Source organism: Faecalicoccus pleomorphus DSM 20574 (genome assembly GCF_000420345.1).
Classification (GTDB): domain Bacteria; phylum Bacillota_I; class Bacilli_A; order Erysipelotrichales; family Erysipelotrichaceae; genus Faecalicoccus; species Faecalicoccus pleomorphus.
Genome location: NZ_ATUT01000010.1, coordinates 1 through 57,671, shown reverse-complemented (window position 1 = coordinate 57,671; position 57,671 = coordinate 1). Strand labels below are relative to the sequence as shown.

57 protein-coding genes and 4 tRNA genes (1 of these 61 running past the window's edge) are annotated in these 57,671 nt (G+C 40.2%); 3 read left to right on the top strand and 58 right to left on the bottom strand.

What is annotated here, in order from left to right:
- The 37 genes from G413_RS0105905 to G413_RS11070 all read right to left on the bottom strand — a co-directional run.
- Nucleotides 1-477, bottom strand: partial view of a UDP-N-acetylglucosamine 1-carboxyvinyltransferase gene (locus tag G413_RS0105905; protein WP_022790001.1) — the 5' end (the start) only. It extends 789 nt beyond the left edge of the window; the window shows 477 of its 1,266 coding nt (coding positions 1-477); it begins with the start codon at nt 475-477; the stop codon falls past the left edge of the window.
- 145 nt (nt 478-622) lie between these two features.
- The gene (gene fba / locus G413_RS0105900; RefSeq protein ID WP_027969080.1) at nt 623-1,495 is read right to left on the bottom strand and encodes a class II fructose-1,6-bisphosphate aldolase; all 873 of its coding nucleotides are present in this window, start codon (nt 1,493-1,495) and stop codon (nt 623-625) included.
- A gap of 64 nt (nt 1,496-1,559) precedes the next feature.
- The gene (locus G413_RS0105895; protein ID WP_022789999.1) at nt 1,560-2,441 is read right to left on the bottom strand and encodes an ATP-binding protein; all 882 of its coding nucleotides are present in this window, start codon (nt 2,439-2,441) and stop codon (nt 1,560-1,562) included.
- Complete coding sequence (locus G413_RS0105890) at nt 2,428-3,579, bottom strand: DnaD domain protein (protein WP_022789998.1); 1,152 nt, start codon at nt 3,577-3,579, stop codon at nt 2,428-2,430. The genes G413_RS0105895 and G413_RS0105890 overlap by 14 nt, the downstream gene beginning before the upstream one ends.
- Nucleotides 3,576-4,172, bottom strand: a complete 597-nt coding sequence (gene coaE / locus G413_RS0105885; protein WP_022789997.1) for a dephospho-CoA kinase — start codon at nt 4,170-4,172, stop codon at nt 3,576-3,578. The genes G413_RS0105890 and coaE overlap by 4 nt, the downstream gene beginning before the upstream one ends.
- Complete coding sequence (gene mutM, locus G413_RS0105880; RefSeq protein ID WP_022789996.1) at nt 4,145-4,972, bottom strand: bifunctional DNA-formamidopyrimidine glycosylase/DNA-(apurinic or apyrimidinic site) lyase; 828 nt, start codon at nt 4,970-4,972, stop codon at nt 4,145-4,147. The genes coaE and mutM overlap by 28 nt, the downstream gene beginning before the upstream one ends.
- On the bottom strand, nt 4,973-7,546 hold the full coding sequence (gene polA / locus G413_RS0105875; protein WP_022789995.1) for a DNA polymerase I: 2,574 nt from the start codon (nt 7,544-7,546) through the stop codon (nt 4,973-4,975).
- Between the two features lie 62 nt (nt 7,547-7,608).
- A complete protein-coding gene (gene mreD / locus G413_RS0105870) occupies nt 7,609-8,175 on the bottom strand; it encodes a rod shape-determining protein MreD (protein ID WP_022789994.1) in 567 nt (188 codons plus the stop codon).
- The gene (gene mreC, locus G413_RS0105865) at nt 8,172-9,008 is read right to left on the bottom strand and encodes a rod shape-determining protein MreC (RefSeq protein WP_022789993.1); all 837 of its coding nucleotides are present in this window, start codon (nt 9,006-9,008) and stop codon (nt 8,172-8,174) included. Before mreC ends, mreD begins: the two co-directional genes overlap by 4 nt.
- Before the next feature lie 48 nt (nt 9,009-9,056).
- On the bottom strand, nt 9,057-9,731 hold the full coding sequence (gene radC, locus G413_RS0105860) for a RadC family protein (RefSeq protein WP_022789992.1): 675 nt from the start codon (nt 9,729-9,731) through the stop codon (nt 9,057-9,059).
- Nucleotides 9,732-9,993: 262 nt separating this feature from the next.
- Nucleotides 9,994-10,069: transfer RNA gene (locus tag G413_RS0105855), tRNA-His, on the bottom strand.
- A 229-nt stretch (nt 10,070-10,298) separates the two neighbouring features.
- Entirely contained in the window at nt 10,299-11,177 is an 879-nt protein-coding gene (locus tag G413_RS0105850) for a DUF1848 domain-containing protein (RefSeq protein ID WP_022789991.1), read from the bottom strand.
- A 256-nt stretch (nt 11,178-11,433) separates the two neighbouring features.
- Nucleotides 11,434-11,507 (bottom strand) — tRNA-Gly (locus tag G413_RS0105845).
- A gap of 10 nt (nt 11,508-11,517) precedes the next feature.
- Nucleotides 11,518-11,593, bottom strand: a tRNA-Asp gene (locus G413_RS0105840).
- A 21-nt stretch (nt 11,594-11,614) separates the two neighbouring features.
- Nucleotides 11,615-11,705, bottom strand: a tRNA-Ser gene (locus G413_RS0105835).
- 75 nt (nt 11,706-11,780) lie between these two features.
- A complete protein-coding gene (locus G413_RS0105830; protein WP_022789990.1) occupies nt 11,781-12,458 on the bottom strand; it encodes a YjjG family noncanonical pyrimidine nucleotidase in 678 nt (225 codons plus the stop codon).
- 32 nt (nt 12,459-12,490) lie between these two features.
- Entirely contained in the window at nt 12,491-12,886 is a 396-nt protein-coding gene (atpC, locus tag G413_RS0105825; RefSeq protein ID WP_022789989.1) for an ATP synthase F1 subunit epsilon, read from the bottom strand.
- Nucleotides 12,883-14,292 carry a F0F1 ATP synthase subunit beta gene (gene atpD / locus G413_RS0105820; protein ID WP_022789988.1) on the bottom strand — a complete coding sequence of 470 codons (1,410 nt, stop codon included), beginning with the start codon at nt 14,290-14,292 and terminating at the stop codon, nt 12,883-12,885. Before atpD ends, atpC begins: the two co-directional genes overlap by 4 nt.
- 11 nt (nt 14,293-14,303) lie before the next feature.
- Entirely contained in the window at nt 14,304-15,149 is an 846-nt protein-coding gene (gene atpG / locus G413_RS0105815) for an ATP synthase F1 subunit gamma (protein ID WP_022789987.1), read from the bottom strand.
- 4 nt (nt 15,150-15,153) lie between these two features.
- Nucleotides 15,154-16,674, bottom strand: coding sequence for a F0F1 ATP synthase subunit alpha (gene atpA, locus G413_RS0105810; RefSeq protein ID WP_022789986.1), 1,521 nt, complete (start codon nt 16,672-16,674; stop codon nt 15,154-15,156).
- Between the two features lie 10 nt (nt 16,675-16,684).
- Nucleotides 16,685-17,221, bottom strand: coding sequence for an ATP synthase F1 subunit delta (gene atpH, locus G413_RS0105805; RefSeq protein ID WP_022789985.1), 537 nt, complete (start codon nt 17,219-17,221; stop codon nt 16,685-16,687).
- Nucleotides 17,215-17,730 (bottom strand): F0F1 ATP synthase subunit B, encoded by a 516-nt coding sequence (gene atpF / locus G413_RS0105800; RefSeq protein ID WP_022789984.1) that lies wholly within the window; start codon nt 17,728-17,730, stop codon nt 17,215-17,217. The genes atpH and atpF overlap by 7 nt, the downstream gene beginning before the upstream one ends.
- A gap of 21 nt (nt 17,731-17,751) precedes the next feature.
- Nucleotides 17,752-17,997 (bottom strand): ATP synthase F0 subunit C, encoded by a 246-nt coding sequence (gene atpE, locus G413_RS0105795; RefSeq protein ID WP_022789983.1) that lies wholly within the window; start codon nt 17,995-17,997, stop codon nt 17,752-17,754.
- 18 nt (nt 17,998-18,015) lie between these two features.
- Nucleotides 18,016-18,726: a F0F1 ATP synthase subunit A gene (atpB, locus tag G413_RS0105790; RefSeq protein ID WP_022789982.1), complete on the bottom strand. Its 711-nt coding sequence runs from the start codon at nt 18,724-18,726 to the stop codon at nt 18,016-18,018.
- A gap of 1 nt (nt 18,727) precedes the next feature.
- A complete protein-coding gene (locus G413_RS12090) occupies nt 18,728-18,925 on the bottom strand; it encodes a hypothetical protein (RefSeq protein ID WP_147285012.1) in 198 nt (65 codons plus the stop codon).
- Nucleotides 18,926-19,085: 160 nt separating this feature from the next.
- A complete protein-coding gene (locus G413_RS0105780; RefSeq protein WP_022789980.1) occupies nt 19,086-19,268 on the bottom strand; it encodes an AtpZ/AtpI family protein in 183 nt (60 codons plus the stop codon).
- Nucleotides 19,268-19,888 carry a uracil phosphoribosyltransferase gene (gene upp / locus G413_RS0105775; RefSeq protein WP_022789979.1) on the bottom strand — a complete coding sequence of 207 codons (621 nt, stop codon included), beginning with the start codon at nt 19,886-19,888 and terminating at the stop codon, nt 19,268-19,270. Before upp ends, G413_RS0105780 begins: the two co-directional genes overlap by 1 nt.
- 143 nt (nt 19,889-20,031) lie before the next feature.
- Nucleotides 20,032-20,772: an MBL fold metallo-hydrolase gene (locus G413_RS0105770; RefSeq protein WP_022789978.1), complete on the bottom strand. Its 741-nt coding sequence runs from the start codon at nt 20,770-20,772 to the stop codon at nt 20,032-20,034.
- Nucleotides 20,762-22,114, bottom strand: coding sequence for a replicative DNA helicase (dnaB, locus tag G413_RS0105765; protein WP_022789977.1), 1,353 nt, complete (start codon nt 22,112-22,114; stop codon nt 20,762-20,764). Before dnaB ends, G413_RS0105770 begins: the two co-directional genes overlap by 11 nt.
- A gap of 2 nt (nt 22,115-22,116) precedes the next feature.
- Nucleotides 22,117-22,566 carry a 50S ribosomal protein L9 gene (gene rplI / locus G413_RS0105760; protein ID WP_022789976.1) on the bottom strand — a complete coding sequence of 150 codons (450 nt, stop codon included), beginning with the start codon at nt 22,564-22,566 and terminating at the stop codon, nt 22,117-22,119.
- Nucleotides 22,544-24,517 (bottom strand): GGDEF domain-containing protein, encoded by a 1,974-nt coding sequence (locus G413_RS0105755; protein WP_022789975.1) that lies wholly within the window; start codon nt 24,515-24,517, stop codon nt 22,544-22,546. Before G413_RS0105755 ends, rplI begins: the two co-directional genes overlap by 23 nt.
- 2 nt (nt 24,518-24,519) lie before the next feature.
- Nucleotides 24,520-25,383: an energy-coupled thiamine transporter ThiT gene (locus G413_RS0105750; protein WP_115240824.1), complete on the bottom strand. Its 864-nt coding sequence runs from the start codon at nt 25,381-25,383 to the stop codon at nt 24,520-24,522.
- A gap of 54 nt (nt 25,384-25,437) precedes the next feature.
- Nucleotides 25,438-25,668 (bottom strand): 30S ribosomal protein S18, encoded by a 231-nt coding sequence (gene rpsR, locus G413_RS0105745; protein ID WP_003864783.1) that lies wholly within the window; start codon nt 25,666-25,668, stop codon nt 25,438-25,440.
- Nucleotides 25,669-25,685: 17 nt separating this feature from the next.
- Complete coding sequence (ssb, locus tag G413_RS0105740) at nt 25,686-26,177, bottom strand: single-stranded DNA-binding protein (RefSeq protein ID WP_022789973.1); 492 nt, start codon at nt 26,175-26,177, stop codon at nt 25,686-25,688.
- A gap of 14 nt (nt 26,178-26,191) precedes the next feature.
- A complete protein-coding gene (gene rpsF, locus G413_RS0105735) occupies nt 26,192-26,485 on the bottom strand; it encodes a 30S ribosomal protein S6 (protein ID WP_022789972.1) in 294 nt (97 codons plus the stop codon).
- 119 nt (nt 26,486-26,604) lie between these two features.
- Nucleotides 26,605-26,931 carry a DMT family transporter gene (locus G413_RS0105730; protein ID WP_022789971.1) on the bottom strand — a complete coding sequence of 109 codons (327 nt, stop codon included), beginning with the start codon at nt 26,929-26,931 and terminating at the stop codon, nt 26,605-26,607.
- 10 nt (nt 26,932-26,941) lie between these two features.
- A complete protein-coding gene (locus G413_RS11070) occupies nt 26,942-28,681 on the bottom strand; it encodes a DUF975 family protein (RefSeq protein ID WP_022789970.1) in 1,740 nt (579 codons plus the stop codon).
- Between the two features lie 106 nt (nt 28,682-28,787).
- Here G413_RS11070 and G413_RS0105720 point away from each other — a divergent pair, with 106 nt between their 5' ends.
- Nucleotides 28,788-29,459 carry a GTP pyrophosphokinase gene (locus G413_RS0105720; RefSeq protein ID WP_022789969.1) on the top strand — a complete coding sequence of 224 codons (672 nt, stop codon included), beginning with the start codon at nt 28,788-28,790 and terminating at the stop codon, nt 29,457-29,459.
- 43 nt (nt 29,460-29,502) lie between these two features.
- On the opposite strand, the gene G413_RS12475 is transcribed toward G413_RS0105720, so the two are convergent.
- Nucleotides 29,503-30,741, bottom strand: coding sequence for a 2-hydroxyacyl-CoA dehydratase (locus tag G413_RS12475; RefSeq protein ID WP_022789968.1), 1,239 nt, complete (start codon nt 30,739-30,741; stop codon nt 29,503-29,505).
- Between the two features lies 1 nt (nt 30,742).
- Nucleotides 30,743-33,658 (bottom strand): acyl-CoA dehydratase activase, encoded by a 2,916-nt coding sequence (locus G413_RS0105710; protein ID WP_022789967.1) that lies wholly within the window; start codon nt 33,656-33,658, stop codon nt 30,743-30,745.
- Between the two features lie 192 nt (nt 33,659-33,850).
- Here G413_RS0105710 and G413_RS0105705 point away from each other — a divergent pair, with 192 nt between their 5' ends.
- The gene (locus tag G413_RS0105705) at nt 33,851-35,080 is read left to right on the top strand and encodes an MFS transporter (RefSeq protein WP_022789966.1); all 1,230 of its coding nucleotides are present in this window, start codon (nt 33,851-33,853) and stop codon (nt 35,078-35,080) included.
- A 54-nt stretch (nt 35,081-35,134) separates the two neighbouring features.
- Here G413_RS0105705 and G413_RS0105700 read toward each other — a convergent pair whose 3' ends face one another.
- The 18 genes from G413_RS0105700 to G413_RS0105615 form a co-directional block, all read right to left on the bottom strand.
- A complete protein-coding gene (locus G413_RS0105700; RefSeq protein ID WP_022789965.1) occupies nt 35,135-35,716 on the bottom strand; it encodes a hypothetical protein in 582 nt (193 codons plus the stop codon).
- Nucleotides 35,717-35,783: 67 nt separating this feature from the next.
- Entirely contained in the window at nt 35,784-36,446 is a 663-nt protein-coding gene (locus G413_RS0105695) for an ABC-2 transporter permease (RefSeq protein WP_022789964.1), read from the bottom strand.
- Nucleotides 36,443-37,294, bottom strand: coding sequence for an ABC transporter ATP-binding protein (locus G413_RS0105690; RefSeq protein ID WP_022789963.1), 852 nt, complete (start codon nt 37,292-37,294; stop codon nt 36,443-36,445). The genes G413_RS0105695 and G413_RS0105690 overlap by 4 nt, the downstream gene beginning before the upstream one ends.
- Nucleotides 37,282-37,668 (bottom strand): GntR family transcriptional regulator, encoded by a 387-nt coding sequence (locus G413_RS0105685; protein WP_022789962.1) that lies wholly within the window; start codon nt 37,666-37,668, stop codon nt 37,282-37,284. Before G413_RS0105685 ends, G413_RS0105690 begins: the two co-directional genes overlap by 13 nt.
- Nucleotides 37,669-37,743: 75 nt before the next feature.
- Complete coding sequence (locus G413_RS0105680; protein WP_022789961.1) at nt 37,744-38,829, bottom strand: hypothetical protein; 1,086 nt, start codon at nt 38,827-38,829, stop codon at nt 37,744-37,746.
- Nucleotides 38,826-40,232, bottom strand: a complete 1,407-nt coding sequence (gene gatB / locus G413_RS0105675; protein WP_022789960.1) for an Asp-tRNA(Asn)/Glu-tRNA(Gln) amidotransferase subunit GatB — start codon at nt 40,230-40,232, stop codon at nt 38,826-38,828. The genes G413_RS0105680 and gatB overlap by 4 nt, the downstream gene beginning before the upstream one ends.
- Nucleotides 40,225-41,538, bottom strand: a complete 1,314-nt coding sequence (locus G413_RS0105670; RefSeq protein ID WP_022789959.1) for an amidase family protein — start codon at nt 41,536-41,538, stop codon at nt 40,225-40,227. Before G413_RS0105670 ends, gatB begins: the two co-directional genes overlap by 8 nt.
- Nucleotides 41,539-41,820, bottom strand: a complete 282-nt coding sequence (gene gatC / locus G413_RS0105665) for an Asp-tRNA(Asn)/Glu-tRNA(Gln) amidotransferase subunit GatC (RefSeq protein ID WP_022789958.1) — start codon at nt 41,818-41,820, stop codon at nt 41,539-41,541.
- Nucleotides 41,821-41,824: 4 nt separating this feature from the next.
- Complete coding sequence (locus tag G413_RS0105660; RefSeq protein WP_027969072.1) at nt 41,825-42,901, bottom strand: CamS family sex pheromone protein; 1,077 nt, start codon at nt 42,899-42,901, stop codon at nt 41,825-41,827.
- Complete coding sequence (gene ligA / locus G413_RS0105655) at nt 42,882-44,882, bottom strand: NAD-dependent DNA ligase LigA (protein WP_022789956.1); 2,001 nt, start codon at nt 44,880-44,882, stop codon at nt 42,882-42,884. Before ligA ends, G413_RS0105660 begins: the two co-directional genes overlap by 20 nt.
- 17 nt (nt 44,883-44,899) lie before the next feature.
- The gene (locus G413_RS0105650) at nt 44,900-47,065 is read right to left on the bottom strand and encodes an ATP-dependent helicase (protein ID WP_022789955.1); all 2,166 of its coding nucleotides are present in this window, start codon (nt 47,063-47,065) and stop codon (nt 44,900-44,902) included.
- 241 nt (nt 47,066-47,306) lie between these two features.
- Nucleotides 47,307-47,921, bottom strand: coding sequence for an ECF transporter S component (locus G413_RS0105645; RefSeq protein ID WP_022789954.1), 615 nt, complete (start codon nt 47,919-47,921; stop codon nt 47,307-47,309).
- A gap of 200 nt (nt 47,922-48,121) precedes the next feature.
- Complete coding sequence (locus G413_RS0105640) at nt 48,122-49,252, bottom strand: Mbeg1-like protein (protein ID WP_022789953.1); 1,131 nt, start codon at nt 49,250-49,252, stop codon at nt 48,122-48,124.
- Between the two features lies 1 nt (nt 49,253).
- Complete coding sequence (locus tag G413_RS11930; RefSeq protein WP_022789952.1) at nt 49,254-50,219, bottom strand: GNAT family N-acetyltransferase; 966 nt, start codon at nt 50,217-50,219, stop codon at nt 49,254-49,256.
- Nucleotides 50,220-50,280: 61 nt separating this feature from the next.
- Entirely contained in the window at nt 50,281-52,032 is a 1,752-nt protein-coding gene (locus G413_RS0105630; protein WP_027969070.1) for an ABC transporter ATP-binding protein, read from the bottom strand.
- 65 nt (nt 52,033-52,097) lie between these two features.
- Nucleotides 52,098-54,173, bottom strand: coding sequence for an elongation factor G (gene fusA / locus G413_RS0105625; RefSeq protein ID WP_022789950.1), 2,076 nt, complete (start codon nt 54,171-54,173; stop codon nt 52,098-52,100).
- A 12-nt stretch (nt 54,174-54,185) separates the two neighbouring features.
- A complete protein-coding gene (locus G413_RS0105620) occupies nt 54,186-54,857 on the bottom strand; it encodes an ankyrin repeat domain-containing protein (RefSeq protein ID WP_022789949.1) in 672 nt (223 codons plus the stop codon).
- Nucleotides 54,858-55,082: 225 nt separating this feature from the next.
- Entirely contained in the window at nt 55,083-55,616 is a 534-nt protein-coding gene (locus G413_RS0105615) for an LOG family protein (RefSeq protein WP_022789948.1), read from the bottom strand.
- A gap of 143 nt (nt 55,617-55,759) precedes the next feature.
- Here G413_RS0105615 and G413_RS0105610 point away from each other — a divergent pair, with 143 nt between their 5' ends.
- Nucleotides 55,760-56,905 (top strand): hypothetical protein, encoded by a 1,146-nt coding sequence (locus G413_RS0105610; protein WP_022789947.1) that lies wholly within the window; start codon nt 55,760-55,762, stop codon nt 56,903-56,905.
- 484 nt (nt 56,906-57,389) lie between these two features.
- On the opposite strand, the gene G413_RS11065 is transcribed toward G413_RS0105610, so the two are convergent.
- Nucleotides 57,390-57,671, bottom strand: a 282-nt coding sequence (locus tag G413_RS11065) for a transposase (RefSeq protein WP_022789946.1), incomplete at its 5' end; no start/stop codon positions are given.

Below are 57,671 nucleotides of genomic sequence, written 5' to 3'. Positions count from 1 at the left end.
AAAGATATTCGTTCCTACCAGTTCCTTGGCATCCAGAATATAACAACCTTTTGTATATTGTACAGTAGCCCCTAAAGCTTCAAAGCCTTTTAAGTGCAAATCAATAGGACGAGGCCCCAAATAACATCCACCCGGCATTTTGATCTCTACATGACCGAACTTTCCTAATAAAGCCCCCATAAAATAATAGCTGGCTCTAAGCTTACTAACAGCCTGTGATACCATAGGCTTATTGTTCATTTGACTTGGATCTATATAAAGTGTTTCTTCATCACACTGTTTTACATCTACATCTAATTCTTCTAACAAGACTTTTAAGGATTCCACATCACTGATGTTAGGAACACCATAAATCGTTACTGGTTCGTTGGCTAAAACACAGGCAGGAATTAATGCCACCGTTGAATTCTTAGAACCACTGATTCGTACTGTCCCCCGTAAAGGATGGCCCCCTTCGATCTTGATTATTTCCTCCATACCTTACCTCCTAGACATGCTTATATATCATACACAAAACTGTGTTCATTTCAAGTGTTCCTTTTTATTCTAAAGAAATGTTTATGAAATTACAAGGAGGAAAAAGAAAAAGAGCCGGACGCATCCGACTCTATAAGGTTTTGAATTATTCAGCTTTTCCAGCAGAACCGAAGAAGTTTGTCATCATTTCTTTTACTAATTCAGTGATGGCATCAGCTCCTGGTTTCAACAGTTTACGTGGATCGTAACCTTTTCCTTCCTGATCTTTTCCGGCTTCGATGTATTTACGAGTAGCATCTGCAAATACAAGCTGGCATTCTGTATTTACGTTAACTTTAGAAACACCTAAATCAATGGCTTTCTTAACTTGTTCACGAGGGATACCAGAACCACCGTGTAATACTAATGGTTTACCGTTTGTAGAAGCCTGGATTTCAGCTAAACGATCAAAGCTCAAACCAGCCCAGTTTGCAGGGTATTTTCCATGGATGTTACCGATACCGGCAGCTAAGAAATCTACACCTAATTCGGCAATGATCTTACATTCTTCAGGATCAGCTAATTCACCGGCAGAAACGACACCGTCTTCTTCACCACCAATTCCACCAACTTCACATTCGATAGACAATCCTTTTGAATGAGCTAATTCGATCATTTCTTTTGATTTAGCCAAGTTTTCTTCGAAATCATAGTGAGAACCATCAAACATTACAGAAGTGAATCCAGCTTCAATAGCAGCTTTAGCTCCTTCGTAAGTTCCATGATCCAAATGGATTGCTACAGGAACAGTAATTCCCATATAATCGTGGATTTCTTTAACCATTGCAACAACAGTCTTGAATCCGCACATATATTTTGCAGCACCTTCAGAAACACCCAACATAACTGGTGATTTTACTTCTTCAGCAGCTGCCAGAATCGCTTTTGTCCATTCAAGGTTGTTGATGTTAAAGGCACCGATCGCATAATGTCCTTCATGCGCCTTGTTGATCATTTCAGTAGCAGATACTAACATAATTTCAATTTCCTCCTTTATGTTTTGCTATGTCTATTTTACTCCAAATGTAAGCATTTGAAAAGAATTAACGTCTGGATTCCCCAGATAATTTACAAATCACTGCCAAACTTTTGATTCTTTCCAGAATTCGTAAAGCACTGACCTTAGAGTTTGGTTCTCCCCGAATGATATATTGATTCAAAAGTTCCTCTAAAGCATAGTTACTGGTAAAATACGTCTTCTTTTTATGATTCATCCGATATTCCAGGATTGGCAGTAAGATCTCATCTCTTGTCCAGGCACTTAAAGCCTCGGCACCGATATCATCTAAGAACACGATGTCAGAAAACTTCAACGCATTCATCTGTTTTTGCCGAAAGTCATTATCATACATCGCTTGTTTTAATTCACTGATAAACTGTGGCATTTTCACAAAGGAAACGCTCTTTTGATTCTGAGCATAATAATTGGCCATGCCGATACAAAGATAGGTCTTGCCAACCCCAGGCTGTCCATGAAGGAATACACCTTTATCACTCTCTATTGACTCCAGCATTTTTTCATAAACCATTAAATATTCCATGCTTTGATGCTCTGTCATGCCTTTTAAATCAATTTCTAATTCTTGATAGCTTAAATGGCTGAGTCGATAATTTCTTTCATGTTCGTGTTTCTTTTCATCCTTCTTCTTGTATTTGCAGGAAACAAAATTTTGAATTAAATATCCGCTTTCATCAAATTCCAATGTTTTGACTTTTCCCCGTAACGGTTGACTACATTGAAACAATCCCTGACAGTGTTTACATTTATCCAATGTTTCCTGCCACATAAAAAAATCAGAAGCGTGCTTTTTTAAAAAGTCGATATCCTTTTGATGTTGTTTTAAAAAATGAAGGATGCGTGCATCTTCCAACAACGGTTTATATAGATCTTCTGCAATCTTTGATGCTACTTTAATTCTCTCCATGGTTTGTTTCTCCCAATTTCTCTTGCAGACGGGCAATTCTTGCCTTTAATTCTTCATCCGGCTCTGTCTGTTTTGTATCCGCATACCATTCCGGTACGTTTTCTACTTTTGTGTTTTTATAGCTGATGGTTTGTTCCATCGCTTTTTCTTTGGTATCGATCTTTAAACGTGCCCAGGAGCTGGCCACTTTTTCCACAAAGGATCGACTGAACTTTTGATCGGTCGCCTTTAAAGCATAGTCGATCAGCACATTGATGACCTCTGCCGGCAAGCGATAATCTACCATCATCTTCTCCAATAAAAGCTTGTCCGCTCTGGCAACCGGCATACCGTTTTGTTTTTGTTGCAGATAGGCAATCGGTGAAAGTGTATAAGGATCCTGCGAATGTATAGGAAGATCTTGTGCAGCGATTACCTTGTTTCTCAACCCTTCAAAATCGATCTTTGTTTTTTGTGGATCAATGCTTAAAGACAAATAGCGCCGCATGTTTTTTTCATCAATGCCAAAGATACGCGCTAAATCATAGATACGCTCCAAATTTTGTCTTGTGCGAAGACGTTGTGGTATCACGCGTTCCATACCTTTGAACAACACATTAAAGTCAAAGGGATAAGTTGTATTGGAAGGAATATGAATCTGTGTTTTATCTAACGCTTCTTCCTTTTTAGAAGTCCAGTTTTCTAAAATCGATACATCTAAAGGTTCACTGATGTTGACCATGGTTTTCGTACACAAACATTCTTTCGAAAAGAAAAGCTTCATACGATCTAACTGTGAAGAACCTTCTTTTTCCAAAAAGATTCTTGAATAAATATCATGCTGCAAAAAGAGCTGCGGCTCTTTGGGCGGCTGTAAAATGAATAAGTATTCAGCTTTGATCGTCTCCCGATATGTCTGTAAGAGATTATATTGTTCCAGCTGCTTACGAGCATATTCAAACCTTGTTGGACTTAAATGAACGATCTTCTGTACATCTTGTAAATCATAGAGTTGTTCTTTTTTAGATAACGTGGAAAAAACATCGTACAGGCACTGTGCTTCTTTTCCGATCAAAGATCCATACAACAGATGCAGCGAATCTCTTTGTTGTTCTGAAAGTGAAAAAGGCATTTGGATGCGACAGGTTTCTCGACTCATGCAAGGCTCCTTTCTAAATGGAGCTTGACTTGTTCTCTTAGCTGCTCCAAAGTGCCATTGTTATAAAGGACCACATCACTTTGCTGCATCTTGATGATCGGAGAATACTGACAGGCTAAGCGCGCTTTGGCATTTTCTCTGGTAATATGTCGTTTTGTTTCCAGTCTTTGTAAAGCCACTTCCTCATCACAGACAACACACCAGATCTCATCAAAAAGATCTTCCATATGCGATTCAAACAATAAAGGAACTTCTACAAAAACTAATGTATTTTCCTGTTGTTCGATCCATTCTTGCATACTTTCCACGATCAGTGGATGTAAGATTGACTCCACTTTTTGTTTATAAGCTTTATCTGTAAACATGCGTTGCGCAAATGCCGGTTTATCAATGTTCTTTTTTTCATCCAAAGGAATCTTCATTTCTTTTACTAATTGCCGATATCCCTTGTTTCCTTTTTCAATCAGCTGTCTATTGACTTGATCGACATCTAAAACCGGGAAATTCTCTTTTAACATGGACGATACCATGGATTTCCCCGATCCCATGCTTCCGGTAATGGCAATTATTTTCTTTTTTGACATTTTGGGCATAAATACGTCCCCCTTTGCGATACGGTGATCTTTCGTATAGTTGTCTGACAGTTTGGACAAGGCTTGCCGGCCTGTGCATGTACTTTTAACTTTAACTGAAACAATCCGGTAACACCAAGACTGGATGTATAGCTGCGAATGGTCGTTCCTCCGGCTTTCATCGCCCCTTTCATGATCCTTTTTGTATGAAATGCCAGATTTTCGCAATCTTTTTTAGAAATTCTTGCACTGCGGGAACGTGGATCCAAACCACACGCAAAACAAATTTCATCGGCATAGATATTACCGATGCCGGCTACAATGCTTTGATCCAGCAGGCACGATTTTAAATTCTTTTTTAACGGATGTATTTTCTGATACAGATACGCTCCATCCAATCGTGGATCCAGAACATCATAACCCAGCTTTTCAAAACAAGGATGGGCAAATGGATCATTATTGTGAGTGTACACCTGCATACGGCCAAACTTACGTGTATCATGATAGCACATCCATCTTCCATCGCTTAGACGAAAACGAATGTGAACGTGCTTATCCTGTGAAGGCTGCTTCAACAAATAAAACTTACCTTCCATGCGTAAATGTACTACCAGATCATAGTCATCCAGGACAAATAGAAGATATTTCCCCCAGCGAAAAAATTTTCGAAAATGCTGGCCGGTAAGCTGTTTGATAAAGGCTTCCGGCGTTGTATGTTCCACGATCTTAGGATATACGACCTGCACTTCTTCGATTTGCAAATCGTGAATCTGTACTTCCAACGTGGAAATCACAGTTTGTACTTCAGGTGCTTCCGGCATTTACTTAGCCTCGTACCATGTTTTACCAGCTTGAATACTGGCCTTTAAAGGAACTCTCAGCTCCATCGCATTCTCCATGGCTTCCTTGACAAGTGCTTTCATCTGATCTAATTCTTCTTCCGGAACTTCAAAAATCAATTCATCGTGAATCTGTAAAAGCATTTTTGATTTCACATTGGCCTTTTTCATAGCTTCATTCACACGAATCATGGCAATCTTGATCAAATCCGCAGCACTTCCCTGAATCGGTGCATTCATCGCAGCTCGTTTCCCAAATTCTCTTGTCATAAAGTTTTTATCGTTAATTTCCGGAATCATACGCCGACGATGGAATAAGGTTTCTACATATCCGTTTTCTTTACATTGTTCAATCAACGTATTCATAAACTGATGAATGTTGGGATAACTGGCAAAATAGGAATCCATAAATTCGGTGGCTTCTTTTCGTGAAATCTTTAATTGTGTAGAAAGCCCGAAAGCGGTCTGTCCATATACGATACCAAAGTTGACCGTCTTGGCAATACGACGCATACCGCTATCGACTTCATCGCTTTGACAGTGAAAGATCAAAGTAGCTGTCTTATTGTGAATATCGACATCCTCCTGAAATGCCTGAATCATATGAGTTTCATTGGCCATATGCGCCAACATCCTCAACTCGATCTGAGAATAGTCTGCCGACAACAGAACATGCCCTTCCTTAGCCACAAATGCCTTACGAATCTCGCGTCCTTCTTCATCACGGACACTGATATTTTGCAGGTTAGGATCACTGCTGGAAAGACGTCCTGTCTGTGTCATGGTTTGATTAAATGTCGTATGGATCTTTTGATCCGGTTGGATGTGTTTCTTCAACCCCTCAATGTAGGTGGACATGATCTTGGAAAACTTCCGATAGTCCAACAAACTTTCAATAATTGGATGAACGCCACGCAGTTTTTCCAACACTTCTGCACTGGTGCTTCGCTTACGTCCTCCACCCTTTAAGCCTAAATCATCGTACAAGACCGAAGCTAACTGTTTTGGTGAATTGATATTAAAGATCTTATCGGCATATCCATAAATTTCGTTGGAAAGTTCTTTCATCTTCAAAGAAGTAGCCTGCCCGATCTCATCCAGTGTACGCTCATCAATATCGATCCCCTCATTTTCCATATGGTATAAAATCGGAATCAGCGGCTTTTCAATATTTTCATAAAGCTCCATCAAATTATCTTCTTTCAGCTTTTCTAAAATCGACTTTTCCTTCTTGGCAATCTCTTCCGTAAACACCTGCATGACCGGCACCATTCTTTGTTCGGCATACGCTTCCACACTCTTTTGTTTTTTGGAAAGATCATGAAAGCTTTCCGGCAGTTGAATATGTAAAGCTAATACCAATGCATCAAGATCGGTTGCCTGTGAATGCAAAAGGAAGCAGGCGATATGAAGATCTTCTTTAAAGTCAACTGTTGTAAATCCATATCGGTCTAATAGATGATTTGTTTCTTTAACATCCCATGTATGCAGATCCTTTCGCTGTAAAAGTTTTTTAAAGCCAGCATCTTCTAAGGCATCCTCTACGCGAAGATAGAGGATTTCTTCTTTGTACGGAATCATAAAACCATACAGCTTCTGGATCAAAAAGCTCTCCTTGGTACATACCGGCATCAACAACAAATCTTCTTCATCCAGATCGATTGAAGTTACATTTTTGATCGGCCACGCACTTTTAGAAGCTACCGGTGTCGTTGTCATCAACGAGCGCATTTCATACTTTTTATAAAAATCATTGACAGACTCTTTATAACCCTCAAAAGAAACTTGTTCGATTTCAAAAGGAAGTTTAACATTCGTATAAATCGTTGCCAGCTCCTTGGACATAAACGCATTGTCTTTATCCTTTTCCAGCTTTTCTTTCAGTTTCCCTTTGATTTCATCAATATGTGCATATACATTTTCTACACTTGCGTATTGTTGAAGTAGCTTGGTTGCGGTTTTCTCACCGACCCCAGCTACACCCGGTATATTATCGCTGGAATCTCCCATCAATCCTTTTAAATCGATGATCTGAAGCGGCTGCAATCCATATTTTTCTTCAAAATGAGCCGCATCCATCAATTCCATATCCGTTATTCCTTTTTTCATCAACAGAACGCTTGTCGAATCATCCACCAGCTGCAACAAGTCTCTGTCACTGGTCAAAATCGTAGTCTGTACTTCCGGATGACTTTTGGCCATCGAACCGATAATATCATCGGCTTCATAGCCTTCGATCTCAAAGCGGCAAATACCGGCCGTATCCAAAAATTCACGTGCAATCGGAAATTGAACGATCAGTTCTTCGTCGATTGGCTTACGCGTGCCTTTATACGCTTCAAATTGGTCATGACGAAATGTTTTCTTACCAGCATCCCATGCGACCAGGATTCCATCAGGTTTAATCGTTTCAATAGCCTTGTTGAGCATCATGATAAAGCCAAAGATCGCATTGGTGGGAATCCCGTTGGAAGTCGTCATTCTGTGGGAATATAACGTGGCATAATAAGCACGAAACAACATTGAATTTCCATCTAATAAAAGTAATTTTTTCATAACATCACCATTCCAGAACTAATTGTATCACATCGATAAAAAAAAAGAAGAAATGAGTACACTCATTTCCGCATAAAGCGCAATTTCTTATAGCGCGATCGTTCCATTTTTAAGATTCGATTTTGGCGAATCATAGTGTAGCGATCCATGACCCCCAAAACATATTCCAGTCCCAACAATAACAATCCGTTAAGAATCCATGAAAAGAAACCAAAAGTATAAAGCCATTGTTTAAATGGGATCGAAAGCGTGCCTGTCCACGAAAAGAAAATGAAACAAACAATATCCTGTAAAAGCATCAATACAAACACCCATAAGGTTCTATATAACAGGCGATCTTTGATCCAGGGATACAAAAGCCCACACACATAACCAAAACACGTATAAAGAATCGTATGCAGTGGAAATCCTTGTGTAAAAAAGAAATCCGTTACGATGCCACACAGAAACGATAACAGGATGCGCGTGAGCCACGATTGCGATACCACCAGCAACATCAAAGCCATGAATCCCAGATGACTGATAAAGCTCATATGAGCATAAGTGAAATCCGATGGCCATACAAAGGCGAAAAAGTCATCGATCAATAGACAGATCAGAATAAAGATCAAACTAGTTCTTAGCTTCATTCCACTCGCCCGCTTCCTATGACCGTAACATAGTTAAAACTGCTGATATTCGAAACAGGCTTGACATAGATCGTTGAAATGATTGCGTCATCATTGGTTTCCATATCACTGACTTGTCCAAGATAAATACCACTCGGATAGTTTCCGCCTCTTCCTGAGGTCGAGACCTCCTGTCCCTGTGTAACTGTTGCCTCATTATCAAATAAGGAAACACGATACGCTCTGTGACTTGTATCATAGCGCTCCAGCACACCTTCAATGGTCGTTCCATCTTCCAAGGCAATGCTGATGGCGATATCATTGATTAAATCTTCACTGGTCAAAAGCCGTACGGTTGAAGTCGCACTTTGTACCTCTTCAATCAATCCAACAGCCCCCTGTGATGTACAGACGATCATATTTTCCTGTACACCCTGCGAGGAACCGGCCGAAATCGTAACTGTCTGATCCCATGCTTCGGTATCCCTTTCCAGAACATGTGCCGTGATCTTTGTCGCATCTTCCAGCGTTCCATTCAATTCTGCCAGCTCTTCCAGCTCTTTATTTCGATTGCGTTCCTCTTCATACAATGTCTTATAGCTTTTCTGCATAGCCAGCTCTTCATTTAAATACTGGTTATCTTCATAGACATGCCATAAGTTTGACAAATCATTGAATACATTGGTCAAAGAAGTTAAAGGATAGTCAATCAACCCATATTTAATATATGTCCATGCGCTGTATCCCATATTCGATAACGCATTTTGTCTTAATCCTAACATTGCGCATCCAATCACCAGTAAAACAATATTGGCAATTAGTAAAATGCGTTGTAAACGTGTAAATCGTTTCATGGCGTTCCCCCAAGCTATCTTCCATTATAATAGGAATCACTCAATCATTCAATCGAGATATTGATGTTGTTTAAAGGAGAACCAATCTTTGTTCCCTACGATCACATGATCTAAAAGTTGTATGCCGGATAAAAGTGCAAGTTCATATATCCGTTTTGTGAATTCAATATCCTGCGGGCTTGGCGTAATATCACCACTGGGATGATTGTGGACCATGATTAGAGAATGTGCTTTATAGATAAAGGCATCATGAAAAATATCACGTGGATGCACACAGCTTTCCGTCAATGTACCAACATATAAAATCTTATGTGTGATGATTTTTCCTTTGGCATTTAAATATACCGCTACAAAATGCTCCTGATCCTTTAAACCGATCTCCATTTGAAACCAGGCCGCAAGATCTGTAGGCTCCAAAATAGAGGCCCCATAATTTTTCTTCTTTAAGGCACGTTTACACAGTTCAATGCCCGTTAAAATCTGCAATGCTTTTACGTGTTTGATTCCTTTTATTTCCATTAAATCCTCCACTCTTAAATCAAACAGTTTTTCTAAGTTATCACACTTACACATTACATCCTTTGCCAAATCAAATACACTCCGATTCTTACTTCCACTTTGTAGAAGCAATGCTAAAATCTCTAAATCACTTAGAGATTCTAACCCATAGCTTAACGCTTTTTCTCGGGGTCTTAAATTAGTTTCTAATTCTTTGATCTTCATATTATATAAATACGAAAAATAATTGGAAAACTATTAAAAAGTTTTGAAGTTTTTTGATATTTTGATCCATTTACGCATAAACCTATAAAAAAAGATTGAAAAGATCATACGTATTAAACAATCATTTTCAATCATATGTACAAATCCTCATTAGGTTTTAGCTACACAGCTCTGTAGAAAATCCGGTACAACCATCCATCAAATTGCCCAAAATTTTTTCATGCAATAAAAAAAGCCTTTGCATAAAGGCTTACTCTTCATATGGGGCGGCTGACGCGATTCGAACGCGCGAATGACGGAGCCACAATCCGCTGTGTTAACCACTTCACCACAACCGCCATAAAATGCGCTTGGATATTCTTTCCATGTGCTTGTCTATTGTACCCAATTTAATGACGAATGTAAAGAACATTTTTTACTTTTTCACTTTAGCTTGGAAAAATTGCCATATAACTTTTTAAATATTTTTGAACTGGCCTTTACTCTTCGAAATATGTGATATTCTTCCAAATGTATAGTTTTTAAGATGAAGTAAAGATAGAGGACAATTTGGTTTACTAAACCACATCAACCTCTACGCACTCGAATTTGATCCTGTGGTTGTACATTCCCTATCAACAAAGCGCTTTCTGGATCGTGTAATCGAACATTTTCTTCAATTCTTTTTTCATCAAAATTGGCATAACAGTATTTACAATAATGTCGACACGTATTGTATTGTCCGATATCGACCATTTCAACGCATCCGCAGTCACGAGCTTTCCATTTTTTAAACTTTTTACCGGTAATCAAGAAAGCTTCTTCGACTGACATACACACATCTTTACGAAAGCCATACTCACAAAGATCTCGCTGTTCAAAACATGTCTGAACACTCATACCATGTTCTTTGGCAATTTGAGAAAAAGAAGTTCCGATCAACTTGTAATCTATTTCCGTAAACTCTTTGATTTGTAATTCTATTTGATGTTTTCTGACATTTTTATAGTCATCTACAAACGACACGATGATTCGATCCACATAACCCTCTAATTCCATGCACATCTTTTCAAAAGCTTTTATGTGATATTTCACATCGTATCTTGCGTTTAATAAGATAGGATCATATCGAACCAGTGGTTTAGACTCTTTAGAAAGCTTTGAAAGCTTACGAATGGCATTCAAAATCAGTCTTTTATCTGGTACATAAGGTTCAATGTCTTTATGGTAAGGCGTAAAGGTGACTTGAAAAAGAAATGGTTTTTGTAGCGTATGCAAAGAATCTAAAATCGGCAATGGATTCTTAGTACAAAAAACGATCAAATCAATATTCTCAATATAAATGCGTGAAATAGAATGGGGATCAAAAGGATTCCGGACAAGAAAATATCCTTCTTTCATTCGATTTAAAAACCATGGTGTATAAAAAGCTACAATATCTGTTCTTCCACTTACGTTGATAATCATAAAGTCATTGTAAATAGTTATCGATAAAAATTCAAATTATCTCTTTTAGCTTTTTATGGTTCATCAAAAATAGCATACTAAAGATAATATCCTCCAGTGATTCAAACACCATATTTATAAACAACAAATTGTTCAAAACAACATATAGCATTCATAATAAAAATAATCGATTCAGATAGATCATGAAAACGAAAGAAAATTTGATTTTGACAAACAAAAAAAACGAACTTCAAGATGAAGTTCGTCAAATTCAAAGTGGAGCAGGTGATGAGAATCGAACTCACGTAGTCAGCTTGGAAGGCTGAAGTTCTACCATTGAACTACACCTGCATAAAATAAATGGCGGTCCAGATGGGACTCGAACCCACGATCTCCTCCGTGACAGGGAGGCATGTTAACCACTACACCACTGGACCAAAGTTAGATATTCAATAAAATGGCGGAGAAGGAGAGATTTGAACTCTCGCGCCAGTTTCCCGACCTATACCCTTAGCAGGGGCACCTCTTCAACCACTTGAGTACTTCTCCAAGTTTTAAGATCAGGAACGCTACTCATCAGCGCTCATTTATATTACCACGATACCTATACGATTGCAACACTTTTTATAAAATTTTTTTAATTTTTTTTAATTGATCGACTTCATATGTTGGTTTACACGTATTTGTAGCGGTTTTATGCGATGGATTAAACCAGATCGTCTGTATATTAGCATTGATACCTCCCTGAATATCAGCCTGCAAAGAATCACCGATCACGATTGCCTGTTCATTAGAAATTCCCTGTTCATGTAAACAATGCATAAAAAAATGCTTCGATGGTTTTTGATGCCCGATCTTCTCTGAAATATAAAAGGCGTCCATATACTGATAAAATCCTGACAGCTGTAAACGATGAATCTGTTGTTCATAAGGCGCATTAGAAGCCGCACAGATCACATACTTTGATTTTAAATACTCTAAAAGTTCTCTGGCTCCTTCTACAGGGATCGCATATTCATGAAGACCTTCGACAAATTTCTTTTCAAGCGTAACCCCATCAAAAGGAATGCCAAGGGCCTGAAGAATTGTTTTCCAACGGATTTGGTAATGCTGCTCCTTTGTCAAAACACCATCTTCAATCTGTGTCCAAAGCTTGGAATTAATCTCTAAAAACACCGGAAAAACCGTTTCTTTTGAAAAAGGCAGGTGAAAATACGCAAACGCATCTTTCATGGAAGCTAAAGCGCATGCATTAAAATCAAGTAATGTGTTATCGACATCTAATAAGATCGTTGTAAGCATACGATTAGTATAATAAAAAAACGACTAGAATTCTAGTCGTCATATACATGGATTCGATTGATAGCTCGTACTAAAGCCAATTCGGCACGTTTCATATTCGTTGTACTGTCTCGTTTTTCCAAACGTTCACGAGCACGACGATACGCACGACGAGCACGTTCGATATCGATATCGCCTTTTCCTTCGATCGCATCCACTAAAAATAAAGCTTCATTGTTTTCAAAGTAAAGGAAACCTCCGGCTACGGCATATTCCTTCTTTTTATCAAATTCATTTAAAAACTTTAATGGACTTGATTTTAGACTGATAAAAACCGGCATGTGATTTGGCAAAATCGTCATTTCGCCTTCCACACTGGTACAATGAATATTTTTTACCATCACATCGCGATACACACCCAAGGGGGTTACGATCTTGCAGTGGATCATTCTTGCTCACCAGCTAACTGTTTTGCCTTTTCAATGACATCTTCGATCGTACCGGCAAACATAAAGGCTTGTTCCGGAAGATCATCCACTTCTCCATCTAAAATTCGTTTAAAAGAGCGAATGGTATCTTCCAAAGGCACATATTTTCCGGGAATACCACTGAACACTTCCGCAACGTTAAACGGCTGTGATAAGAAGTTACGTACACGGCGCGCACGATTCACTATTTTTTTATCGTCTTCACTTAACTCATCCATACCTAAGATTGCAATGATATCCTGCAAATCTTTGTATCGTTGTAAAATGTTCTGCACTCCACGGGCTACCTTATAGTGTTCTTCTCCAACGACTAATGGATCCAAGATTCGAGAATTCGATTCCAGTGGATCGACAGCCGGATAAATTCCTAAGGCGGCAATATCACGGTCTAATACCGTCATCGCATCCAAATGTGTAAAGGCGGTCGCAGGCGCCGGGTCTGTCAAGTCATCCGCCGGTACATAAATTGCCTGTACGGAAGTAATAGATCCTTCATTGGTAGAAGTAATACGCTCCTGCAGCTGCCCCATTTCCGTAGCTAATGTCGGCTGATAGCCTACAGCACTTGGCACACGCCCCAACAAGGCACTCACTTCACTTCCTGCCTGCGTAAAACGATAAATATTGTCAATGAACAATAAAACATCCTGATGTTCTTTATCACGGAAATGCTCGGCCATCGTCAGACCGGTAAGAGCTACTCTCATACGAGCTCCCGGACTTTCATTCATCTGTCCATAAACCAAAACCGTTTTATCCAGAACACCGCTGTCCTTCATTTCATGATACATATCATTTCCTTCACGTGTACGTTCACCAACACCGACAACAACGGATTTCCCACCATGCTCTGTGGCAATATTGTGTATCAGCTCCTGGATCAATACGGTCTTTCCGACACCGGCACCGCCAAATAAACCGATCTTACCCCCTTTTTCATAAGGACATAATAAATCGATAACTTTAATACCGGTTTCCAAATGCACGCTGTTTGTGCTTTGTTGATCAAACGGAGGTGCGCTTTTATGAATAGGCTCACGGTTTACATTTTCCAACTCGCCTAAACCGTCAATGGGGCGCCCCAGGACATTAAACATACGACCTAAGACCTCATCTCCAACAGGTGCCTGAATCGGTTTTCCTGTGTTATACGCATCCATACCGCGTACTAAACCATCGGTGGAATCCATGGCAATGCAGCGAACTCTATCGGCTCCGATGCCCTGCTCCACTTCTACAATCAAGCTGTCTTGTCCGGGACGCTTGATTTCGATGGCCGTCAAAAGATCCGGCAGGCTATCTTCATCAAATCGAATATCGACAACAGGCCCAATGACCTGAACAACTTTTCCTATATTCGTACTCATAGTTTCCTCCCTTATGACAACGCATTGGCTCCGCCAACGATTTCCGTGATTTCCTGGGTAATCGAAGCTTGTCGAGCCTGATTGTATTTAAACTCAAGACTGGTTTCTAACTCTGTCGCATTATCGGTAGCACTTTCCATTGCCATACGGCGAGAAGCTTGTTCACTGGTATGTGCTTCCAAAAAATGCGAAAACAATAATGATTTGCACACCATAGGAATCAATTCCTGCAGCATCTGCTCTTTTCCCGGTTCATAGATCAGCTGGGCATGCATTTTCTTTTCCTCTTCTTTTTTGACCGGCTGAATAGGTAAAATCGTTTCCAGTACCGGTTCAAAAGAAAGTGTGTTCTTATATTGTGTATATAAAACTTGAATCTTGGAAATTTCTTTCTTTTCAAATAAGGTCAATGCCTCTTCCATCTGCATTGCTAAAACCGAATAGGCATTATCTTCATGCAAATCCTGTAAAGTTTTTTCCATCTTTCGATTTTTAGAATTCATCCATGCGATACCACGCCCTCCAACCATGACAATTTTATCTTCACTGGAAAGATGATCGCGAATCATATGGAAAACATTCGTGTTATAAGCACCACAAAGCCCCATATCTGAGGCAATCACAAATACATAAGCCGGTTTATCTTGATTCTCCTGCATGTAAATTGATTTTTCACCAGACTGTAAGACCAAAGACATCATCTCAAACAAAGCCGATGAATAAATGCGGTTAGACTCCATGGCATCCTTTTGTTTTGTCAGTTTACTGCTGGCCACAAGCTGCATGGCCTTGGTGATCTTTTTAGTGGATTTGACCGATGCGATACGAGCTAAGATCGTCTGTCTGCTCTGCGCCATGGTACTACCTTCCTAAAAGTGCAAACTGAGCACCAAACGCATTTAAGGCAGTTTTCAGTTGTCCGTCAAGCTCATCATCGATCTCTTTTTTCGTATCGATAGCCTGTAAGATCTCAGGATGCTGACGACGGACAAAGGAAAGAAGCTCTTCTTCATATCGGCAAACCTGATCGATGGCTACATTCTTCAAATAGCCATGTTTTGCGGCATACAGACTGACAATTTGTTCACTGACATGCATAGGCGCATACTGTTTTTGAATCAAAAGCTGCGTCAAACGGGCACCATGTTCCAGAATTTCTTTTGTGCTGGCATCCAACTCCGAACCAAACTTGGCAAAGCTTTCCATTTCGTGATATTGCGCCAGTTCCAGTTTTAAAGAACCGGAAACTTGCTTCATCGCTTTGATCTGTGCAGCCGAACCAACACGGGATACACTCAAACCACTATCTACACTCGGTCGAACGCCTTCATTGAACATATCTGTTTTTAAGAAGATCTGTCCATCTGTGATCGAAATAACATTTGTCGGAATATAGGCAGAAATATCTCCGGCCTGTGTTTCAATGATTGGTAAGGCCGTCAAAGAACCACCATTCCCATATTCATCATTTAATTTGGCTGCTCTTTCCAACAAACGAGAATGTAAATAGAATACATCACCCGGATAAGCTTCACGTCCCGGAGGACGACGCAACAACAAAGACATGGTTCGATATGCCACAGCGTGCTTGGACAAATCATCATATATGATCAATACATTTTGTCCCTGTTCCATCCATTCTTCACCGATTGCACAACCGGCATAAGGCGCCAAATACTGTAACGGTGCCGGATCACTGGCTGTTGATACAACAATCGTCGTATAATCCATAGCTCCATGTTGTTTTAATTTTTCAACGATCTGTGCGACCGTGCTGGCCTTTTGCCCGATGGCCACGTAGATACATTTCACATTTTCATTTTTTTGATTCAAGATCGTATCAATCGCAATCGCCGTTTTACCGGTTTGTCTGTCACCGATAATCAGCTCACGCTGTCCTCGTCCGATCGGGATCATCGAATCAATAATTTTCAAGCCTGTTTGTAATGGCTCGGAAACGCTTTTTCGTGTCATAACACCCGGTGCGACACGTTCTACCGGTCTTGTCTTATCCGAGACGATATCTCCTTTTCCATCGATGGCTTGTCCAAGCGCATTGACTACACGCCCCAACAAAGCATCTCCTACAGGAACTTCAATGACATGGCCGGTTCTTTTGACCAGATCCCCTTCTTTGATATCTGCATTGTCTCCCATCAGTACGACACCCACCTGATCTTCTTCCAGGTTCATGACCATACCGTAAACATCGTGAGGGAAGATCAACAATTCAGACATCATGGCATTCTGCAAGCCATACACATTGGCAATACCGTCACCAATGCTTAATACGGTTCCGCTTTCATCCATTTCAAGGCTCTGATCTATATTTTTGAGCTGTGCTTTGATCAGATTACTGATTTCAGCAGGATTCAATGTCATACTTTCACCTCTATCCAATATGTTTTAGTTTCTCTTTGATCGCATTCATGCGCGATAAAACACTGTTATCTAAAACAAGATTCTCCGTCTGCACTCGAAGACCCGCTATCAGCTCCGGTACCACTTCCACCTGAAGCTCCACCTTCTTTTGAAGACGCTCTTCTAGTACATGTATCAACGAGTCAGTCTGCTTTTGATCCAATGTTGTGGCTGACTCTACTTTCACCAGTTCAATATTGTTTGCCTGACGACGCTTCTTCTCATAAACGGACACAATTTGCGAAATATTTCCAGCCTGGTCATGTGCGATGCACACTTCCAGAAAGCGCAGTAAAACAGGATGCAACTTTTTCTGAAACACAGAATGAATCATATCCAGCTTAACCTGTTTTTTTAGCTCCGGATGCTTCATCATCTTTTGAAGATCCGAATTCTCTTCCCAAATATTTGCCAACTGTTGAAGTTGATCATAGACCGTATTTTCACAGTTTTCTTCTGTGGCAACGTCCAATAACGCCGCTGCAAACGATGTAGAATAATCTACCATGATTTATCGCCTGCCTCAGAAAGAAAATCATCGACATATTTCTTCTGCGTTTCTTCATCCATTTGATCGGCAACAAATCGTTTGGCAACATCCACTGCCACCTCACCAATGGCATCCTTCATAGAATTTTGCGCATTACGCTTTTCTCTTTCTATGTCTTCCTGTGCCTTTTGTTTCAGAAGCACGGCTTCCTGATGTGCTTTTGATAAGATCTGTTTTTTCTCTTGTGTAGCCTGGGCACGTGCATTCTCCAAAATGACGTTTGCTTCCTGTCCGGCGCTCATGATCTGTTTGTTGTACTGATCCTTTAAATCTTCAGCTTCTTTTTTCAAAGCCAGCGAAGAATCGATATTGGCCTGAACCAGCTGCTGTCGTTTTTCGACAAAAGCCACCAGTTTCGACCAGAAAAATTTCTTTGCGATCAATACGATCAAGATCGTAGAAATCATTACAAGAATGACATCGGTCAGGCTGATTCGTAAATAGTTTTCTATAGTAAATGCATCCATAACCGAAAACCTGTGCTCGACTTACCCTTTCACAAAAATCAACAATATTGCGACAACCAACGCAAAGATACCTGTTGTTTCGGCAAGGGCGATACCCAACACCATGATCGACTGGATCTTTCCACTGGCTTCCGGATTTCGTCCTACAGCTTCGGCACCTTTACCAGCCGCAAAGCCTTCACCGATACCTTGACCAAAACCGGCAACCATCGCAATACCAGCTCCTAATAAAGCCATACCTTGTACGAAAAATTCATTAAATTCCATTGTTGTCTCCTCCTGATTTTAAGCTTCTTCTTCACTGACCTGCTGCCCCAGAAAGAAGGATCCCAGCGTAAAGAAGATATACGTTTGAATCACACCGGTAAATATATCCAGAAAAGCGTGAAGGAAAGGGGTGAATATAAACCCTAGTACGCCCCACGGCATCACGGATTTCATAAGTGTATATATAAGCATCGTAATGATGCATCCGGCCAAAATATTTCCAAACAGTCGCATTGTCATCGATAACGGCAAAGCGATTTCACCAACGATATTCATAGGCAGTAATATAGCCATAGGCTCTGACAAACTTTTAATTCTTGCCTTGAGTCCGGCTCGTTTAATACCGTTGATCTGGATCATAAAGAAAATCGTTACGGCAAGCGTCGCATTGAAGCTGACATTGCTTGTAGGATTCTGCAGTCCCACTAGACCGATCAGGTTACTGACAAGCATCATCAAGATCAAAGTTCCAAAGAATGGAAGATAACGCTTGGTCTTTTCCCTTAGATTTCCTTTGATGACATACAAAACTAAGTTCAAGATCTCTTCACAGACATAGACCACACCCGTACTGGCCTTAGAAGGATCGGCTTTATCGATCTTTTTCCCGGCCCAGATAAAGAACACGGCAAATATCACACAAAGAACCAGCCAAACCAGGATCGATTGTTGGATCTCCAGATGAAACGAGCCGAATGTGATCTCAAGAGCACTGACTTGCTGTTCCATATCAATTCTTCCTTTCTATAAAAGAATAGGTCAATAAGGCAGCTTTCTGACAAAGCATTCCCGCCAAAATCGCAAGTACGGAAATTCCCAGATAGACAGAAACTGCCATAACGAAGGCATACAGCAGATAACGCAATGCATAATTACTGTAGCCCTGTCGCTTACCGGCCTTTTCTTCATGGGCGATAGATCGTGCCATATTTTTGATCATGGCAAAACCTATAAGAGATAGGATACACCCAATCCACACTCCAATAAAGACTAAAATGTCAAAAGATAACAAAAAAAGTAAAAAAATCGATACAACAAGTGAATAATACAAGGTATATCGAATTATTTTTGATGACATTTGTGATAATTCATTCATGGTATTTCCTCTGTCTGTCATAAAGTCTGTAAAAACTGCCAAAGAGAGCATAAAATACACCTGCCAGTATAAATACCGGTGTTGTATGAAAAGAATCATCGATCCACATTCCTAAACATACAAACACCAGCATACTGACAAACAATTCACTTCCAAAACGAAAGATGGAATGCATTACTTCGTACCGAAAATACGATCTCCGGCATCCCCCAGTCCCGGAACGATATATCCTTTTTCGTTTAGATGATCATCTAAACTAGCCAGGTAAATATCTACATCCGGATGTGCTTTTTCCACAGCTGCTACCCCTTCCGGTGCTCCGACAAGGCATACCAGCTTGATGTTTTTAGAACCTTGACGTTTTACCATATCAATGGCCGCAATGCTGGAGCCACCGGTTGCCAACATCGGATCAACGATTAGGACATACGCATCCTCCATACAGCTTGGATACTTTTCAAAATATGGATGCGGTTCTAAAGTCTCTTCATCACGATACATACCGATATGCGCAACCTTTGCCGTAGGAATCAAATTTTGAATTCCGTTGACAACACCAAGTCCGGCTCTAAGAATAGGTACGATCACAACCTCTTTGGCCAGCGTACTTCCCTTATACGCACAGATCGGTGTTTCGATATCAACCTCTTTTAACGGCAAATCTCTTGTGATCTCATAGACCATCAAGCCACCTATCTCGTCTAAATTCTGACGAAAGTCTTTTGTTCCTGTTTCTTTGTTTCGCATAACTGTTAATTTATGCTTGATCAGCGGATGATCGAATACTGTTAACATAATTTCACCAACCTCACTTCTCCGATTATAACATTATCCAACTTTAATTTGAAACGAAAAACCACATGTTTTATAGGATTTTAATTTAGGTTATCTAAATTATTTTACAATCAAAAAAAGTATCCATCCTAAAGACAGATACTTTAATCTTCTATGGAAACGATTCCAAACTGCGGAGCCGCCTGAATTCGTATATTTGATGATCGTAAATCCTTCTTTAAGAAGGTATCGTTTAATACATCCAAAGCCAGCTCTGGAACATTGGCCTCCTGTGATAAATGCGCCAACACGATATTTTTGGTTTTCGTATTAATAAGACTGGTAATATTGTGACTGGCATCTTCGTTAGACAAATGACCGGAATCTGAAAGGATCCGTTGTTTGACAAACATCGGTCTTGCGGTATGCATCAGCATTTCCATATCATGATTGCTTTCAAAGATATAATGATCCGCATTTTCTAAATACGCTTTTTCATGATTTGGCAAATACCCTGTATCCGTTATATAGACCAGCTTTTGGCATCCGTCTTCGATCACATAGCCCACAGTATTGGGTGCATCATGACTTAACCCGATGACTGTGATCTGCATATCTCCAATAATAAATCGATCTAATGGCTTGATGCACCGATGATCTTGCACATCCAGATCACAATAGCTGTAGATTGGCAAATGCTCAAAATGTTTAAGCTGCGAAATATGATCCTTATGGCTGTGTGTAACCAACAAAGCATCTAAGGCTTGAATATCCTGAGAAACGCTTTGCAGGCTTGCCATCAAATACTTTTTAGTTGAACCACAATCAATGACGATTGAAGATCTTTGTGTTCGCACCAGGCAGCTGTTGCCTTTGGAACCGGAGCACAACAAATCAACCTTCATAAATATCGCCACCTTGATTGGAAAAGTTGGTAAATCGAGAAATGTTCTTTTCAAACACAAGCTTGATCTTTCCTAAAGCACCGTTTCGATGTTTAGCCAAAGAAAGATCCACGATTGATGTATCTTCCGGAACTTGATCATCCTGCTCCTTTTTATAATAATCTTCACGATAAATAAACATAACGATATCCGCATCTTGCTCGATGGATCCCGATTCACGCAAATCCGATAGCTGCGGTTCATGATCGTTACGCTCTTCCACCTTACGCGCTAACTGTGAAAGTGCTATGACCGGACAATCCAGCTCTTTGGCAAGAATTTTTAAATTTCGAGAAATATCGGATACTTCCTGTTGCCTGGAATCAGCTCTGGTTCCGGTAATCAGCTGTAAATAGTCGATTACAACCAAAGAAAGACTATTATATTCCGTCTTTAGCTTTCGGCATTTGGAAAAGATCTGTGAAACTTTAATCGAGCTTGTATCATCAATAAAAATATTTCTTTCTCCTAACTGGCTGCCGCTAAAGTTTAAGCGGGACATTTCGGCATCGCTTAGTTTTCCATCCCGCAGTTTATTGGAAGCCACCTGTGATTCCGAGCTCAACAAACGCTTCATTAAAGAATCCGCCGGCATTTCCAGCGAAAAGATGGCCACAGCTCCCTCGTTGAGTTTGGCGACTTCATTGGCAAAGTTCAATGCCAATGCACTCTTTCCCATGGCCGGACGAGCCGCCAGAATGATCAAATCACCACGCTGAAAACCATTAGTGATCCGGTCCAGGTCCGTATAACCGGTACGAATACCGGTCACGCCCTTTTTACTGCGCAGTTCGATCAGCTGCTCCATGACACGATGAATGACCGTCTGTGACGACTCAAATTCCGAACCTCGTCGCATTCTTGTCACATCCATGATCCCGCGCTCTGCCTGATCTAGGATCGTATCGATATCTTCACTGGCATCGTACGATTCATTAGAAATCTTTTCCGCCGCAAAGATCAATCTTCTTAGCTGGGCTGTATTTTTGATCGATTCAATGTAATTACGCGTATTGGCACTACTAATGGCACTATCCGCCAAAGAAAGAATATAATCTGTTCCTCCGGCACTATCCAGTTCTTCCTTATCCGCTAATCGTGTGATGATCAAATTCAAATCAACCGGCTGCCCATTTCGGGTAATTTCCTGCATACAGCTAAATAAACGCTGATGAGAAGGAAGATAGAATTCTTCCGGCTGTAAATCTAGATCATTACACTCCTGCATTACAGAAGGATACACCATCAAAGATCCTAAAAGCGCCTGCTCTAATGTTTTTGAATTTGGCAGTTCTCTTGCCATAATTACCCTTTCTGTGAAACGTGGACATGAATCGTGCCTATAACCTGGCCTTTATATAAATCCACTTCTACATTGGTCGTCCCTAAACTAGATACCGGAACATCCAGCTTTATCTTACGCTTATCGACTTCAATTCCTTTTTCCTGTAAGGCTTGATGAATCTGCTTCGTAGAGATCGAACCAAATACCTGTCCTTCCTTGCCGGCACTTAAAGAAAATTCCAACTTCATCGTTTCCAGTTTTTTCTTTAATGCTTCAGCTTCCTTTTTCAACTGTGCTTCATGTTCTTTTTTTATCGCCAGCTGCTCGTCTAAAATTTTACTGCTTCCCTTTGTATAAGCAACCGCCAATTTTCTTTTGATCAGAAAATTTCTTGCGTAACCATCGCTGACTTCAACGACATCATCTTTCTTTCCTACTTTTTTTACATCACTCAACAGGATGACTTTCATGACTTGTTTCCTCCTTAATTATTTCTAATAAAGCTTGTTTGTATTCTTGCGGACTAAGCTCTTTGGTCGATGAGGCTGCCGCACTGAAATGACCGCCTCCATAGAGCTTTTCCATGACTTTCTGTACATTAAAGGTACCATCGCTTCTGGCGCTGCAGCAAGTCGGTGCATCTTCTTCATTACTGCGGGCAATCGTAAAGCTTGCTGTACATCCTTTAATCAACAATAAGGCTTCGCTGACCTGTGCCAACGTTGTTTTATCCACTTTTTTCTCTTCTTCACATACGATCATAAAATGATCCATGTAAGGCTTTGCCAGCTGGATCAGACTATGCTTGAGCGTAAAGTGGGCATAATCTTCACATAATGCTTTTTCGGCCAGTTTCACATTAGCACCCCATGTATTTAAGGCTGCTGCCGCCTCAAAGGTTCTGGCATCCGTATGCATTTTAAAACGATTGGTATCGACTAAGATGCCCAGATACATGATAGTTGCTTCGGCTTCAAAAATCGGCACATGATCCGGAATATTCTGCAGCATTTCCACGATCAACTCGCACGTCGAGGAAGCGCTGCTTTCGACATACGTTAAGATCGCATGTCGAATGAAGTTTTCATTTCTTCGATGATGATCGATCACAATGACCCGCTGGCATTCTTCCACAAATTCTTTGGCGCTGCTGATGGCCGGGATTCCATGATCAACCATCACAAGCAAATCCTTGGCAAAATCCATGCGTTCTCTTGCCTGCTCCGGTGTAATAAAGACATGCCGTTCCTTCATGACCTTGATATAGTGATCCATGACAGACTGAAGCTGGGCATCTCTTGGCACATCCTTTAAGACAATATAAACATTCTTCTTTAAAGTATGGGCCCAGCTTGAAATACTTAAACAGGCGCCCATACAGTCAAAATCAGACATGATATGACCGGCGATATAAATCTCATCGCTTTCTTTCAACGCATCCTGTAATGTCTGCGAAAGAATGCGCACACGAACCTTTGAACGTGCCGAGCTCATCTCTGAATTGCCGCCCACGTATTCTACAGAACCATTCACATCCTTGATGGCTGCCTGATCGCCACCGCGTGACTGCGCCAACTCAATCAATTCATTGATTGTTGTATCCAACAGTTTAAAGTCATTGGTGCCATAGGCAAAGCTCATACTTAAGGTGATCGATACACCGATATGATTGGCCTTATCTTTAATGATCTGCAAAATTGAAAAATTCTGCTTACGAATGCGTTTAAAGATTTCCTGATTTAAAACAAGGATAAAGCGATCGCTGCGCAAACGCCGGATCAAGATACCATTATCCTGCGCCCAGGTAACGACCGGACTGCGAAGCTGCGTATTGATATGCGCCATCAGTTCTTCGTTTTCATAAGACTGATACTCCATATAGTTATCCAACTGAACCAAGCCAACGACCAGACGATTCTCATTAACTTCTCTTTCCATGGCATCCAGCTGGGTAATATCTTTGACAAATAAAAGCTGAGAATCTTGTTTTCTTGTGATTTCATAAACTGTGTCCTGGTATTCAGCACGAATCACATCCACATCTTCATCAAACAAAATGCGAATCCGTTCGATCCAGCTTGTCAGCTTTTTATTGACCAGATCGATCCCCTTTTGCGCAAAATAGTCCGAAGCCCATGTCACAACATATTCATTATTATACGTTAAGATTCCTACACCGCCAAACGATAAGGCTTCCTTGGCATCTTTTCCCAAAACACGGGAAATATCCACTTCGGTCTTGACCCCATAATCGCGAATATCTTTGACAAATCCCAAAAACGGGATTCCAAACACTAAAACTAACAACAGTAAAAAACCGGCACTAAAATAATATCCATTAATAATCGATATGGCTTCCAAAACGATCCAAATCAAAGCCGCTGCGCCAAATAAAGAACGCCATTTATGAAACTGTTTCATGATCAACCTCTCAAATCCCAATTCTTGCGGATTGCAAAAAGACAATCCAGTTCGCCTAAAAAGATCCAAATTAAATTGACAACGGGTATGACGGCACCGATAATCGCAAAGAAGCTAAACTTTCGAATGTTATGACGGATCCCGTAGTCAATCAAGACCACAGCTCCAAAAAAGCTTAGCAGCATGCAATCGGCAAAAAAACAAATTTGTAACCCCGTTTGCCATATAGGATATTCTAACACATTTTGTCCAAAAAAGAACAACAGCCAAACTATGATACTGATCATTCCAAAGGTCGAATTGCCATGAATCTGTTTTAAAGAGCCAATATCTCGTATAGGAATATGCAGTCGGTTACACAATAAAATTGCCAGTAAATGTACACAAAGTGCCTGTAAAAAGCCCATAAACAGTACAAACAAAGCACAGAATGCCTGAAAATCAATAAAGGAGATCCAGGAAGCAATGGCATCAAAATCTGCGTGTAAATCTAAACCGAACAAAGCAGCCCATAGATACACCATGGCAATATAGGTTGCGGTAGAAAAGAAAAAGCATAGAAAAAAGTTGGTGCGATGGCGAAACTGTTGATGAACACCGACACCATACAAATATCCGATCAAAAGAGCGCTCCAACTGTAAAACCAGGTCGTAAAGGAGCCAAACAAAAAGCTTAAAAGACCCATAGATATTCCCGTGACAAGACCGGCACGAACACCTTGCGAGGCACTGTACAATAGGATCGGCATGATAAAGACCCAGCTCAAACTGGCTTCGATCATTAGTCCGGTTTGTTGATTTAAAAGCAATAGTAATCCGTAAATGGCGACACACATCGCGCCTTTTGTAATTGATGAAGTCTTCATATAGCTTATTTTAATCTATTATGCCAATAAAAAAAAGGACTTTAAACAAAGCCCTTAGTCAACTACATATGGTAATAAAGCCATCTGACGTGCACGTTTGATAGCCGTAGCCAGCATTCTCTGGTATTTGGCTCGTGTTCCTGTTACACGTCTAGGAATGATCTTTCCGTTTGCGTTGATAAAACGTTTTAATAATTCAACATCTTTATAGTCGATTTCTTTGATTTTGTTCTTTGTGAAGTAACAAACTTTTTTACGACCCATGCGTTGTTTTTTAAAAGCCATAACTCATTTCCTTTCTATTAGAATGGTAAATCATCACTGGAAATATCCAGTGTATCATTTGCGTCAAAATCGGCACCAAACGGATCTTGTGCAGCCGGCATAGAAGATGCCGTTTGTCCATATGGATCCATGGCAGCCTGCGGTTGTGCATATGTATTGGCTCCATAAGTATTGGATTGTGCATGCTGCGTATTTTTCGGTTCCAGGAACTGAACATTATCCGCAACCACTTCCGTTACATATACTCTTTGTCCCTGATTGTTTTCATAGTTACGTGTCTGGATACGACCTTCCACACCAATCAAAGAACCACGATGAAGATACTGACACATCAGATCCGCTAAACGGTTCCATGCAACACAATTGATAAAATCCGCATCCGGTTGTCCCGGTGTCTGTACGCGTCGATTGACAGCCAGTGAAAAGCTGACAACGCTGGTTCCGCTCTGTGTTTTTCTCAATTCCGGATCTTTTGTAAGTCTTCCTACTAAAACGACACGATTGATCATATCGATTTCCTCTTTTATTCTTCGCCTTGTGTCTTAACGACCATGATACGAATAACGTTGTTGCTGATACGAGCTAAACGCTGGAATTCAAAAATTCCTTCATTTCCACAAGTAACATTGATTACGACATAGTGACCTTTTTTCATGTGGTCAATTTCGTACGCGAAATCTTTGATTCCCCAGTCATCTACTTTATCGATCGTACCTTCGTTAGAAGTGATCGTGGCGTGCAGACGATCCTGAACAGCCTTGAACTGTTCTTCATCTAAAGATGCGTTTACAATGTACATGATTTCGTATTTTTTCATTCTGTACACCTCCCTTTGGACTACGGTATCTGTCAAACAGATACAGGGCAAGCACAAACTTGCTTTGTCATAATAGCATGTCAAGTCATCGCATGCAAGCAAATAATTTTAAAATTGTCTTATCCATGCGGATTTCCATATAAATTCAATAAAATACAGCCGATGATGATCAATACAATCCCTAAAAAGCCGACAGCGCTCATTTTCTGATTAAAGATACAGATGGAAATGATCGTGGTTGCGACAATGCCAATGGCGCACCAGGAAGCATAGGCAATTGATAGATTGATCTTTAACAACGCTTTGGAAAACGCATAAAAACAAATCGAGTAAAACAAGATACAGGCAAGCGATGGTCCTAACTTGGTAAAGCCGGCTGATGACTGCAGCATCGAACTGGCTAAGATTTCAAAAACGATCGCAATCCCCAACAATAAATATTCCATGTAATAACTCCTATTCATAATCCGTGATTCCTTCACCGGCATTGGGAACAAAATGGGCATAAACAGAATCACAGATAAACACAAACAATAATAAGCTGCAGATGGCTTTTAAGACAAGCGGTCTGATTTTCTGAATCCAGCCATCAAATACCGGCGCCAGCACATAAATAAAGGCCATGCCGCCGATACCAAAAACCAGTAAACCTTCGGCACAGATACGACCGTTCACATTGAGAAAATAGCCGGTGTAATCCCACCATTTTAAGCCTGTATTCATTTCCATGACATAAGAGGTAGTGTATTCCAAGATACCACATACGACAAGGATCAACACGAATGTCAAGGCCGGTTTGGTTCTAAACCTCTTTAGTAAAGTTAAGATCAGTAAGCCGCCGGAACCATAAATTGGCAGCCATGGGCCATATAAAGCACCGCGATTGACAAAAACACCATCGGTGATGAGATGCAGACTGACTTCCCAGAACCAGCCAATTCCAGAAAAAATAAAAAACATCAAAATCAAAGACCAGATATTGTAATCACGTAAGGGATCGAGCAATGCCAGTCGACTTCGTTTTTCCGTTTCCGGAATATGAAACAATCTTGTCGGATACTGTAAGCCTTCAATTTCCCTTTTTAAAGACGCATATTGTAAAAAGCGATGATTGGCTCTTTCATATTCCCTTTCTTCTTTTCCATTCTTCAATAAAATTCCAAACCAGTTTACCAGAAACCCCCGTATGCCACCCAGCGACTTTGGCTTTTGATGCATGCGAATGCCTTCCGGATAGGCCTGTTGTAAAAGCGATGGTATGGCCGGTCTATACAAATAGGTATCCTTAAAAAACTTTTGATATGATAAATCTGCTTCTAAGCTGCATTGGCGCACATAGACATAGTATTCAGCCATAGCACAAGCCTTATACGGTGCGCTGTAAAAGATACCGGTCAACCCCAGAGTCAACACCGATAACATATCCCAGCCAAGAAAAGACAATTCCAGCTTACAGCACTCCCATTTATGCCCTTTCATCATCATTCTGGATAATCGAATCGTTTCATTGGCTTTTAAGGTTGGATTTTCCGCCAGGATAAAAGGTATCATATAATAAGAGTAATGCTTGATAAAACCACCGATGATCGTCAAGGACCATAAGCTTCCATAGACATATTCCACAAAGCGTACCCAGGCGACATGTCTCCATTTGCGAACCCGACTTAAAAATAAAAACCGATCATGAGCCACATACTTATACGTTCTGGCTTCCAAAATCATTCTTTGTACGATGACCGCAAAGATATTCTGAATAAAAAACCAGGCCAGAAAGAAAAAAGCCATGACTAAGAATACCATGCACCAGATCGAGAGGTTCTCCGAGCCGATGATGGTATGAATTCCGGCTGTCAGTGTAACATAAATTGATCCGGAACTGATCGAATTCACCAAGGCGGCCATCACACCGTTGGTTCTACCAAAAACAGCACTGGAATTTGATTGAATTTCTTCCTGTTGAATCTGATGCGCAACAACTTTGCCGGCATCCAAATCTTCTTCAATCAAATTTTGTAATACTTCATTTGCACTTAATTGTGAAGGTAAAGACGCACTTTCATTGCTGGTCTGCACGGTACTGAATGTACTGGACAGATTACCGGCCAAAAGGGCCGATAATAAACAGATGACAATCAGTAGGCCGTAATGTCGTTTCATCACTTTCTTTGCCTTTTGTTTGATCTCTTTTCGCTTCATAATGCTCTTCCTCTGGATTTTTAGTATATTGCATTTTTAAAAGATTTCAACTTTCTTTATAGAAATCCCTTTCATTCTGTGATACTTTGATACAGGAGGATCGATTATGGAAAATAATGCTTGTCTCATTGAAGATGCCAAAGTACTGCTCTTTAAACAGATTCAGGAAGATTCCATTCCTTTACGTACATTGATGGCGTACTATCGCTGCGCTATTATGGAAGTGGAAACCAAATTCAGAGTGCTCAATGAAGAGTTTTCCATTGAACGGGAACACAATCCGATTGAAACGATCAAATCGCGTTTAAAAAGCCCGGAAAGTATCATCAATAAACTGCAGAGTCGAAATCTTCCGCTTACTGTGCAATCCATTGAAACCAATCTGTTTGATATTGCCGGTATCCGTGTCATCTGTTCGTTTCAAAATGATATTTATTTATTAGCCGAATATCTTTTATCCCAGGATGATATAGAACTGGTAGAAATCAAAGACTATATCAAAACGCCTAAAGAAAATGGCTATCGAAGCCTGCATCTGATTGTTAAAGTGCCAATTTTTCTTCATGAAGAAAAACGCTCCATGAATGTCGAAGTACAGTTTCGAACCATAGCCATGGATTCCTGGGCTTCTTTGGAGCACAAGATTCGTTATAAAAAGGAACTGGATGAGCAAACTTTGAAAACGATCAATGATGATCTGCTCGAATGTGCTTTACTGAGTGCCAGACTGGATGAAAAAATGGAAAAAGTACATCAACAAAGTATGAAAAAAAGCTGAAATGATTAGATGCACAAGGCATCTGCATGACAGCTTCTTTTATTTATTGGGCATTTAATTTCGCATTGGCCAACATCAAACGAATACGATTTTCCTGATTTACCTTACTGGCACTTGGATCATAATCGATGGCTACGATATTGGCATACGGATACGCTTCCTTGATTCTTCGAACCATACCCTTGGCCACGATATGATTGGGCAGACAACCGAAAGGCTGCGCCGAAATGATATTATTGACACCGTTTTTGACAAGCGAGACAACTTCACTGGTCAAAAGCCAGCCTTCTCCCATTTTTACCCCCTGATCGATAAAGCCTTTTCCATCACGGATCACCTGATTAAAATCTTCCGGTGCCCTGAATGTTCCATCTTTTTTCACCGCTTCCTCAAAGGTCTTCTGCATACGCATAATCAACGATTTAGCAAGCGAAAAAAAGGTATGTGTCTTGGCATGACGATGATAGTACTCATAATCGATGATCCCATTTTCAATACAGTATAAACCAAAGTCCATCACTCCGGTCACTACCGGTTCAAAGCCTTCCTGCATCAGATAATCCTCTAAATGATGATTGCCTAAAGGTGAATACTTCATATAGATTTCCCCCACGATGCCTACCCGAATCTTAGGTTCTGCGCTTCGCGGAATGGCTTTCATGCGCTCGATCATCATCTTATAAATCTTCTTTGACTTGCGATAGCCCTGCCCTTCCAGCTCTTTTTTCAAGTATTCAACGATTTCATCAATAACCTTTTCTGTGTCTCCGGCATGCATCTCATAGGGCATGACCTGGTTTTTTAACCACATCAAAGCATCTCCATATAAGACACAATATAACACCCTTAACAACATCGGCATCGTAAACTTTAAGCCGCTGTCTTTTTCCAGACCGGAAAAATTGACCGAAAGACAAGGTATATGCTCCCAACCTTCCATCTGTAAGGCTTTTCGCAATAAAGAAAGATAGTTGCTGGCACGACACCCTCCGGCCGTTTGCGTGATGACTAAGGCCACTTTATTCAAATCGTATTTTCCGCTTTTTAAGGCATCGATAAACTGTCCGATGACCAACAAGGCCGGATAACACGTATCGTTATGAACATGAGCCAGGCCTTCCTCTTTGACTTGTTCACTTTCATTGGACAGGACTTCCAAATGATAGCCGCTTTGTTCAAAGGTTGGCTTCAAGAGACGAAAGTGGATCGGCAACATGCCGGGAACCAAAATGGTATATTGATCTTTTTTCGCATTATCAAACTTTGTATAGTGCGTAGCCATTTTAGTCCTCCTTTCCTTCTTCAATCGCTTCTTTTAGGGAACGTAAACGAATTCTGGCCGCTCCCAGATTGTCGATTTCATCGATCTTGATCTGAGTATAGAATTTATCCGCATCTTTTAAGATATCTTTAACTTCATCACTGGTGATCGCATCGATACCACAGCCAAAGCTTACCAATTGCACCAGCTCCATATCCGGATTTTCGCAGACATATTTTGCCGCCTGATACAAACGCGCATGATAGGTCCATTGATTTAAAACATAGACTTTCTGACGATCTTGACGCGGCACGCTTTCTTCACTTAAAACCACAAAACCAAGTTGTGTTAAAAGCTGGTGGATTTGATGGTTGATCAAAGGATCCAGATGGTAAGGTCTTCCACATAATACAACCATCGGATGATGGTGCGCTCTGGCATAACTGACCGCATCCAAATGCTTTTGTACTAACTTTTCATGAAACAGCTGGCGTTCCAGTAAACCTTCCTGTAAAGCGTTTTTTAACTGCTTCTTCGTATAATGAAGATCGGCTTCCTCCAACGTTTTTTTCATCGTTTTCGCAAAGCTGTTTTCATCATCCAAGCTGATATACGGATATAAGAAGAACTTATCTCCAAATTCCATGTTGGCCGCAATATTTTCCGGATAGTAGGCAACTAAAGGACAGTTAAAATGATTGTCACTTTGATGTTCATCCACATTATATGTCATACACGGATAAAATAAGATATTTTCTTGTCCGTTGATCATCTGTACGATATGTCCATGAACGACCTTGGCCGGAAAGCAGGCGGTATCACTGGGGATCGATTGTTGTCCATCGTAATACATCTTCTGCGTTGTCGGTGTCGTCCATACCACTTCGATCTGCAGGCAGTCAAAGAACTTGGTCCAGAATGGAAGCATATCATAATTATTCAAAACAAGCGGCATGGCAATCTTTTGATCGTGCTTGTATTTCTGCTTCTGCTCATCCAACATCTGCATCTTTTCTTTATAAAGATCTGGCAGTTCTTCTTTTTTCTCTATAGTTTTGATCATCTTGTCACATTTATTCCCTGCGATAAGACGTGTACCATCATTAAAAACATTGATTGTCAAGGAACAGTGATTGGTACATCCATTGCAGGCAACAGACTTAGAGGTATGGGAAAACTGCTCCAGCGCTTTGGCATCTAATACCGCACTCTTGGTACGATGCAGCTTTTGTGCATACAAAGCTGCCCCAAAAGCACCCATCAAATGGGCAATGCTTGGACGGATGACTTCATAACCTAACTCCTGTTCAAAGCTTCGTAAAATTGCATCGTTCTGGAAAGTCCCCCCCTGAACTACGATATGTTTACCGATATCTTCTTTATTTCTGGCACGAATGACCTTATAGAGTGCATTTTTTACGACCGACTTACAAAGACCGGCACTGATATCTTCAATCGTAGCGCCATTCTTTTGAGCCTGTTTGACACCAGAGTTCATAAAGACCGTACAACGTGTTCCTAAATCAACCGGATGCTTAGACTTCAAACCTAATTTCGCAAACTCTTTGGCATCATAGCCTAAAGACTTCGCAAAGGTTTCAATAAAAGAGCCACAGCCAGAGGAACAAGCTTCATTTAATACGATGTCATCGATATGTCCATCCCGTATCTTAAAACACTTGATATCCTGTCCTCCGATATCTAAGATGTAATCAACCTGAGGGTTAAAATAACGGGCAGCTACATAGTGCGCCATCGTTTCTACGATACCACCATCCAAATGGAAAGCCACACGCATCAATTCTTCCCCATAACCTGTTGAATACGCACCAAAAATACGAATATTCGGATTTTTTTGATAAATTTCTTTTAGATCCTGTAAAACGACATCTAAAGGATTTCCCTTATTGGAAGTATAGCTTTCATATAAAATCTTATGTTCTTCACTCAACAAGACCAACTTTGTTGTGGTAGAACCGGAATCAATACCCAGATACGCTTTTCCCTGATACGTTTCCAGTTGGTCGTATTGCACATCATGCATCTTGTGACGAGCGATGAAATCCTCATACTCTTTCTCATTTTCAAAAAGCGGCTGTCCGGATTCCATCTGCATCGGCATATGAACCAGCTGGTCCAGACGTTCCACAAGATTGTCATAGGTAAATGTCTCCTGAGCACAAAGTGCTGTTCCCAAAGCCACAAAATGAATGGCTGTTTGAGGACATGTACTTTGTTCAGGTGAAAGCTGCAGCGTTTCTTCAAAACGCTTGCGCAAACCGCTCATAAAGTATAAAGGTCCCCCTAAGAACAAAATATTCCCTTCAATTTTTCGTCCTTGTGCCAAAGAAGTCACTGTCTGATTGACCACAGCCTGAAAAATGCTGGCGCAAAGATCCGCTTTATCCACACCTTGATTGATCAATGGCTGAATATCTGTTTTCGCAAAAACGCCGCATCGGCTGGCGATTGGATAAATCTTATGGCATTGGAAGCTGGCTTCGTTCATCTGTTCCAGTGACATATCTAAAAGAGAGGCCATCTGATCGATAAACGCACCGGTTCCTCCGGCACAAGTCGAATTCATTCTCTGCTCCAGACTGCCTTTAAAGAATAAGATCTTGGCATCCTCTCCTCCCAGCTCGATAGCGCAATCAGTTTGTGGGTAAAACTTCTTGATAGCTGCTGCCGAGGCAAAAACTTCCTGTACAAAAGGAAGATGGCCGGCTTCACAGAGGCCTAAAGCACCTGAACCGGAAATCGCAAAGGAAAAAGGCTCGTTACAGAATTCTTTTAATTCCTTGATCTTCTCTAATGCCTTTTGACGAACCTTGGCCATATGTCGTTCATACGACTTATATAAAATGTTGTTTTGTTCATCTAAAACCACAGCTTTGATCGTGGTACTCCCTATATCAAACCCTATTCGAATTGTCATTTTCAATCACCTGTCCATTATTATAACCAATTCAAAGAAAAAATCATCAAAAAATGCTCAAAAAAGTAAGTACCTTAAATTTTAATTTACTTTTTTTTAACGATTGTTTTTTAATTTCATGATAAAATGGCTTTTAGAAAGCGCCTTCTAGTTTTCTATATAAATATAAGGATATGAAAGGATTTTGATTCTATGAAAATTAAATTAAACCGTCAGGAAATACGGTGGGTTGTTTATGACATAGGAAACTCCGCTTTTATTCTTCTGGTTTCCACGATCCTTCCCATTTATTTCAACAGTATTTCCAGTGCACAGGGGATTCCCGAATCCAGCTATCTGAGCTATTGGTCGTATGCGACCTCCATTTCCACACTGGCCGTCGCGATCTTAGGCCCGATTCTGGGAACACTGGCAGATTATCAGGGTAAAAAGAAAAAAGTATTTCTTCTTTCAGCACTTTGCGGTGCCCTGGCTTTGGCCTGTTTCTGGGTTCCATCGTACTGGTTAAGCTTTCTGATCTTATTTATTGTCGCAAAGATCTGTTATTCTCTGTCTTTGATCTTCTATGATTCCATGCTTGTGGATATCACGACAGAAGATCGAATGGACAATGTATCCTCAAAAGGCTATGCCTGGGGTTATATCGGAAGCTGTATTCCCTTTTTGATCTCACTGGTTTTTGTCTTACTTTACGAAACATTGGGCATTTCTTTAAATACAGCTATGATGATTGCCTTTGTGATCAATGCCTTATGGTGGATCGGTTTCACTTTACCTTTAGCTTTTCATTATAAACAAAAATATTATATCGAACCGAAAGCTCATCCGGTCAAAGATACCTTTGTACGTTTATATAAAACATTAAAAGATGCCCGCCAACAAAAGAAGGTCTTCTTATTCTTACTGGCCTTTTTCTTCTTTATCGATGGTGTTTATACGATCATCGATATGGCAACCGCTTATGGGACCAGCCTTGGCTTGGACACAACCGGCTTGTTGTTGGCTTTGTTAGTGACGCAGATCGTTGCCTTTCCGGCCAGTCTGACATTTGCGATTCTTTCCAAGAAACAGGATGCCGGCAAGCTGATCAAAATTTGTATTGTTGCCTACTTCTGCATTGCGGTATTTGCGATACAGCTGGATAAACAGTGGGAATTCTGGTTATTGGCTGTTGCGGTTGGATGCTTCCAGGGTGGAATTCAGGCACTTTCCAGAAGCTACTTTGCCAAAATCATTCCGGAAAACGCAAGTGGTGAATATTTTGGTTTATTTGATATCTGTGGAAAAGGAGCCAGTTTCTTAGGAACCTTCCTGATTGGCTTTGTGACACAGCTGACAGGCCATCAAAATTTAGGCGTTGCCGCTATCTCTATCATGTTTTTGATCGGACTCTATTTCTTTAATAAAGTTACCAAGCTGTAAAAAAAAGCTTTGACACTTTCATCCAGTGTTAAAGCTTTCTTTATATTCACACGTTTAGCGAACCAGCTGTCCTGCCAATTCCGGATCCTTTGCCTCAGTCATATTTTGCGTAACAACCTGACCGGCGCCGGATTTATACACCTTGATATCGACCTGACCTTCTGTATGTGTATCATCCAATAAGAAGTTATAGGCATCAATCTCCAAATCATACATCTTTGCCTCTTCGGTATTGGTAAAGTATGTATCGACCGGTAAAATACCATTGACCTGATTATAGGCTTCCTGCGCTACGGCATTGCACGTATCAGCATTCGCATCATCGGATACATCAATAGAAATACGCAATGTCGCACTCTTTAAATTCACTTCGACATTTTCAACACCGCCAATGGATGCGATTGCCGTTTGTACCTGAGAAATCTGGTCGTTTGTGATGGCGGGATTTAAATCCTTGGAATCAAAACGATTCCCCACAACCGGTTCATTTTGTCCACCCAAACTGGTTAAAATTACATATCCTATGATCAAAAAAGGAATCAATATGACGATCAGCGTAAACCAAACAATTTTATGTCCTTGTTTCGGTGCTGCTTTCTTCTCTTTTTTAGGTCTATTCTTCAAATTTATGGCCATACTTTCTGCCTCCTAGAAAGTATTATACCATAGTTTTTATTTTTGTATATTTTAACAAGACACTTCATCAAAACTCTTTCTTCGATACGATTTGAATACTAACCTTTAAAGAAATTATCAAAACCACAAAACTGACACCATACAACAATATAAGCATCGTTTGCTGTCCTAAGATGGGCAAGCTTTGAAGAACCTGCATCCAGTCGATTCCGATAAACTCCAGGCCCTTCTGAATAAACGTTGCGATCAACAGTAATGCGCCAATCAATAAAATAATGGCAATTCTTCCTCTTTCCTGACCAAACTTTAAATGAAATGGAATCATGATAGCCTGTAAAAGAAGAATTAACGCAAACAATCCAAAATGAATCATCCATCCGTCAAAGTCCAGCAGCATTCCTTTTTGTGCGGCCATAAAAATCGTGAATAGAAACATCACCACTAAGGAAACAAACGCCAACACAAAGGATAAAGCATATTTTTCAAATACATATTCTTTACGTGTGATCGGAAGGGTGAATAAAAACGCATTACCATTATCAAATTCATCATAGCTGATCGTACTTAAACCAAATAGAGATACCACAAAGGGGACAAATCCTAATGAAAATGTCATCATGGAAACATCTTCTGCCGATATCGACATGCCGATCGCAATCAAAAGAATCAGTAAGAAAAAATATTTTTGTGCAGTCATTAACTTTAAATCTTTGATCCATAAGCCTTTCATAGTGAATACCCCCGAATCATCATCGTGATTACCGCATCGATCGTTCCTTTTTCTATTGTGATCCCCGGTTCATTTTCCATATAATATTGTTTCTGATTGGTTAAACACGCATAGCTATATGCTTCTTTACAAGCTTTTAGGATATACTGTGTATCCAATTTCTTAAACTGTTCTTCACTCATCTTTAAGATGGCATAATCACTTAAAAGTACATCGGTATCTTCATGGAAGATCATTTTTCCTTCATGAATCATATATAGATCATCACACAAGCTTTCCAGGTCCTCGGCAATATGGGAACTGATCAAGATCGAAGCATCATTTTCATCTTCCATATAATCTCGCAACAAGTCCAAGATCTCATCCCTTGCGATTACATCCAAACCAGCTGTCGGTTCATCCAAGATCAACAACTTGGCGTGATGAGATAAGGCAATCAAGACTTTTAATTTGGCTTTCATTCCTGTCGAAAACTCTTTGATCTTTTGATCGTATGGAAGCTGGAAACGTTGCATTTGCTTCTGAAAGTAAGAAAGATCAAAGTTTGAGTACATGTTTTTTAATATCGCGATGATATCACGCACCGTTAAGTATGCACTAAATCCAGAATCGGACAAGACCACACCTAATTTCTCTTTTTCTTTTCCGCTCAGTTCATGATGTTCTTTTCCAAAAATTTGAATACTTCCGGAATCTAATGTAATCAAATCCAGAATGGCTTTAAAAAGAGTTGACTTTCCAGCTCCGTTTTGTCCGATCAATCCTGTGATCTGTCCATCCAAAATTGTCAAAGAACACTCCAGTTCAAATGTACCATATCGTTTTTGTACCTCTTTTACTTCCAACATGACGATTCCTCCAGTAAGAGTAAAAACAAATCCTTGAGTTCCTCCTTTGTGATATCAAACCGCTTTGCCTTTTGAAGAATGCCTTCCAAATCCTGTTCCAGCTCTTTTCTTTGTTCTTCCCAAACAAGCTGTGGATTCACAGGGGCAATATAGCTGCCTTTGCCATGGACTGTACAAATAAAACCTTCACTTTCCAATGCGTCATACGCTTTTTTGACCGTGAGGGCACTGATTTTCAATTCTTTTGACAAAGTACGAACCGAAGGTAAAGGATAGTTTTCCTTTAACTCCTGTTTCAAGATTCCTTCTTTGATCTGTTCTACGATTTGTTCATAAATAGGAACCATTGATGAATGATTGATGATAAGATGCATGACGTCGCTCTCTTTCTATAAACAGTATATAACAGTATAATACAGATGTAAAGAAAAAAACCTGTCGAAACAGGTTTACTTCACTGACATATGAATTTGATCTAAGATGCCCTGGTCACTAAAGACAAGATTCAAGGTTTTATTCTCTTCCTGGTATTGCAGCTGATTCTCTTCTGAAGAAGTTGGTTTTCCATACAGTTCTTCTACAGTATCCTGCTGGCTCCACCCCAATACGATTTTTTGGGCTAACATCATATGCATTCCTGAATTCATGCGATGAACAACGATCTTTGTGATGGAAGCCTGACTGGTTTCTATGGTTTGATCGGTCGTATTGGTAACGGTTATATGCATCTGCATTCCATTTTTGTTTTCCAGATCTAATTCAATGCTTTTGCCGGCATCCAAATTCTCATGTTTTTTGGCCTCAAATTCGCTCTGTTGAATGGTCCATCCGCTTTGGGTTAAAGAAGAAAGTGGATCGTTTAAAACATAAACTTGATTATCAATCTGCAGCTGCATGTCCTGCCAGGAATCCGATAGACGATCGTTCATGGAAAGCTTATTGATCAAAGACTGTGGTAATCCTTTTTCTACCTTGATCGAGCAAACGATCTGTGTGCGTGGAAAGATTTCTACCTGGGCAAAGACATCTTCAGAATCTTCACCCCATGTATCATCAAGCTTCTGCCAGCTTGTTTTGTTTAAACGATACGTTTGAAGATGACCGTTTTGATCAGTACCGGATACATCATACTGCCCTTTTTTCTGTTCCAAAACCACATTGGATAACAGGACTGTTCGTGGATTTTGAATGGATGCGATATCCATCAAAGGATCCTTCAACAAAAAGAACACGACTAGAAAGGCCGGAACCAGACAGATCAAGACGGTTAAAAACCGTAAAATCTTCTTTTCTTCTTTATGATGCGATAAGATGGCACCGGCAACAAAACACATGATGATCAAAGCAGCCACCGAAATCAAAATCTGCACATAGTTTGTATAAACTAAACCGAGGATGCCTTCCATCAACTGTCCCTGATTCGATGGTGTAAAGTAGAAATAATAAGCCCCATAACCGGCCGCTGCCAGTATGATCAATATCAATAATATGATAAATACCCACTTTATCTTGCTTGGTGCATTTGCTTTTTTCATTCTGCTTCCTCCTTTTCCTGGTTCAGTCTTTCCTGCAGCTTTTTTTGTACAAGTGCCGGATCTGCCTGTCCTCTGGAAACTTTTAACACCTGTCCGACTAAATAGGACAGGGCGCGTTTTTTACCCTGGCGATAATCATCGATGCTTTGTTGGTTGGCATCACATACCTGCCTGATCCATTCTTCAATTCGACTAACATGGGGCTGTTCGTCTTTGGCCTTCTGTATTTGATCCTCTACATTTTTACCGTTTAAAAAAGCAAGAATCCACTGACGAATCCTGTTTGTCGAAAAATTTTCTTCTTTTTGATCAACGATCCATGCGAATCGTCTTGGATCGACATCGGACAAAGAAATCGCATGACTCTTCATCTGATTTCGAACATCACTCAACAACAGATGAAGAACATCTTTATTTCGCTCTGTATATTTTATAACGGCAAAATAGAAATCCGTCAAATCTTTTTGTGTCAGAAGGCTCTGCGCCTCTTTCTCATCGATTCCCTGCTTCTTTAAAATATCCAAAATTTCTTTAGGATCACGTGGCCGTCTTGCGATGATTTCCTGAATCCAGCTTTTATCCAAATGAATAACTGGCAAGTTCGGTTCCGGAAAATATCGATAATCTTTTTGTGTTTCTTTTTTTCGCAATAAGATTGTCCTTTTTGTCTTTTCGTCAAAACGACGTGTCTGCATTTCTATTTTTTTATGTTGATCCAAAAGTAAAGACTGTCTTTGAATTTCATAATCCAAAGCCTGACGAATATGTGAAATCGAATTGAGATTTTTTAATTCCACTTTATCTCCCAATTGTGATGGATTTTGACTTAACGAAACATTGACATCACAACGAAGCTGTCCTTTATCCATGCGTCCCTGGGTTACACCCAGATAAATCAGCTTTTGTTGAAGAGATTTTACATAAGTGCAAGCCTGATCCACTGAATGAATTTGCGCCGTGCTGACAATTTCCAGTAAAGGGGTACCACAACGATTAAAATCCAACAAGGTACTTTGCGAATGATGGATCATCTTTGCGGTATCTTCTTCCAGATGCACTCGTTCAATATCGATTTTTTGTCCTTCGATCATCATATAGCCATTTTTCCCCAGTGGATAAAACTGTTGCGTAATCTGAAAGCCTTTTGGAAGATCAGGATAGGCATAGTTCTTGCGATCAAAGCGTAAAACCGGATTGATCGTACAATGTAGTGCATCACAAACCAAAATACCATACTCTACCGCTTTTTTATTAATTGTCGGTAAATAGCCCGGCAACGCCAGATCAATGATATCCAAAGAAGTATTTGGATCTTGATTTTGTGTAACAAAAGCCGAGGAAAACATCTTTGCCTTTGTACGCAATGCACAATGAATTTCAATTCCTATATGTACCTTATACATGATCCATCTCCTGTATCACTTGAGAAAACATTTTCGCGGCTTTTAACAACAAATCTTCCCGGCAAGGCTTAGCAGCTAAATGAAGGCCAAAAGGAAGACCCTCCTTATGTCCAAAAGGAATGGAAATGGAAGGATAGCCGGAAAAATTGGATAGCTTTAAATACGAAAGTCCGATCGATGTATCCTCTTTATATTCTGAGATCAAAGGTGCCACATCCGGTGTAGTCAAAGAAAAAACAATGTCTGCTTCTGTAAACATAGAAGCATACGCATCAACCAGTTTACGGCGTATCTTCTGTGCCTTGATAAACAATCGCTCCTGATTTTCTTTATGCAGTGCATAAGCGCCACATAAAAAGCGTTTTTTGACTTCCCAGGAAAACCCCCTAGAACGAATGTTTTCCACGCTTTGATCTTTGGATGACAAGCCAAAGCGAAGACCATCCAAATTGGCATGATTGCTGCAGGCTTCGGCATTGGCAATCACAGTATAGACAGGATCGATCAACGCTAATAGAGATTGTGGCATTTGTACGTGTTTGATCGTTTGTTTTGTTTCCAGTTGCTCGATCAATTTTTGTAGTCGAGCTTTTAAAACAGGATCGGCATCTTCCGATATTGAATCAAAAACAGCCAGTCGTAACAACTCTTGTTTCTTTTGGGGTGCTTTTTCAAGTGATTTTGGCAAAAATGTCATCAAATCTCTTTCATCCTGACCTTTTAAAACATCATATACACTTTCTACCTGTTCTATAGATCGAGCTAATATACCGACGGTATCCATCGAACTGGCATAAGGGACAATACCAAAACGGGAAATTCTTCCATATGTTGGTTTTAGCCCAACCAGTCCCATATAGCTGGCCGGTTTACGAATGCTGTCACCGGTATCCGTTCCCACAGCTACATCAGCACCATCGACTGCCACCAAAGCTGCACAGCCACTGCTGCTTCCTCCCGGTATTCGGCTTGCATCCCATGGATGAATGACCGGCCCATGAATATCATTGTTGCCGGAGCCTCCCATTCCTAACTCATCCATGGCTGTCTTTGCGACAATACAGCCGCCTTCCTGTTTGATTTTTTCTACAATGGTCGCATCATAGGGACATTGATAACCTTCCAAAATTTTAGATCCGGCCTGTAGCGGATAGCCTTTTAAGGAAATGTTATCTTTAAGGGCTATTCGTATATCCTTAAATCTTCCTTTGTCTTGTATCTCAGGTACAACAAAAGACACAATGGCCTGTGTCTTTTGTTGCGCAAATTCACATTGTTTTCTGATATTTTCTCTGGTTAAGGGCATTTATTTCACCACCCTGCTTACTTCTATATACCCATCTTTTGTAGAATTGGCATTGATCAAAGCTTCTTCTTTGGTCAAGGTGTAGATCGAATCCTCTTTTCGAAAAACAGCCTCTGTTTCAAAACAACGAACCATGGGTTCCACATTTCTTGTATCTACTTTTGAAAAGGCCTTAGCGATGCCTTCCATTTTACACAGTTCGTTTTCAATTTCTTCATATTGAGAATCATCAATTTGAATACGAACTTCGTTTTGAAGCGCTTTTATTTTTTCTTTATACATACTCTTACTGCATGGTCATCACATTGACATCTTCACTGCCGGCATCTTTAGACACGATGGCATACGTACCAGCATCGGTGATAACTTCTACTTTATAGGTACATGAAGAATTGGTGAAGACGACCATCTGTTCACTGGCGGCCTGTGTGATGGCCAAAATCTCGCTGGCAGTCTTTCCATGCGCTGTCAATGTGATATTCAACTGAATAACCTTTCCATCTTGTAGAGTGGCTTTTCCAACCAGATACGAATAATCGACAAGAACATGACTCAGTTCATTTTGATATTCCGCAAACTGCGCTGCCATATCGGAATCTGCCTCACTGAAAGCAGCACCGGGAACCTCTACCCAAGTCAAATCTAATTCTGAAAAATCTCCCTGTGCTCCTTCAAAATATCCTTGATAAATATAAGAACCCAGGGTATCTGATGCATTATCCAATGAGAAACATGCTACGTAAATCGGCACATTAGAAGTAATGGAGTTAAAACGCTCGCGCATATAGCTGACCAAATGACCGGAAGTTACCTCTAAGTAATTCTGCATGCGACTTTTGGTGATCTCCACTGTTTTTCCATTTTCATCCTCTAAGGCATCGTTGACGACCATTGCGATGGAAATGCCTTGCAGCTCATCATCGGCATACCAGTCCAGCTCATACAGATCCACTAAGATCACAGCCCCGCTGACTGTACCATTTCCGGTATTAAAGCCCTCATCCGGACTGGGATTTAACCCATTGGGATTTTCATCTCGATTTGTTCCTAACAAACCTCTGGAGCCATCGGTGGCATCCAATTCATCATAATCCAAAAATTCCTGTGTTTTATAGGCTACTTTCGTGGGTGAAAAATACGTTTTTGAAAGATCCATCAATCCTTGTTCCATGCGAAACCGCGCTTCCGTATCTCCCATAAGAGCAGCATGCTTGATACGTGCATCACTACTTTCATAAGGCTGTATGGCCGCGTACTCTTCTTCTTCAATCGGATCGAGCTGATTCGAATTGGATACCGTACTACATCCACAGAGCACCAACAAAGACATCAATATACAAAGACTAGTTTTCCTCCAATGCATTTGACACCTCCTGTACGAATTCTTCCTCGCTCATTAAAGCAACACCTAAATTACGAGCCTTTTCCAACTTAGAACCTGCCGCCGTTCCATAAATGACATAATCTGTCTTTTTCGATACCGAACCAGCTACATTGGCTCCTAATGACTCTAATATTTTTTTAGCTTCCGTGCGTGTATAATGCTCTAAGGTTCCCGTTAAAACCACCGTTTTGTTACTGAAACGAGACGCATGGATCTTTTCTTTTTCCTGTTCCATATTCAAGCCCTGCTCCTGTAGGACCTGAATCAGATGTCTGTTTTTTTCTTCCTGAAAGAACGCCAGAATACTTTCAGCCGTGATTTGTCCAATATCACGAATTTGTACCAGCTCTTCCAAAGTTGTGTTTCTTAAATTTTCCATCGTGCCAAAATGATGCGCCAGGATCATTGCCGCCTTTTTACCGACCTGACGAATACCCAGCCCATACAATAAGACACCTAACGGCTGTTTTTTACTTTCTTCGATCGTCTCCAACATATGATCGACCGATTTGACCTGATATCCTCGCTTCTCTAAAAGCGCTTCACGATGATTCTTTAAAAAGTAAATATCCTCAATCGAATTTAAAAAGCCGAATTCATGCAGCTGTTCGATCTTTTTATCGCCTAAAGAATCAATATCCATCGCATCACGAGAGGCAAAGTGAATCATACTTTCGACAACACGTGCCGGACAATCCTGATTGATGCAGTAATGCGCCGATTCTCCTTCTAAACGTACCAGTTTAGAGCCACAAACCGGACATTCTTTAGGGAACGCATATGGTTTTTGAGTACCATCTCTTCGTTCTTTAATACTGCTGACAACTTCCGGAATAATTTCTCCGGCCTTTCGTACTACAACGATATCACCGATGCGAAGATCTTTGGAAGCAATCATATCTTCATTGTGAAGCTGTGCCGCACTTACCGTCGTTCCAGCAACTCTTACCGGTTCTAAGACCGCATTGGGAGTGATCTTTCCGGTTCGTCCAACCGTGATCGTAATATCTTTTAAGCGTGTCTGAACCTCCTGGGCCGGAAATTTATAAGCGGTCGCATAGCGTGGCGCTTTTGCGGTAGAACCTAAACGCGCCTGATCCGGTAAACTGTTTAACTTAATGACCATCCCATCGATCTCATAGGGCAGTTCCTCTCTTTGTTCATGAATCGACTGAATAAAGTCCCAGATTTGTGCCGTATTTCTACAAACCTTGCGTAACGGATTGACACGAAAATGAAGCTGTTCCATCTTTTCCAATGCTTCTTCCTGACTGGTGATACCAAAATCAGCTGCATTCTGGAAATAATACCAGTAGGCATCCAACTTTCTTTGCGCACAAATGGAAGAATCTAACTGACGAATGGAACCGGCTGCCGCATTTCGGGGATTGGCAAATAAAGCTTTTCCTTCTTTTTCCTGCTTTGCGTTTAGCTCTTCAAAGCTTTTTTTAGGCATATAGACTTCCCCGCGAATCTCGATGTGCCTTGTTTCTTCGATATACATTGGGATTGAACCAATCGTACGTATGTTATTGGAGACATCTTCTCCGACAAATCCATCGCCACGTGTAATAGCTCGAGTAAATCGTCCATTGTCATACAACAAAGCCATGGCCAGTCCATCATATTTGCACTCTACGACAAATTCGGCATCTTTTACGCTTTCTTGAATTCGTTCGACAAAAGCTTGAATTTCTTCATAATTAAAGACGTTTCCTAACGAAAGCATCTGCGTCTGATGCTCCACCTTTTCAAATCCATCCAATACCGCACCGATGATACGCTGGCTGGGTGAATTGGGGTCGTACAGCTCCGGATGTTTTTCTTCCAGCGCCATTAGCTCCTGCATCAAACGATCGTATTCCTGATCAGATACACTGGGCTTATCATACACATAATATTCAATCGAATACTTCTCTAAAAGTTTTCGTAATTCTTCAATACGTTGTTGTTCATTCATACATTTCACCATCTGTATTATAACACGACTTTATGTTTTGCCTTTTTGATTGAAGGATGCAAGGCATTTAATTTCTTGATGCCATAAGGATGTTTAAAGGCAATCGTCGCAATATTGTTTTCCAGCTTTAAAACGATTCCTTCCCCAAAGACCGCATGCGTGACACGATCTTTGACCTTGAAAGGTACTTTCGATTTTTTAGAAGGAATACCAATCGATGCCACCTGATGTTCTTCTCGTTTAACTTCCTTCTCTTTTCCTTCCTGAAAGGTGCATTTTTCCGGAATTTCCATGATAAATCGACTTTGTACCTTGTACTTATCCAACATGTAGCTATAGCCTGTATTCCATGTAATATACAAATGTCGTTTGGCTCTTGTCATCGCCACGTAGCAAAGTCGTCTTTCTTCTTCTAAGGCTTTTCGGCCTCCTTCATCCATGGAACGAGTACTTGGGAATACACCGTCATTGAAGTTGACCACAAACACAGTATCAAACTCTAATCCTTTGGCTGAGTGTACTGTCATCAGCGATACACAATTTGCACTTTCCTCATTGGCACGTGATGTAAACAGGCTGACCTCCTGCAAATAGCTTTCCAATGTCATTTCCGGATCTTCCCGCAGGCTTTGAGCGATATCGCTTTTGAGTTCCTTTAAGTTTTCCAGACGTTCTTCTTCATTTTCTTCCTGCAGCATCTTCTTATAGCCACTTTGTTCCAGCACATACTCTAAAAAATCTTCCAAAGAAAGATTCTCTCTTTGTCTTCTTAAATCCTCAATCAAGCTTACAAAGGAGGCACATTTTTTGATGATCGCACCAGAAATCTGTTGCGGGTCTTTTAAAACTTCGTAGAGATTGATGCCACGCATAGTCGCTTCCTCACGCAGACTTTCGATCGATTTTTGTCCAATACCACGTCTTGGCTGATTGATTACACGAAGCACTGCCAAATCCAGTGATAATTGTTTGGGATCACTTTCTTCCGGTTTGGTACATAGTTTTAAATAAGCCAGCGCATCTTTGATTTCCTGTCGTTCATAGAAGCGAATCCCACCATAAATACGATAAGGGATCGATACGGTACGAAGCACACGTTCAAAGGAACGAGAGGAGAAGTTGGAACGATACAAGATCGCCATATCTTTATAATCGATTCCATTTCGATGTTCTTCCTGTATCTTTTTTGCGACATATAAAGGTTCTTCATTATCATCGACACATGTATGTAATACAATTTTGTCCTGCCCTGGAATCTGGGTAAACAAATCCTTTTTGATTCGATCCTCATTGTACTGGATCAAAGCATTACTGGCATCCAGAATCGGTTGGGTCGAACGATAATTCTGATCCAGGATAACACTTTTACACGGTTGAAAATCTTTATCGAAACGCAGAATAATATCCACGCTGGCACCACGCCACGTATAAATCGTCTGATCAGGATCTCCAACGACACATAAGAACGCATGGGGACCTGTCAACATACGAATGATCGAATATTGCACCGGATCCACGTCCTGAAACTCATCGACATGAATATAATCCAGTCGATTTTGCCACTTGGTACGAACCGATTCTTCCTTTTGTAACAGATGATGCGCTTCTCTAAGCAGATCATCAAAATCCATGGCCTTCATCTCTTTACGCTTTTCTTCATATTTCTCATAAATATGTGCAATGTTTTCCTGTTCTTTGGTAAAAGCCATTTCCAAAGCCTGTACCGGACTGAAGTCCTCGCTTTTATATCCGGAAATCATGCCTAAGACCTTGTTCATATTCAATTCTTTGATATCCAGATCCATAGCTTTATAAATCGGTCGAAGAATCTGTTTTTGATCATCGCTATCCAATATTGTAAAAGAGCGAGGGTATCCGATCGCATCCGCATCTTCACGTAAAATACGTACACATAAAGAGTGAATCGTTGAAATACGCACTGCCAGTGCCTCTTTACCCAGCTGTGCCATCAGACGTTCCTTCATTTCATTGGTTGCCTTATTGGTAAAAGTAATCGCCATGATCCGATTTGGGAACACCCCACATTCTTTGACCAAATAGACGATACGTGCCATCAATACACGTGTTTTTCCACTACCGGCCCCAGCGATGATCCGTACATGCGAATCCGTAATCGAAGCCGCTTCCCTTTGTTTACTATTTAATGTTTCTAAAATACTCATTTTCTTCACCTCGCTTATTTTATCATGGACACTCTAAAAGAAAAAGAAAGGTTACCAAAAAGAGGATTTGACTAAAGTGAAAAAGAGTCCATTGCCTTAAAAATAACTCTTTAGACACGATCGGCCATTTAACCAATTTATCGCTTTCTGAGTTTGAAAAACTACAAACTCATTAAGACTCCTGTTGACTAAGCATCTTTTCTTTAACGGTAGAAAAAAATGCCCTTGACGGACATTTTACTTATCTTCTTGCACTTAAAGCTTTTGTCAAAGCTATGTTGGCTACAATCGCAACGATGATTTCGGGAATCGCATTCGTTAAAATAACCGTTCCCATGGCAGCCATTAAAGCACCTTGGGCAACACCGATAGCTTGTGCATAAGGCGCTGCATAGAATAAAAGAATCAGACCAAGCACTCCCACTGTATGTAAAGCTGTAGCAACCAGAGCAGACACGGCAGCACTTGCAGAAACAGACTTTCCTTTTTTGATCAATTCATGATAAATCGTACCGGCAAGCCATCCCAGTAAAAGACGTGGACCGATCGCAACGATCAAAGATTGAAAGCCGCCACTAAAGCCGCCGACTTCTACAAAGGGACTGAACGCAAAGCTGGTTACCGTAGGTGCCATTGTCGCATTGATCACCGAAGTGATTCCAAAGACAAGTCCCATCAATACACCATACTTGGTACCCATCGTACAGGCACAGACAATAACCGGTACATGCATTAGCGTAGCACTAAGCACTCCTATTCGCAAATAGCCTAATGGTGTTACCAAAAGTACAACTTCAATCGCTAAAAATAGCGCCAGCATAGTCAGACTTTTGATCTGATTCGATGTTTTTGACATATTCAATTTTCCTCCTACTCTCGTTCTTAAAGATACGATGTAAACAAAAACTTCAGTTTGGAATCTTCAATTATAGTCTTTCGATCTATATTGTCCAAAGCTAAAAGAATTATAAAAAAATGACAGGAACAAATCAACCCTGTCATTTCATTTATAATCAATTCCACACTTAAATTTCTATATAAAAATAAGCTTGGCTTTTACTTCTTCTGTGTTTTCATCCACGAATAAGTCTGCATGCGAATAAAATTCACAATGTCAAAGATAAACTTTCTTTCATCGTTAGACATATTCTTTAATTCCAGAAAGCCCAACATGACTTGTTTTAAACTGATTTCGCTCAAGTTCGATACATTTGTAATATCCAATCGATCCATGATAGAGAAAATCAAATCAATATACTCCTTTTTTTCTTCATCGCTTTTTGATAAAAGTAATCGATCGACAAGCTGTAAAGTTTCTTTACTGGTTATAGAAAGTTCTTTAAGCGGAAGATAGGAATCCGTCGTGATCTTCCAGCTGAATGTATCGTGTTGAAGGAGTCCACTTTCTTCAGCATCCAGCACGACTTCTTTTTCATTATGCTCCAAAAGACAACCGATGATTGAGTCCTTTGGCTTATAGTTTGTGATCTTCTTCAAAACAGGATTGTCCTTTACCGAATCAATAAAAGAAGAACGAAAGCCCGGTGCATCAAAGGCAAGAACTTTGGTGATCACATCCGCATATTTTGCTGTCTTTAAAGCGGCATACATTGCCAGGTTTCCTCCTTTAGAATGACCGCTTACGTAAATCTTTGGATAGACTTTCTTTTTAACAAGACCAAAAAAAGAAGTTGTTTCCGGGATACTATCCAACACTTGTTCCAAAAATGCCAATGCCAGCTTATGACATGGGAGTTCATCTGTATAAGTCATGCGCATATTTTCTTTCCAGCCGGTCATTGTACCATCCGTACCACGAAAGCTGATCAAAATCGTACCATCCGGCATCAAAAAGGCCATGGCCCCAAACTGAATCATCTTTTCTTCGTCATAGACTTCCTGATAGTGTGTAATACGAACATCTTGATAACGTGTCGTATCTTGTAGATCCATGACCAGATTCGGTATATTCTTGGAAAAACAGAATCGTTGTTCGATTTCCTGTGCTGTATGCATTTTAAAATAAGACTGACAAGCCTGAGGTAAGCAAACAGGTTCTTTTTGGACGATATGAGTCCAATCGACATACGATAATTCATTTAGAATCAAAAGATCGACCCAATTTAATGGTCGAAAAGAAAATGGAATGTCTTTACGCAAATGTACATAATTCAACATGTTTTCCATACTAGACACCTCGTTTTTCATACAATTGAGCGTATTCTACATATTCCTGTGCATTGTCCAGAATTTGTTCGATCTGTTCCGGTGTTACAAGATGATGAACCTTGCCCGGACATCCTAAAACCACAGAACCCTCCGGAATCACCTTCCCCGGTGGTACCAGAGCGCCGGCTCCGATAATCGAATGTTTGCCGATCTTTGCTCCATCCATAATCGTTGCACCCATTCCAATCAATACTTCATCTTCAATGGTACACCCATGTACAATCGCATGATGACCAATCGTAACACGATTACCAATTATCAGCGGATGCCCTTTGGAACAGTGTAATACCGCATTATCCTGCACATTGGTCTGTTCACCTATACAAATTGTATCACTATCGCCTCGAACTACCGTTCCAAACCAAATGCTTGAGCCTTTTCCAATCTGCACATCACCGGTAATCGTGGCATTCGGTGCTTTATAGTAAGATGGTTTAGTCTGTTGGATATCCTTAATCAACCAGACAACCCCATGCCATGTATCAAATTTAAAGCCACATTCCGGCAAAGAACCACTCCATTGATACCCATGGCGTTGATGAAAAGAAATACTTCTGTGATTGGTATCGGTAATGCAGGCAATCAGCCAACGACATCCCTTTTGAACACACGCCTTTTCTAATGTTTCCAATAAACAATCGGCCAATCCAAAATGAGATCCTTTTCTAAAATAAATTGTAACTTCCATGCAAAAGCGATAGGCTGCCTTAGAAAAAGCCGGATGCACATACGCATAACCTATTACCTGCTCATCATGACAAGCCACAAAGATTGGGTATTCTTTCGCAATTTTCTCAATCTGTAATTTATATTGTGAATACGACATCGGCTCCAAATCAAAGTTATAGGCTGTTGTCTTCACATAATACGCATAAATATCATAGAGAGCCGATAGATCAGCTGTTTCAAATGCTCGAATAGACATTACTCCATCCCCCTTTTCATCTATTATACAAGACAATAGATCTTCTGTATAAGAAAACAGATCATGAAACCATGATCTGCTCTAATCCTTCAAATTGAAGGTTATAATAGCGGGCATATGTACCGCCTTTTTTCATTAATTCTTCATGCGTTCCTCTTTCCTGCAATCCATCATGATTGATGACAACGATCTCATCGGCGTTTTTAATCGTCGATAAGCGATGGGCAATCGTGATGCAGGTACGATCTTTACTCAGTTTTTCCAAAGATTTTTGAATAATCCGTTCACTCTCATTATCCAAGGCACTGGTAGCCTCATCTAAAATTAAGATCTTTGGATTCTTTAAGAACACACGGGCAATCGAGATGCGCTGCTTTTGTCCTCCGGACAAACGAGCCCCTCTTTCACCGACAAAAGTATCATAGCCATCCGGCAATGATAAGATAAAGTCATGAATATTTGCCTTCTTGGCCGCCTCTATAATTTCTTCTGGTGTCGCATCTGGTTTTCCGTATGCGATATTTTGTTCAATCGTTCCGGTAAACAGATAGACATCCTGCTGCACCAAACCAATAGCCTGTCTTAAACTTTTTACCTGCAGATCTCGCACATCTTGTCCATCGACCAGAATCTGTCCGCTTTGCACATCATAAAAGCGAGGAATTAAAGAACACAAGGTCGTCTTTCCAGACCCGCTAGGTCCAACCAAAGCCACTTTCTTACCGGCCGGGATGTCCAGATTTACATGTTCCAATACAGATTCTTCCTTGTTGTAGGTAAAAGAAACATTTTTAAAAGAAATATCACCATGTACATTCTCTAAAGGATGCGCATTCTTGGCATCCTGAATGTCCGGCACTTCTTTCATCACTTCTTCAAAACGTTTAAATCCAGAAAAACCTTTTTGAAGCATTTCGGTAAACTCAATCAAAATATCGATCGGCGCCACAAAAATATTGACATATAGTGCAAAGGTGGCTAGCGTTAAGGGGCTTAAATTTCCCATAGCCACAAAGTAACCTCCACCGACCAAGACGGTCACATACAATAAACCCTGAAAGAAATTATTCATGCCGTAATACGTTCCCATCACACGATAGTTTCGTTTCTTGGAAGCTAAAAACTCATTATTGGAATGGGCAAATTTTTCTCGTTCAATATCCTCATTGGTAAAAGATTGTACAACACGAATCCCGGCCAGGCTGTCTTGTAATGCAGCATTGACATCACCGATCTTTCTTCGGTTATCCATAAAAGTTGCCCGCATGGATTTGTTTTGTGTATAGCTAAAGACAAGCATGATCAAAGTCACGATAAACAACAACAAAGCCAAAGGCCAGTAGATCAAAGACAAAATCACAAAGGAGCCGATGATCTTGATTAAGGAAATAAACAAATTTTCCGGTCCATGATGGGCAAATTCGCAAATATCAAATAAATCACTGACAACTCTGGACATCATGATTCCTGTATTGTGCTTATCATAGTAAGAAAAAGATAGCCTCTGATACTGATCAAACAATTCCTTACGCATGTCTCTTTCCATATGAGCCCCCATGATATGTCCCTGGGCCGATACGTAATAACGACACAAAGCGCGAATCACATAAAGAACCAACAGTCCGGCAAGCAACCATATGAGTCCCTGCAAAATTTCCACGCTTTTTTGAATAAACATCGTATCTGTGCAGTAGTTTAAAATCAATGGGAAAGCCAAATCGATCAAAGAAATGGTTAAAGCACAGAATAAATCAAAAAAGAAGACAAATTTATAAGGCTTATAATAGCCGATAAAATGTTTAAATGTTTTCATAGCATCACCGGGAATCATTATAACAGAAGCACACGAAAAAAGAAGCCGTTTTGCACGGCTTCCCACTAATCCTCTTTTTTGCTGGCCTGAACGATACGAGTGGCCTGCGGTTCCGGTACCGGATCATAACGATCCATTTCCATTGTATATTTTCCAAGACCTTGCGTCATACTTCTGAGCTCTATAGAATATCTGGCCATTTCCGCCATTGGAACCTGTGCTTCAATAATCTGATCCCCATCTTCCGGTGTCATACCCATGATGGCCCCACGACGTTTATTCAAATCACCGATAACCGTTCCAGTATATTCATCCGGTACAGTTACGACAACATTCATGATCGGTTCTAAAAGAATCGGATGGCACTTTGTCATCGCATCTTTAAAGGCAAGTCTTGCGGCTAATTTAAAGGCCATTTCACTGGAATCGACATCATGGTATTTACCATCTGTCAAAGTTGTCTTGATGTTGACCATTTTATAACCGGCCAAGCTTCCCTCTTCACAACATTCTCTCAATCCATTTTCAACAGCCGGGAAGTATTGTTTTGGCACAGCACCACCAAAGACTTTTTCATCAAATTCCATTTCTTCTACATCCGGATTTGGTGCAAAATCGACAAATACATGTCCAAACTGTCCATGTCCACCGGATTGTTTTTTATGACGACCTTCACCGGTTGCACTCTTAGTAATGGTTTCACGATACATAACCTTTGGATCGGCCAAAGTTACTTCAGCTTTGTATTTATTTTTCAGTTTATTTAAGATGACATCCAAATGCTGATCTCCGATACCATATACGACCGTTTCCTTGGTTTCCGTATTATTGATAACCTTAAATGTCGGATCTTCTTCAACTAAACGAGCCAAACCATTGGAAAGCTTATCTTCATCATTCTTTGTTTTCGGGAAGATAGCCTGCCCAAACATTGGTTCATCAAAGGCAATCGGATCAGCCATCAACAACTTACCTTTTTCGCAAAGGGTATCATTTGTCTTCGTATTCTGCAGTTTGACCAGAGCTCCGATATCACCGGTAAACAATTTACCGGCAGCGGTCTGATGTTTTCCCTTGATGATATAGATCGAACTGATTTTTTCCGGTTTTCCGTTATTGGCATTAACAAGTGTGGAATCAGAATTCAAAACACCACTTAATACCTTCAAGTAAGAAATACGTCCTACAAATGGGTCAACAATTGTTTTGAAGACCTGTGCTGTCAATGTTTCGGTTTCCGATGTCAACAATTCAACTTTCACCCCATTTGGTGTTGTAGCTGTGTACATTCCTTTTTCCGAATACGTTGGGAAATAGGAAATGATCAAGTCCATCAAACGCTGGATACCGATGGATTGAATGGCACTTCCGGAGAAGACCGGACAAATTTCTCCATTACGTACACCGATACGAACACCCTTTGTCAGCTCGGCATCGCTGAATTCTTCTCCCGAGAAGAATTTTTCCATCAGATCATCATCACCCATCGCAACGGCTTCGGCAATCTGATCTTTGTACATGCTGATTTCATCTTTCATGTCTTCCGGAACCGGCTGAGGTGTATCGCTTCCGGCATGTTCGCCTTTATAATACCAGGCTTTATTTTTGATGATATTGACAGAACCGACAACTTCTCCGTTTTCTACGATCGGTACTTCAAATGGAATGATCGATTTTCCAAATTCTTCATGAAGTAAAGTATAAGCATCGTTAAAGCTTGTATTTTCTTCATCCAGTTTATTGATAAAGAAAATCGTTGGTTTTTTCGCTTCTCTTGCCTGTTTAAAAGCTAATTTGGTTCCGGACTCCAATACATCTTTGGCATTGGCTACGATCAGGCAGCTGTCACCTACCGCAAAACCGGCTTGTTTTTCACCGACAAAGTCCAAATACCCTGGTGTATCGATGAAATTGATCTTACAGTCTTCCCATTCGATTGGAACGATGGATGAATAGACAGAAATACCACGTTTGATTTCCTCGGCATCAAAGTCGATCATGCTGCTGCCATCGCTAGTCTTTCCAAAACGATCGGTCGCCTTGGTGTAATACAACATAGCTTCCAAAACGCTGGTCTTACCGGCACCACTATGCCCGATTACGCTGACGTTGCGTACTTCTGAACTTAAATAATCTCGCATGGTCCAATCCTCCTATCGTAAGATCGGCTCCAATTGAGCGCGACAGTGTTCTCTGACGTAATCTAAAGCTGTATTTCCCTGTTTGTCCTGCATATCTTTATCAGCACCATAGGATAACAATTTTTCAACAAGGCTTGGGTATCCTCCATAAGCAGCACGCATCAGTGCCGTACATCCGTTATTATCAAATAAATTCACGTTGGCATTTCTTTCCAATAAAATAGAGATCGTATCTCGTTTAAAGGCGATGCAAGCTTCCATCAAAGCGGTACGTCCTACTTCATCCTGTGCGTTGATATCCGCACCGGCATCCAATAAAACCTGCACACAGCGATCCTGTCCTAATAAAGCGGCACGCATCAATGCGGTACGTCCTCTGTCATCTTTGGCATTGACATCAGCACCGGCATCCAGTAATGCCTTACAAATTGTTTTGTTTCCTTTTTTCGCAGCGCCCATCAAAGCAGTTTTTCCTTTATTATCCACCAGATTGACATCCGCTCCATTATCAATTAAAACTTGTACGACATCCTTACGATCTCGCTTAGCCGCACGCATCAATGCGGTTCTTCCATCTCCATTTTGATAGTTGACATCGGCTCCTGCCTTAATCTGCCCACATACCATCGGGAAATCACCATTTGCGCATGCATCCCAAAATACCTTGTTGAAATTCTGATCCATTGTAAGTTCCTCCTTCTATTATGATTTGATCAAATACAGAAAAACTGGAATGCACCCATCCCAGTTTTATCCTCTATAAAAGAAGTGTGAATTTCCGTTTCCGCTTGTAACAACAGTGCTTTTTGTCATCTTCACCACTTCCTTTGCTTGATTGGATTATATCAAAATCCCTACAAATGACAAATCAAGAGCCAAGAAAGCCATTTCTGTGACCAAGTAAGCCACTTAGTAACCAAATAAGGCATCCAGTTCTTCCAAACTGGTGACAAAATGTACATTTTTGATACCTTCTGCATCTAAAAATCCTTCTTTGATCATGACATCCAGTTGTTGCTTCAGAGTGTCATAATACCCATCCAGATTATAGAGTACACAAGGATAAGGTAACTGATCTAAACGGACCAGAGAAATGATTTCGGTAATTTCCTCTAACGTTCCCGGACCACCCGGTAAGGCAATAAATCCCTGTGCCAGATCGATCATCTTCTGCTTTCTCTGAGACATGGTATCCACCATATATTCTTCATCTAAATGATCATACAATTTTTCAATCTTTAATAAAAATCTTGGCATCACACCGATGATTTTGCCTTTTCCCTGATAGACCGTATCCGCCAATAATCCCATCTGGCCTTTGCTGCCGGCACCATAAACCAACGTATTTTGATGTTTGCAGATCCATTGTCCGATGGATTGTGTCAATTCAGAATACTTTGGATCATTTCCCATACTGGAACCTAAATAAACGGCAATATTCATAATACTTCCTCCTTGCCTGTATACCACTATATCATGTTTCTTTCAAAAGCGATGTCAAAAAGCTCTTATACAACATTTTTTATATTGACTTTAACTATAGGTTATCTATCATTAATGTATAAAGATCTTTAGGAGGCATAAAGATGATAATTGATATTCCAGATCACGAAAAGCCCTATGTCGGACGTGTCATTGACTTTGCGCGAAAACAACAAAAACGCTCCATAGAAGAAATTACACAGGGTATTTGTGCAAGACAAACCTATCAAAAAATCATAAAATCTATCGTAACAGAAAGTGAAATCTACGATTCTTTATTATCCAGACTAGGACTCCACTATGATTATGAAACATCCATCACTCCATCCTATGCTTTATTGTGGGAAGCTTTTCTTGATCAAAATTGGAATGCTTTTTATCATGAAATCAAAGTCATTAAATGCGCATTGAAAAATTGGGATATATACAGATACATACTACATTGTTTTATAGAATGTATCGAACAAAAAGTCTCCTTAGACAGTGCCAAACAATTGTTGCCATTATTGCCAAAGTCGTTACAAGAAATCGCTTCCTACTTTATTCTGACTTTTTTATACAAGGAAGAGATACAGGACAAACAAATATTCACGATTTTATCCATGGAAACGGCTATCAATCAATGTGAGTATTTGTTTTTGTTGATCAAACAGGAACAGTATTATCATGCCGCCATACTATGCAATGAACTCCTGCATACGACCTATGGAAAACTGCATTACTCTGTCCTTATCGCAAAACTTTTTATTATACAAGCCATTCAAATAGACGATTTTGATCAATGCTGCACGGAAATTAAAAATGATCCTTGTTTTATTCCCCATTCCGATTCGACCAATCAGTTTAGCTATACTGCCGGTATGTTTTACTACGCCCATCAGGACTATGAAAAAGCCTGGGAATACTTATCTCAAGTATACACTATTGAAAAATATACATTTCCCAGTGTATTGTTTCTTTATCATATGGAAACCATTACAAATTATCAACTGCCAAAACACGATACAACGCATATGATAAATGAAAACACTGAGAAAGCATATCGTGTGTTCTTTCAATATTACAATATGAAATATAATCATGTTCCCTTTTCTGCATTAGAGAACTATTTGTGGAACGAGTGTCGTGCGATGATCCCATTCGTTTATCCTCAAAACATAGCGAAAACCATTATTCATGATGAATTGTTCTGGATTTCCAATCAAACAGGCGATAAAAAGAAATATTATCAATTCAATAAGAAAAAGTAAGCTTTTTGATGCACATCTTCCCTAAACAAAAGAGAATTGTTCTCCTTTTTCGAGCAAAAGCTTTCATTTTCCACTCAATTTCAACCAATTAGACAGCTATCAAGAAAAATGTCTAATTTTTTTTATGTCAGTTTCCTTCTATTACAATGTACATGTACTTGAAAAAGGACTAGTAAAGGAGAATTAAAATGGAAATCATTATCGAAAGAAATGTAGAAGTACTTGGTATAGGCAATTTCATTTGTCACATTAACTAACCATCAAGAATTCTAAGTTATTTCATGAACGAATCGAATTCAGAAATAAATAGTTTTCTTAATCAAACTTCTTTTATCCACCATATTCTACAATATGGTGGATAAATATTATTCTAATATACAAATATTCAGTTATAGAAATATCTTTACAATAAAGAATGTAACTTAGGGAGATTCTACGGTAGCGTCAAGAATTATGTGTAAAAGTATATCCTTGGTAAAGCAGATTAGCTCTTGAACCAATCTTCTCTAGTTGTTTGTCCAAAACCTCTATGTACGTGATTCATGTTTTTCTCGTTGTAACGATTGAATTGAATCACAAGGTATTTCTCTTCAGATTTTTCCGTTGGAAATTGTTCTTTCTTTTTGAAACTTCGTTTTAATTGTTTATTGTTTCCTTCAATCAGATTTGTTGAATAAATCGTATGCCTAACACTTTCTGGGTAATCATAGAATGTAAACAGATAGTCATTGTTGCTGAGACTTTTCACCATTGATGGATATTTGTG

Excerpts from the sequence above, each read along its gene's own strand:
- G413_RS0105720 (WP_022789969.1), top strand. The coding sequence starts at position 28,788 with ATGGAAAATAATGCTTGTCTCATTGAAGATGCCAAAGTACTGCTCTTT.
- upp (WP_022789979.1), bottom strand. The coding sequence starts at position 19,888 with ATGTTAACAGTATTCGATCATCCGCTGATCAAGCATAAATTAACAGTT.
- atpA (WP_022789986.1), bottom strand. The coding sequence starts at position 16,674 with ATGACATTGAATCCTGCTGAAATCAGTAATCTGATCAAAGCACAGCTC.
- G413_RS11930 (WP_022789952.1), bottom strand. The coding sequence starts at position 50,219 with ATGTCTATTCGAGCATTTGAAACAGCTGATCTATCGGCTCTCTATGAT.
- radC (WP_022789992.1), bottom strand. The coding sequence starts at position 9,731 with ATGAAGATCAAAGAATTAGAAACTAATTTAAGACCCCGAGAAAAAGCG.
- G413_RS0105610 (WP_022789947.1), top strand. The coding sequence starts at position 55,760 with ATGATAATTGATATTCCAGATCACGAAAAGCCCTATGTCGGACGTGTC.
- gatB (WP_022789960.1), bottom strand. The coding sequence starts at position 40,232 with ATGTATAAGGTACATATAGGAATTGAAATTCATTGTGCATTGCGTACA.
- G413_RS0105645 (WP_022789954.1), bottom strand. The coding sequence starts at position 47,921 with ATGTCAAAAACATCGAATCAGATCAAAAGTCTGACTATGCTGGCGCTA.
- G413_RS12090 (WP_147285012.1), bottom strand. The coding sequence starts at position 18,925 with ATGGCACGATCTATCGCCCATGAAGAAAAGGCCGGTAAGCGACAGGGC.
- G413_RS12475 (WP_022789968.1), bottom strand. The coding sequence starts at position 30,741 with ATGGCTACGCACTATACAAAGTTTGATAATGCGAAAAAAGATCAATAT.
- atpB (WP_022789982.1), bottom strand. The coding sequence starts at position 18,726 with ATGGAACAGCAAGTCAGTGCTCTTGAGATCACATTCGGCTCGTTTCAT.
- polA (WP_022789995.1), bottom strand. The coding sequence starts at position 7,546 with ATGAAAAAATTACTTTTATTAGATGGAAATTCAATGTTGTTTCGTGCT.
- atpD (WP_022789988.1), bottom strand. The coding sequence starts at position 14,292 with ATGAGTACGAATATAGGAAAAGTTGTTCAGGTCATTGGGCCTGTTGTC.
- atpF (WP_022789984.1), bottom strand. The coding sequence starts at position 17,730 with ATGGATGCATTTACTATAGAAAACTATTTACGAATCAGCCTGACCGAT.
- G413_RS0105700 (WP_022789965.1), bottom strand. The coding sequence starts at position 35,716 with ATGGCCATAAATTTGAAGAATAGACCTAAAAAAGAGAAGAAAGCAGCA.
- rplI (WP_022789976.1), bottom strand. The coding sequence starts at position 22,566 with ATGAAAGTCATCCTGTTGAGTGATGTAAAAAAAGTAGGAAAGAAAGAT.
- G413_RS0105615 (WP_022789948.1), bottom strand. The coding sequence starts at position 55,616 with ATGAATATTGCCGTTTATTTAGGTTCCAGTATGGGAAATGATCCAAAG.
- atpH (WP_022789985.1), bottom strand. The coding sequence starts at position 17,221 with ATGGTAGATTATTCTACATCGTTTGCAGCGGCGTTATTGGACGTTGCC.
- rpsF (WP_022789972.1), bottom strand. The coding sequence starts at position 26,485 with ATGAAAAAATACGAAATCATGTACATTGTAAACGCATCTTTAGATGAA.
- coaE (WP_022789997.1), bottom strand. The coding sequence starts at position 4,172 with ATGCCCAAAATGTCAAAAAAGAAAATAATTGCCATTACCGGAAGCATG.
- G413_RS0105850 (WP_022789991.1), bottom strand. The coding sequence starts at position 11,177 with ATGATTATCAACGTAAGTGGAAGAACAGATATTGTAGCTTTTTATACA.
- mreC (WP_022789993.1), bottom strand. The coding sequence starts at position 9,008 with ATGAAACGATTTACACGTTTACAACGCATTTTACTAATTGCCAATATT.
- atpE (WP_022789983.1), bottom strand. The coding sequence starts at position 17,997 with ATGGAATTTAATGAATTTTTCGTACAAGGTATGGCTTTATTAGGAGCT.
- ssb (WP_022789973.1), bottom strand. The coding sequence starts at position 26,177 with ATGATCAATCGTGTCGTTTTAGTAGGAAGACTTACAAAAGATCCGGAA.
- G413_RS0105890 (WP_022789998.1), bottom strand. The coding sequence starts at position 3,579 with ATGAGTCGAGAAACCTGTCGCATCCAAATGCCTTTTTCACTTTCAGAA.
- atpC (WP_022789989.1), bottom strand. The coding sequence starts at position 12,886 with ATGATCCACTGCAAGATCGTAACCCCCTTGGGTGTGTATCGCGATGTG.
- G413_RS0105640 (WP_022789953.1), bottom strand. The coding sequence starts at position 49,252 with ATGGAAAACATGTTGAATTATGTACATTTGCGTAAAGACATTCCATTT.
- G413_RS0105670 (WP_022789959.1), bottom strand. The coding sequence starts at position 41,538 with ATGCCCTTAACCAGAGAAAATATCAGAAAACAATGTGAATTTGCGCAA.
- G413_RS0105680 (WP_022789961.1), bottom strand. The coding sequence starts at position 38,829 with ATGAAAAAAGCAAATGCACCAAGCAAGATAAAGTGGGTATTTATCATA.
- atpG (WP_022789987.1), bottom strand. The coding sequence starts at position 15,149 with ATGGCGCAGAGCAGACAGACGATCTTAGCTCGTATCGCATCGGTCAAA.
- ligA (WP_022789956.1), bottom strand. The coding sequence starts at position 44,882 with ATGAATGAACAACAACGTATTGAAGAATTACGAAAACTTTTAGAGAAG.
- G413_RS0105750 (WP_115240824.1), bottom strand. The coding sequence starts at position 25,383 with ATGAAGACTTCATCAATTACAAAAGGCGCGATGTGTGTCGCCATTTAC.
- dnaB (WP_022789977.1), bottom strand. The coding sequence starts at position 22,114 with ATGGCAAGAGAACTGCCAAATTCAAAAACATTAGAGCAGGCGCTTTTA.
- G413_RS0105650 (WP_022789955.1), bottom strand. The coding sequence starts at position 47,065 with ATGAGTATTTTAGAAACATTAAATAGTAAACAAAGGGAAGCGGCTTCG.
- G413_RS0105620 (WP_022789949.1), bottom strand. The coding sequence starts at position 54,857 with ATGGATCAGAATTTCAACAAGGTATTTTGGGATGCATGCGCAAATGGT.
- G413_RS0105780 (WP_022789980.1), bottom strand. The coding sequence starts at position 19,268 with ATGCATTCCATCTTTCGTTTTGGAAGTGAATTGTTTGTCAGTATGCTG.
- G413_RS0105690 (WP_022789963.1), bottom strand. The coding sequence starts at position 37,294 with ATGTTGGAAGTAAAAGAGGTACAAAAACGATATGGTACATTTGAACTG.
- G413_RS0105685 (WP_022789962.1), bottom strand. The coding sequence starts at position 37,668 with ATGCATCTTATCATCAATCATTCATCAATGGTTCCTATTTATGAACAA.
- G413_RS0105895 (WP_022789999.1), bottom strand. The coding sequence starts at position 2,441 with ATGGAGAGAATTAAAGTAGCATCAAAGATTGCAGAAGATCTATATAAA.
- G413_RS0105660 (WP_027969072.1), bottom strand. The coding sequence starts at position 42,901 with ATGCATTGGAGGAAAACTAGTCTTTGTATATTGATGTCTTTGTTGGTG.
- mreD (WP_022789994.1), bottom strand. The coding sequence starts at position 8,175 with ATGAAGCTAAGAACTAGTTTGATCTTTATTCTGATCTGTCTATTGATC.
- rpsR (WP_003864783.1), bottom strand. The coding sequence starts at position 25,668 with ATGGCTTTTAAAAAACAACGCATGGGTCGTAAAAAAGTTTGTTACTTC.
- G413_RS0105695 (WP_022789964.1), bottom strand. The coding sequence starts at position 36,446 with ATGAAAGGCTTATGGATCAAAGATTTAAAGTTAATGACTGCACAAAAA.
- G413_RS0105730 (WP_022789971.1), bottom strand. The coding sequence starts at position 26,931 with ATGGAATATTTATTGTTGGGGATTGCGATCGTTTTTGAAATCTTAGCC.
- G413_RS0105630 (WP_027969070.1), bottom strand. The coding sequence starts at position 52,032 with ATGAAAACATTTAAACATTTTATCGGCTATTATAAGCCTTATAAATTT.
- G413_RS0105710 (WP_022789967.1), bottom strand. The coding sequence starts at position 33,658 with ATGACAATTCGAATAGGGTTTGATATAGGGAGTACCACGATCAAAGCT.
- fusA (WP_022789950.1), bottom strand. The coding sequence starts at position 54,173 with ATGCGAGATTATTTAAGTTCAGAAGTACGCAACGTCAGCGTAATCGGG.
- G413_RS0105770 (WP_022789978.1), bottom strand. The coding sequence starts at position 20,772 with ATGAAGGTTGATTTGTTGTGCTCCGGTTCCAAAGGCAACAGCTGCCTG.
- gatC (WP_022789958.1), bottom strand. The coding sequence starts at position 41,820 with ATGTATAAAGAAAAAATAAAAGCGCTTCAAAACGAAGTTCGTATTCAA.
- G413_RS0105830 (WP_022789990.1), bottom strand. The coding sequence starts at position 12,458 with ATGCTTACAACGATCTTATTAGATGTCGATAACACATTACTTGATTTT.
- G413_RS0105705 (WP_022789966.1), top strand. The coding sequence starts at position 33,851 with ATGAAAATTAAATTAAACCGTCAGGAAATACGGTGGGTTGTTTATGAC.
- G413_RS0105755 (WP_022789975.1), bottom strand. The coding sequence starts at position 24,517 with ATGAAACAGTTTCATAAATGGCGTTCTTTATTTGGCGCAGCGGCTTTG.
- G413_RS11070 (WP_022789970.1), bottom strand. The coding sequence starts at position 28,681 with ATGAAGCGAAAAGAGATCAAACAAAAGGCAAAGAAAGTGATGAAACGA.
- mutM (WP_022789996.1), bottom strand. The coding sequence starts at position 4,972 with ATGCCGGAAGCACCTGAAGTACAAACTGTGATTTCCACGTTGGAAGTA.